Source organism: Citrobacter sp. Cpo045 (genome assembly GCF_030332875.1).
Lineage (GTDB): Bacteria > Pseudomonadota > Gammaproteobacteria > Enterobacterales > Enterobacteriaceae > Citrobacter > Citrobacter portucalensis.
The window spans coordinates 57,672-115,342 of the sequence record NZ_JAOWGZ010000076.1; the positions used below are offsets into that span (position 1 = coordinate 57,672).

Annotated in this window: 54 protein-coding genes, 1 other RNA gene, 1 pseudogene and 1 other annotated feature (2 of these 57 cut by a window edge); of the genes and pseudogenes, 31 read left to right on the forward strand and 25 right to left on the reverse strand. The window is 52.9% G+C overall.

Going from position 1 to position 57,671, the window contains the following annotated elements:
• From lon to fadM, 5 genes are all read left to right on the forward strand, one after another.
• Window positions 1–229, forward strand: partial view of an endopeptidase La gene (lon, locus tag OGY13_RS03985; RefSeq protein ID WP_003831014.1) — the end only. It extends 2,126 nt beyond the left edge of the window; the window shows 229 of its 2,355 coding nt (coding positions 2,127–2,355); its start codon lies off the left edge, out of view; its stop codon occupies window positions 227–229.
• 190 nt (window positions 230–419) lie between these two features.
• On the forward strand, window positions 420–710 hold the full coding sequence (gene hupB, locus OGY13_RS03990) for a nucleoid-associated protein HU-beta (RefSeq protein ID WP_219352570.1): 291 nt from the start codon (window positions 420–422) through the stop codon (window positions 708–710).
• 268 nt (window positions 711–978) lie between these two features.
• A complete protein-coding gene (ppiD, locus tag OGY13_RS03995; protein ID WP_003831016.1) occupies window positions 979–2,853 on the forward strand; it encodes a peptidylprolyl isomerase in 1,875 nt (624 codons plus the stop codon).
• A 146-nt stretch (window positions 2,854–2,999) separates the two neighbouring features.
• A complete protein-coding gene (locus OGY13_RS04000; RefSeq protein ID WP_213752452.1) occupies window positions 3,000–3,374 on the forward strand; it encodes a helix-hairpin-helix domain-containing protein in 375 nt (124 codons plus the stop codon).
• A 106-nt stretch (window positions 3,375–3,480) separates the two neighbouring features.
• Window positions 3,481–3,879 (forward strand): long-chain acyl-CoA thioesterase FadM, encoded by a 399-nt coding sequence (fadM, locus tag OGY13_RS04005; protein WP_003021636.1) that lies wholly within the window; start codon window positions 3,481–3,483, stop codon window positions 3,877–3,879.
• A 105-nt stretch (window positions 3,880–3,984) separates the two neighbouring features.
• Here the strand turns inward: fadM and queC are convergent, their stop codons facing one another.
• Window positions 3,985–4,680 (reverse strand): 7-cyano-7-deazaguanine synthase QueC, encoded by a 696-nt coding sequence (gene queC / locus OGY13_RS04010; protein WP_213752451.1) that lies wholly within the window; start codon window positions 4,678–4,680, stop codon window positions 3,985–3,987.
• A 65-nt stretch (window positions 4,681–4,745) separates the two neighbouring features.
• Window positions 4,746–6,446 carry an SgrR family transcriptional regulator gene (locus OGY13_RS04015; protein ID WP_204191533.1) on the reverse strand — a complete coding sequence of 567 codons (1,701 nt, stop codon included), beginning with the start codon at window positions 6,444–6,446 and terminating at the stop codon, window positions 4,746–4,748.
• Between the two features lie 144 nt (window positions 6,447–6,590).
• Between OGY13_RS04015 and cof the strand changes: the two genes are divergently transcribed.
• The gene (cof, locus tag OGY13_RS04020) at window positions 6,591–7,409 is read left to right on the forward strand and encodes an HMP-PP phosphatase (protein WP_008783948.1); all 819 of its coding nucleotides are present in this window, start codon (window positions 6,591–6,593) and stop codon (window positions 7,407–7,409) included.
• 50 nt (window positions 7,410–7,459) lie between these two features.
• Here cof and OGY13_RS04025 read toward each other — a convergent pair whose 3' ends face one another.
• Window positions 7,460–8,515, reverse strand: a complete 1,056-nt coding sequence (locus tag OGY13_RS04025) for a PLP-dependent cysteine synthase family protein (RefSeq protein WP_008783949.1) — start codon at window positions 8,513–8,515, stop codon at window positions 7,460–7,462.
• Between the two features lie 116 nt (window positions 8,516–8,631).
• Here OGY13_RS04025 and decR point away from each other — a divergent pair, with 116 nt between their 5' ends.
• The 5 genes from decR to amtB all read left to right on the forward strand — a co-directional run bounded on the left by decR (window position 8,632) and on the right by amtB (window position 14,583).
• Complete coding sequence (gene decR / locus OGY13_RS04030; protein WP_003831023.1) at window positions 8,632–9,090, forward strand: DNA-binding transcriptional regulator DecR; 459 nt, start codon at window positions 8,632–8,634, stop codon at window positions 9,088–9,090.
• Between the two features lie 44 nt (window positions 9,091–9,134).
• Window positions 9,135–10,907, forward strand: a complete 1,773-nt coding sequence (locus OGY13_RS04035; protein ID WP_020996575.1) for a SmdA family multidrug ABC transporter permease/ATP-binding protein — start codon at window positions 9,135–9,137, stop codon at window positions 10,905–10,907.
• Window positions 10,900–12,678: a SmdB family multidrug efflux ABC transporter permease/ATP-binding protein gene (locus tag OGY13_RS04040; RefSeq protein ID WP_213752450.1), complete on the forward strand. Its 1,779-nt coding sequence runs from the start codon at window positions 10,900–10,902 to the stop codon at window positions 12,676–12,678. The genes OGY13_RS04035 and OGY13_RS04040 overlap by 8 nt, the downstream gene beginning before the upstream one ends.
• Window positions 12,679–12,926: 248 nt before the next feature.
• Window positions 12,927–13,265 carry a P-II family nitrogen regulator gene (gene glnK / locus OGY13_RS04045; RefSeq protein WP_003021657.1) on the forward strand — a complete coding sequence of 113 codons (339 nt, stop codon included), beginning with the start codon at window positions 12,927–12,929 and terminating at the stop codon, window positions 13,263–13,265.
• Window positions 13,266–13,296: 31 nt separating this feature from the next.
• On the forward strand, window positions 13,297–14,583 hold the full coding sequence (gene amtB / locus OGY13_RS04050) for an ammonium transporter AmtB (protein WP_008783954.1): 1,287 nt from the start codon (window positions 13,297–13,299) through the stop codon (window positions 14,581–14,583).
• A 50-nt stretch (window positions 14,584–14,633) separates the two neighbouring features.
• Here the strand turns inward: amtB and tesB are convergent, their stop codons facing one another.
• On the reverse strand, window positions 14,634–15,494 hold the full coding sequence (gene tesB / locus OGY13_RS04055) for an acyl-CoA thioesterase II (RefSeq protein ID WP_003831027.1): 861 nt from the start codon (window positions 15,492–15,494) through the stop codon (window positions 14,634–14,636).
• 212 nt (window positions 15,495–15,706) lie between these two features.
• On the opposite strand from tesB, the gene OGY13_RS04060 reads away from it, so the two are divergent.
• On the forward strand, window positions 15,707–16,276 hold the full coding sequence (locus OGY13_RS04060; protein WP_003021666.1) for a YbaY family lipoprotein: 570 nt from the start codon (window positions 15,707–15,709) through the stop codon (window positions 16,274–16,276).
• A gap of 31 nt (window positions 16,277–16,307) precedes the next feature.
• Here OGY13_RS04060 and OGY13_RS04065 read toward each other — a convergent pair.
• Window positions 16,308–16,697 (reverse strand): annotated as a pseudogene (locus tag OGY13_RS04065) (MGMT family protein).
• Window positions 16,698–16,781: 84 nt separating this feature from the next.
• On the opposite strand from OGY13_RS04065, the gene ffs reads away from it, so the two are divergent.
• The 3 genes from ffs (at window position 16,782) to OGY13_RS04080 (ending at window position 17,583) form a co-directional block, all read left to right on the forward strand.
• Window positions 16,782–16,878, forward strand: an RNA gene (ffs, locus tag OGY13_RS04070) — signal recognition particle sRNA small type.
• Window positions 16,879–17,116: 238 nt separating this feature from the next.
• Entirely contained in the window at window positions 17,117–17,368 is a 252-nt protein-coding gene (locus tag OGY13_RS04075; protein ID WP_003831029.1) for a hypothetical protein, read from the forward strand.
• Window positions 17,365–17,583 (forward strand): hypothetical protein, encoded by a 219-nt coding sequence (locus tag OGY13_RS04080; protein ID WP_008783956.1) that lies wholly within the window; start codon window positions 17,365–17,367, stop codon window positions 17,581–17,583. Before OGY13_RS04075 ends, OGY13_RS04080 begins: the two co-directional genes overlap by 4 nt.
• A gap of 59 nt (window positions 17,584–17,642) precedes the next feature.
• Here OGY13_RS04080 and yczR read toward each other — a convergent pair whose 3' ends face one another.
• A complete protein-coding gene (gene yczR / locus OGY13_RS04085; protein ID WP_137377095.1) occupies window positions 17,643–19,070 on the reverse strand; it encodes a MocR-like transcription factor YczR in 1,428 nt (475 codons plus the stop codon).
• Between the two features lie 87 nt (window positions 19,071–19,157).
• On the opposite strand from yczR, the gene yczE reads away from it, so the two are divergent.
• The gene (yczE, locus tag OGY13_RS04090) at window positions 19,158–19,787 is read left to right on the forward strand and encodes a membrane protein YczE (protein ID WP_032942547.1); all 630 of its coding nucleotides are present in this window, start codon (window positions 19,158–19,160) and stop codon (window positions 19,785–19,787) included.
• A 64-nt stretch (window positions 19,788–19,851) separates the two neighbouring features.
• The gene (locus tag OGY13_RS04095) at window positions 19,852–20,205 is read left to right on the forward strand and encodes a DUF1428 domain-containing protein (protein ID WP_008783959.1); all 354 of its coding nucleotides are present in this window, start codon (window positions 19,852–19,854) and stop codon (window positions 20,203–20,205) included.
• A 51-nt stretch (window positions 20,206–20,256) separates the two neighbouring features.
• Here OGY13_RS04095 and pdeB read toward each other — a convergent pair whose 3' ends face one another.
• Window positions 20,257–21,810 (reverse strand): cyclic di-3',5'-guanosine monophosphate phosphodiesterase PdeB, encoded by a 1,554-nt coding sequence (gene pdeB, locus OGY13_RS04100; RefSeq protein ID WP_103284816.1) that lies wholly within the window; start codon window positions 21,808–21,810, stop codon window positions 20,257–20,259.
• Window positions 21,811–21,998: 188 nt separating this feature from the next.
• Between pdeB and OGY13_RS04105 the strand changes: the two genes are divergently transcribed.
• Together OGY13_RS04105 and ykgO are read left to right on the forward strand one after the other, a co-directional pair.
• Window positions 21,999–22,259, forward strand: a complete 261-nt coding sequence (locus OGY13_RS04105; RefSeq protein WP_008783961.1) for a type B 50S ribosomal protein L31 — start codon at window positions 21,999–22,001, stop codon at window positions 22,257–22,259.
• 1 nt (window position 22,260) lies between these two features.
• Complete coding sequence (gene ykgO, locus OGY13_RS04110) at window positions 22,261–22,401, forward strand: type B 50S ribosomal protein L36 (RefSeq protein WP_005125190.1); 141 nt, start codon at window positions 22,261–22,263, stop codon at window positions 22,399–22,401.
• 78 nt (window positions 22,402–22,479) lie between these two features.
• Here the strand turns inward: ykgO and OGY13_RS04115 are convergent, their stop codons facing one another.
• From OGY13_RS04115 to acrA, 6 genes are all read right to left on the reverse strand, one after another.
• Entirely contained in the window at window positions 22,480–22,950 is a 471-nt protein-coding gene (locus OGY13_RS04115; RefSeq protein WP_020996574.1) for a YlaC family protein, read from the reverse strand.
• 116 nt (window positions 22,951–23,066) lie between these two features.
• On the reverse strand, window positions 23,067–23,618 hold the full coding sequence (maa, locus tag OGY13_RS04120) for a maltose O-acetyltransferase (protein ID WP_008783963.1): 552 nt from the start codon (window positions 23,616–23,618) through the stop codon (window positions 23,067–23,069).
• Between the two features lie 181 nt (window positions 23,619–23,799).
• Window positions 23,800–24,018: a hemolysin expression-modulating protein Hha gene (gene hha, locus OGY13_RS04125; RefSeq protein WP_002892050.1), complete on the reverse strand. Its 219-nt coding sequence runs from the start codon at window positions 24,016–24,018 to the stop codon at window positions 23,800–23,802.
• A 27-nt stretch (window positions 24,019–24,045) separates the two neighbouring features.
• Complete coding sequence (gene tomB, locus OGY13_RS04130; protein WP_003021733.1) at window positions 24,046–24,420, reverse strand: Hha toxicity modulator TomB; 375 nt, start codon at window positions 24,418–24,420, stop codon at window positions 24,046–24,048.
• Between the two features lie 488 nt (window positions 24,421–24,908).
• A complete protein-coding gene (acrB, locus tag OGY13_RS04135) occupies window positions 24,909–28,058 on the reverse strand; it encodes an efflux RND transporter permease AcrB (protein WP_008783964.1) in 3,150 nt (1,049 codons plus the stop codon).
• Between the two features lie 22 nt (window positions 28,059–28,080).
• Entirely contained in the window at window positions 28,081–29,274 is a 1,194-nt protein-coding gene (gene acrA, locus OGY13_RS04140; protein ID WP_003831044.1) for a multidrug efflux RND transporter periplasmic adaptor subunit AcrA, read from the reverse strand.
• A 141-nt stretch (window positions 29,275–29,415) separates the two neighbouring features.
• Here acrA and acrR point away from each other — a divergent pair, with 141 nt between their 5' ends.
• Together acrR and mscK are read left to right on the forward strand one after the other, a co-directional pair.
• Window positions 29,416–30,066, forward strand: a complete 651-nt coding sequence (gene acrR / locus OGY13_RS04145) for a multidrug efflux transporter transcriptional repressor AcrR (protein WP_003831045.1) — start codon at window positions 29,416–29,418, stop codon at window positions 30,064–30,066.
• 128 nt (window positions 30,067–30,194) lie between these two features.
• Window positions 30,195–33,560 (forward strand): mechanosensitive channel MscK, encoded by a 3,366-nt coding sequence (gene mscK, locus OGY13_RS04150; protein ID WP_213752449.1) that lies wholly within the window; start codon window positions 30,195–30,197, stop codon window positions 33,558–33,560.
• Window positions 33,561–33,599: 39 nt separating this feature from the next.
• Here mscK and OGY13_RS04155 read toward each other — a convergent pair whose 3' ends face one another.
• The 3 genes from OGY13_RS04155 to priC all read right to left on the reverse strand — a co-directional run bounded on the left by OGY13_RS04155 (window position 33,600) and on the right by priC (window position 35,302).
• A complete protein-coding gene (locus tag OGY13_RS04155) occupies window positions 33,600–34,523 on the reverse strand; it encodes an Rpn family recombination-promoting nuclease/putative transposase (protein WP_213752448.1) in 924 nt (307 codons plus the stop codon).
• A 69-nt stretch (window positions 34,524–34,592) separates the two neighbouring features.
• Window positions 34,593–34,760 carry a pleiotropic regulatory protein RsmS gene (gene rsmS, locus OGY13_RS04160; protein ID WP_065772037.1) on the reverse strand — a complete coding sequence of 56 codons (168 nt, stop codon included), beginning with the start codon at window positions 34,758–34,760 and terminating at the stop codon, window positions 34,593–34,595.
• A 14-nt stretch (window positions 34,761–34,774) separates the two neighbouring features.
• Window positions 34,775–35,302: a primosomal replication protein N'' gene (gene priC, locus OGY13_RS04165; RefSeq protein WP_008783968.1), complete on the reverse strand. Its 528-nt coding sequence runs from the start codon at window positions 35,300–35,302 to the stop codon at window positions 34,775–34,777.
• A 69-nt stretch (window positions 35,303–35,371) separates the two neighbouring features.
• On the opposite strand from priC, the gene OGY13_RS04170 reads away from it, so the two are divergent.
• The 8 genes from OGY13_RS04170 (at window position 35,372) to hemH (ending at window position 43,612) form a co-directional block, all read left to right on the forward strand.
• A complete protein-coding gene (locus OGY13_RS04170; protein ID WP_008783969.1) occupies window positions 35,372–35,749 on the forward strand; it encodes a DUF454 family protein in 378 nt (125 codons plus the stop codon).
• Window positions 35,750–35,942: 193 nt separating this feature from the next.
• The gene (gene apt, locus OGY13_RS04175) at window positions 35,943–36,494 is read left to right on the forward strand and encodes an adenine phosphoribosyltransferase (protein ID WP_003021759.1); all 552 of its coding nucleotides are present in this window, start codon (window positions 35,943–35,945) and stop codon (window positions 36,492–36,494) included.
• A 210-nt stretch (window positions 36,495–36,704) separates the two neighbouring features.
• Window positions 36,705–38,633: a DNA polymerase III subunit gamma/tau gene (gene dnaX, locus OGY13_RS04180; protein WP_003831049.1), complete on the forward strand. Its 1,929-nt coding sequence runs from the start codon at window positions 36,705–36,707 to the stop codon at window positions 38,631–38,633.
• Window positions 37,966–38,030 (forward strand) — a sequence feature (DnaX frameshifting element). It overlaps the preceding gene by 65 nt.
• A gap of 57 nt (window positions 38,634–38,690) precedes the next feature.
• Entirely contained in the window at window positions 38,691–39,020 is a 330-nt protein-coding gene (locus tag OGY13_RS04185; protein WP_003021764.1) for a YbaB/EbfC family nucleoid-associated protein, read from the forward strand.
• A complete protein-coding gene (gene recR, locus OGY13_RS04190) occupies window positions 39,020–39,625 on the forward strand; it encodes a recombination mediator RecR (RefSeq protein WP_032942553.1) in 606 nt (201 codons plus the stop codon). Before OGY13_RS04185 ends, recR begins: the two co-directional genes overlap by 1 nt.
• Before the next feature lie 110 nt (window positions 39,626–39,735).
• Complete coding sequence (gene htpG / locus OGY13_RS04195; protein WP_032942554.1) at window positions 39,736–41,610, forward strand: molecular chaperone HtpG; 1,875 nt, start codon at window positions 39,736–39,738, stop codon at window positions 41,608–41,610.
• Between the two features lie 231 nt (window positions 41,611–41,841).
• The gene (gene adk, locus OGY13_RS04200; protein WP_003021773.1) at window positions 41,842–42,486 is read left to right on the forward strand and encodes an adenylate kinase; all 645 of its coding nucleotides are present in this window, start codon (window positions 41,842–41,844) and stop codon (window positions 42,484–42,486) included.
• Window positions 42,487–42,649: 163 nt separating this feature from the next.
• On the forward strand, window positions 42,650–43,612 hold the full coding sequence (gene hemH / locus OGY13_RS04205; RefSeq protein ID WP_003831052.1) for a ferrochelatase: 963 nt from the start codon (window positions 42,650–42,652) through the stop codon (window positions 43,610–43,612).
• Here hemH and aes read toward each other — a convergent pair.
• Window positions 43,609–44,568, reverse strand: coding sequence for an acetyl esterase (gene aes / locus OGY13_RS04210; protein WP_213752447.1), 960 nt, complete (start codon window positions 44,566–44,568; stop codon window positions 43,609–43,611). The genes hemH and aes overlap by 4 nt on opposite strands.
• A 152-nt stretch (window positions 44,569–44,720) precedes the next feature.
• On the opposite strand from aes, the gene gsk reads away from it, so the two are divergent.
• Window positions 44,721–46,025, forward strand: coding sequence for an inosine/guanosine kinase (gsk, locus tag OGY13_RS04215; RefSeq protein ID WP_003021781.1), 1,305 nt, complete (start codon window positions 44,721–44,723; stop codon window positions 46,023–46,025).
• A gap of 45 nt (window positions 46,026–46,070) precedes the next feature.
• Here the strand turns inward: gsk and ybaL are convergent, their stop codons facing one another.
• Both ybaL and fsr read right to left on the reverse strand, forming a co-directional pair.
• Complete coding sequence (ybaL, locus tag OGY13_RS04220; protein WP_003021783.1) at window positions 46,071–47,750, reverse strand: YbaL family putative K(+) efflux transporter; 1,680 nt, start codon at window positions 47,748–47,750, stop codon at window positions 46,071–46,073.
• Window positions 47,751–47,975: 225 nt separating this feature from the next.
• Complete coding sequence (fsr, locus tag OGY13_RS04225) at window positions 47,976–49,196, reverse strand: fosmidomycin MFS transporter (protein ID WP_003021788.1); 1,221 nt, start codon at window positions 49,194–49,196, stop codon at window positions 47,976–47,978.
• Between the two features lie 174 nt (window positions 49,197–49,370).
• Here fsr and ushA point away from each other — a divergent pair, with 174 nt between their 5' ends.
• Complete coding sequence (gene ushA / locus OGY13_RS04230; protein ID WP_128317166.1) at window positions 49,371–51,023, forward strand: bifunctional UDP-sugar hydrolase/5'-nucleotidase UshA; 1,653 nt, start codon at window positions 49,371–49,373, stop codon at window positions 51,021–51,023.
• Between the two features lie 107 nt (window positions 51,024–51,130).
• Here the strand turns inward: ushA and ybaK are convergent, their stop codons facing one another.
• From ybaK to chuY, 6 genes are all read right to left on the reverse strand, one after another.
• Window positions 51,131–51,610 (reverse strand): Cys-tRNA(Pro)/Cys-tRNA(Cys) deacylase YbaK, encoded by a 480-nt coding sequence (gene ybaK / locus OGY13_RS04235; RefSeq protein ID WP_003831056.1) that lies wholly within the window; start codon window positions 51,608–51,610, stop codon window positions 51,131–51,133.
• Between the two features lie 200 nt (window positions 51,611–51,810).
• On the reverse strand, window positions 51,811–52,605 hold the full coding sequence (locus tag OGY13_RS04240) for a TraB/GumN family protein (RefSeq protein WP_060682642.1): 795 nt from the start codon (window positions 52,603–52,605) through the stop codon (window positions 51,811–51,813).
• A gap of 153 nt (window positions 52,606–52,758) precedes the next feature.
• Window positions 52,759–55,260, reverse strand: coding sequence for a copper-exporting P-type ATPase CopA (copA, locus tag OGY13_RS04245; protein WP_032942557.1), 2,502 nt, complete (start codon window positions 55,258–55,260; stop codon window positions 52,759–52,761).
• 147 nt (window positions 55,261–55,407) lie between these two features.
• The gene (locus OGY13_RS04250; RefSeq protein ID WP_213752446.1) at window positions 55,408–56,178 is read right to left on the reverse strand and encodes a heme ABC transporter ATP-binding protein; all 771 of its coding nucleotides are present in this window, start codon (window positions 56,176–56,178) and stop codon (window positions 55,408–55,410) included.
• On the reverse strand, window positions 56,175–57,167 hold the full coding sequence (locus OGY13_RS04255) for a FecCD family ABC transporter permease (RefSeq protein ID WP_087053066.1): 993 nt from the start codon (window positions 57,165–57,167) through the stop codon (window positions 56,175–56,177). The genes OGY13_RS04250 and OGY13_RS04255 overlap by 4 nt, the downstream gene beginning before the upstream one ends.
• Before the next feature lie 51 nt (window positions 57,168–57,218).
• Window positions 57,219–57,671: the 3' portion of an anaerobilin reductase gene (gene chuY / locus OGY13_RS04260; protein ID WP_213752445.1), read on the reverse strand. It continues 171 nt past the right edge of the window; 453 of the gene's 624 nt are visible here — the last part of the coding sequence; its start codon lies off the right edge, out of view; it ends in the stop codon at window positions 57,219–57,221.

Genomic DNA, 57,671 nt, shown 5'->3' on the forward strand with positions numbered 1-57,671 from the left:
GCGTGGTCAGGTTCTGCCTATCGGTGGTTTGAAAGAAAAACTGCTGGCGGCACACCGTGGCGGCATTAAGACGGTCTTAATTCCCGATGAGAACAAACGTGACCTGGAAGAGATTCCGGACAACGTAATTGCCGATCTTAATATTCACCCGGTGAAACGTATTGAGGAAGTTCTGACTCTTGCGTTGCAAAATGAACCCTCTGGAATGCAGGTTGTGACGGCAAAATAGTGACCTCGCGCAAAGAGCATTAATAAAAACAGGGCTGGCAGGCCATTTCGGGCTTGCCAGCCTTTTTTTGTATAGCTAATTTAGATAACGGATTAGGCTTGCCATCATTAACGGGTGTTGTAAGGGCATGGCAGGCCTGATATAACTGCTGCGCGGTCGCACTTTGAAGGATTCAGGTGCGATATAAATTATAAAGAGGAAGAGAAGAGTGAATAAATCTCAACTGATCGACAAAATTGCTGCAGGGGCTGATATCTCTAAAGCTGCGGCTGGACGTGCGTTAGATGCAATTATTGCTTCTGTTACCGAATCTCTGAAAGAAGGTGATGACGTAGCGCTGGTAGGTTTTGGTACTTTTGCCGTTAAAGAGCGTGCTGCCCGTACTGGTCGCAACCCGCAAACAGGTAAAGAGATCACCATCGCCGCGGCTAAAGTACCGGGCTTCCGTGCAGGTAAAGCACTGAAAGACGCGGTAAACTAAGTGATTTCCCCTTTGGGGATGTGACGAAGTACAAGGGCGCATCGACTGATGTGCCTTTTTTATTTGTAATTCCGGTACTTTCTACGCGTTGTGGGCTGACAATTGCCCCTGTTTCTTGTCACAATAGACCTTTGTGCGCAGCGTTCAGGAAACGCTATGCTGCGTGAAGCATATATACTCAAAATCCTTGTTGCCGTTGTTGTCATCAACGCGGGGGCAGCAGAGAGGATAACGCGTATAGTCATCTACAGCGGAGTGTGGTTACACCATGATGGACAGCTTACGCACGGCTGCTAACAGTCTCGTGCTCAAGATTATTTTCGGTATCATTATCGTGTCGTTCATTTTGACCGGCGTGAGTGGTTACCTGATTGGCGGGGGCAATAACTTCGCCGCCAAAGTGAATGGCCAGGAGATCAGCCGCGGGCAGTTCGAGAATGCGTTCAACAGTGAACGTAACCGCATGCAGCAACAGCTGGGCGATCAATACTCCGAGCTGGCCGCGAACGAAGGTTATATGAAAACGCTGCGTCAGCAGGTGCTGAATCGTCTTGTTGACGAAGCGCTGCTGGATCAGTATTCCCGCGAGCTTAAGCTCAACATCAGCGACGATCAGGTTAAACAGGCCATTTTCGCCACGCCTGCGTTCCAGGTGGACGGCAAGTTTGATAACAACCGCTACAACGCGATTGTCAATCAAATGGGAATGACTGCAGACCAGTACGCTCAGGCATTACGTAATCAGCTTACGACACAGCAGTTGATTAACGGTGTTGCCGGTACGGACTTCATGTTGAAAGGCGAAACGGACGAACTGGCGGCGCTGGTCGCACAGCAGCGTATCGTGCGCGAGGCGACGATTGACGTTAACGCACTGGCCGCGAAGCAGTCTGTTACCGAGCAGGAAGTTGCCAGCTACTACGAGCAGAATAAAAACAACTTTATGACGCCGGAACAGTTCCGCGTGAGCTACATCAAGCTGGACGCCGCTGCTATGCAGGAGACGGCCAGCGATGCTGATATTCAGTCTTACTATGACCAGCATCAGGATCAGTTCACTCAGCCGCAGCGTAACCGCTACAGCATCATTCAGACCAAAACGGAAGATGAAGCCAAAGCGGTACTGGACGAGCTGAACAAAGGCGGTGATTTTGCTGCGCTGGCGAAAGAAAAATCTGCCGATATCATCTCTGCCCGTAAAGGCGGCGATATGGGATGGTTGGAAGATTCCACCACCCCGGATGAGCTGAAAAATGCTGGTCTGAAAGAAAAAGGCCAACTGTCTGGCGTAATTAAGTCTTCCGTTGGTTTCCTCGTTGCGCGTCTTGACGACGTACAGCCTGCGCAAGTTAAACCGCTGAGCGAAGCCCGTGACGAGATTGCGGCAAAAGTGAAGCAGGAAAAAGCGCTGGATGCGTACTATGCGCTGCAGCAGAAAGTCAGCGACGCGGCCAGCAATGATAACGAATCTCTGGCGGGTGCAGAGCAGGCTGCGGGTATGAAAGCGGTTGAAACGGGCTGGTTTAGCCGTGACAGCCTGCCGGAAGAACTGAATTTCAAACCAGTCGCTGACATCATTTTCAATGGTGGTCTGGTTGGTGAGAACGGTACGCCTGGCAGTAACTCCGATATCATCACCGTGGACGGCGATCGTGCGTTCGTGCTGCGTATTGCAGAGCACAAAGCCGAAGCCGTGAAGCCACTGGCTGAAGTGAAAGAGCAGGTAACTGCGCTCGTTAAGCACAATAAAGCAGAGCAGCAGGCGAAGCTTGATGCCGATAAACTGCTGGCGGATCTGAAAGCCGGTAAAGGCGATGAAGCGATGAAAGCGGCGGGTCTGAGCTTTGGCGAGGCGAAAACGCTGAGCCGTACGGGTCAGGATCCGCTGAGCCAGGCTGCCTTTGGTCTGAGCCTGCCGGCGAAAGACAAACCGAGCTACGGCGTCGCGAACGACATGCAGGGTAACGTTGTTCTGTTGGCGTTGGACGAGGTGAAAGCCGGTTCTATGCCTGAAGCGCAGAAGAAAGCGATGGTTCAGGGGATCACTCAGAACAACGCGCAGATTGTCTTCGAAGCGCTGATGAGCAACCTGCGTAAAGCCGCAAAAATTAAAATCGGGGATGCGCTGGAACAGCAGCAATAACCGAGGCAGTTCGCAAAAAATTGCAAAAAGTTGTATCTACCAAAGGCCGCTTTCGCGGCCTTTTCCATTTCTGATATTTGCCGTTTGTCTGCCGTTCTGCACCTCGCTATCGTGATTCCACTGTTAACAAACAAGGAGAAAACAGTATGAAACATGGAATCAAAGTTCTGCTTATCACTCTTTCATTGACCTGCGCTGGTATGGCCCAAACCGCATTGGCGGCTGAGCCTGTCGCCAAAAGCCAGGCGACTCAAACCAAAGCGGAAAACCCAGGGGCGGCACAAAGCAAAGCCACACAGCCCGCTAAAGCAAGCGACGATGAGGGCACCAGGGTAAGCATCAACAACGCTTCTGCGGAGGATTTAGCGCGAGTTATGAATGGCGTGGGTCTAAAGAAAGCGCAGGCGATTGTGAGCTATCGTGAGGAGTACGGGCCGTTTAAAACGGTGGACGATTTAAAGCAGGTGCCGGGCATGGGCAGTTCACTGGTTGAGCGTAACCTGGCAGTTTTAACACTTTAATAACTTGCAGAGCGCTGAAAGTTTGCCAGACTGTAGAGGTCATACCAGTTATGACCTCTTTACCCAAAAATCTGTTCCTATAAAAACAACGTAAGGCTCCTGCGCTATGCAAACACAAATCAAAGTTCGTGGTTTTCATCTTGATGTCTATCAGCACGTTAACAATGCCCGCTATCTGGAGTTTCTGGAAGAAGCCCGCTGGGATGGTCTGGAAAACAGCGACAGCTTTCAGTGGATGACAGCACACAACATCGCTTTTGTGGTCGTGAATATTAATATCAACTACCGACGACCTGCGGTGCTGAGCGACCTGCTGACTATCACCAGTCAGGTTCAACAGTTAAATGGCAAAAGTGGTGTGTTAAATCAGACCATTACTCTGGAGCCGGAAGGGCAGGTGGTGGCAGACGCGCTGATTACGTTCGTCTGTATTGATTTGAAAACGCAAAAAGCGTTGCCGCTGGAAGGGGAGTTGCGCGAAAAACTGGAGCAGATGGTGCAGTAGTGGCTGCGACTGCCGGAAGGCGACGCTCAAGCGTCTTATCCGGCCTACAAGAGTTGCTGCAACTGCATGTAGGCCGGATAAGCAAAGCGCCATCCGGCAATACAATCACTTTAACCCGGTTTTCTGCTTCATTGCCGCCATCACTGCCGGTTTATCCGCCAGATAATGGTTCAGGCCGTTGGCACGCAGATTACACGCCGCACAGTGACCGCAACCGTCACCTTTGATGCCGTTATAGCAGGTCAGCGTTTCTTCGCGTACCAGGTCCAGCTTGCCCCAATAATCGGCCAGTGCCCAGGTTTCGGCTTTATCGATCCACATCAGTGGGGTTTCAAAGCGAATATCTTTCGCCATCCCCAGGCTTACAGCATGGTTCAGGGCTTTAACGAACTCATCGCGACAGTCCGGATAGCCGGAGAAATCGGTCTCACAAACGCCGGTAATGACCGCCTCTGCCTGCACCTGGTACGCGTAAATTGCTGCCAGCGTTAAGAACAGAATATTGCGTCCTGGCACAAAGGTATTGGGAATGCCGTTCGCATCCGGTTCGTAATCGGGTACCGGAATGTTATCGTGGGTCAGGCTGCTGACAGCCAGTTCACTGAGCAATGTGACATCAAGCACTTTGTGCGCGCGCGCGCCAAGTTTTAAGGCCAGGTCACGTGCGACATCAATCTCAGCGCGATGGCGCTGACCATAATCAAAGGTCACGCAGTGTACTTCATCATACTGATGCAGCGCTTGCGCCAGACAAGTCGTGGAGTCCTGACCTCCACTGAATACAACAACGGCACGTTTCATGGCTTTTCCTGACAAAATAACGAAGCCCTTATGGTAGCGCCTGGGCGTGCCGTCGACCAGCTTCTTCACGCGGAAGGAGGTGGCAGCCAGGCTTCGGTAAACTCGAACCAGCCACGAGGATTCAGGCGTACGCCGTTCACGCCCGGTGGCGCGCTGATGCGATAGTGATAATTGAACAGTGGCGTCAGGGTAGCGTCATGCATTAGCGTGGCGAAAACTTGTTGTAAAGCCGCGTGGCGATCGTCCTCATCGGCCTGAATTTGAAGGGCATCCAGGGTCGTTTGCAAATGTGTGTATGTTGGCGCATTCAATACATGTGACCAGAGCTGATCGCAGCGCAACCACTGTTCGAGAGTATATTCAGGTGCCTCACCAATCAGCCTGTCGCCCATCATCAGGTCGGCCTGGGCTAAGGGATGATCGCCATCCCAGTTTTTAGCATTATGAAAAATAAGCGTTAATTCACAGCCGAGCAGCGCCAACGCCTGGCGAAGCTGTTCAGCCATAGCGTGAAGTTCTACCGGCAGGTGATAAGCCAGCGTCAGCTTTTCCGGCAGCGCTACCTCGTCGAGTTCATCCCATTGCGGGATAGTCCATCCGGGGAGCAGTGCATTGCTTGGCGTGATCAGATTTTCATCCACTTCAAGCGTTTGTAGCAGGGAAGAACGGTGGATGATATTGATTAGTCTACGGGCCTGCTGCGTATTCAGGCGCGCGCTTTTTCTGAGCGTGAGATAGCAAAAACCAAGACTGATCCCGCTGCTTACCTGGCTTAGCATAGGCAACTCTTCGGGTTTACCAATCGCAATTTGCACCGGATGGCGACAGCTGGTGCCCAGATCCTGGGAGAAGAGCTGCGGGGTTATCCAGTATTCAATGGCTTTTAGCAGCGGATGACTCAGATGGTAGTGATCGTGACTCTCGATACGCACCAGCTCAGGAGTAAACAGCGTCAGCCGGAACGGGCCGGTACCCACAAACGGGTGCTCAGGATGCGCCAGGTGACTGCTGTAGCTTGCCAGACGGTGCGCCAACCAGAAGTCGGGACGATGCAGAATAAAGGTCAGACACTGGGGATGCGTCACCTCAATGCGCTTTACGCTGATAAACAGCTTATTCAGCGCGGGGAGTTCTAACAGCTTCAGCAACTGCTGATGTAGCTGTGTGCTGCTGACCGCATCGCCGTTATGCCAGTACAGGGTGGAACGAATATAGAAATCCCAGCGCAGGCCGTCAGCGGAGATATTCCAGTGGTGGGCTAAGTCTCCACAGGGACGTTGCGTAGTGCTGTCAAACCGGGTCAGGCCAGAGAAAACTTGTCCAGCGAGGTGTTGCTCCGCGCGACCGGGGAGAAACCCGGGGTGCAAGGGGTCGAGCGGGCGGTAATAGGGTATACGCAGGGTTGGCGTGTCGTTTTGCCACTGACCGCCCATAAACGGTTGTAACAGTGTTCTTAATTCACCCGGCGCCAGCTGAGCCAGTTCCAGTACGCTAAGCTGCTCGCCCTTTTGCAGCGCCTGTTCCATCATGTTGTTGCGCAGTGAATCTGGCGTCACTAAAAACCGCAGCTGCCCGCGTTTCCCGCGCCCCGACTGGGCATGCCACTCCAGCCAGCCTGCATCCTGCGCTTGCTTTAGCAGGGTACGCACATGGCGTTCGCTACAAAAACAGCGTTCGGCCAGTTCCCCGACGGTCACCGACTGCGGTTCGCCGTTCGAGGGCAGCCACAGGCGTTGGTACTGGTTCAGGCGATTAAGCAGACGCATTGATACTTTTTCCTTCAGGATGTTCGTTAACGGTTTATGCGTAGAGAAACCCGGAACAATTCATTTTATCTATTCACTATTACTTCCGTATATCTCAGGTGATACTGGATCACAAGTTAACCGCGTCACAGTGTGGAGAAAGAAATGGCTCGTCTGGCTGCATTTGATATGGATGGCACCCTTTTGATGCCGAATCACCATTTAGGTGACGAAACGCTTTCAACGCTGTCGCGCCTGCGTGAACGCGATATTACTCTGACATTTGCCACCGGTCGCCATGTGCTTGAGATGCGCCATATTTTAGGCTCGATCTCGCTGGACGCCTTTTTGATCACGGGTAACGGCACGCGCATTCACTCTGTTGAGGGCGATGTGTTACACCGTCAGGATCTGGATCCGAATGTCGCGGATATTGTGTTGCATCAGAAGTGGGACACTACCGCCAGCATGCATGTCTTTAATGACAATGGCTGGTTCACCGGACAAGAGATCCCCTCGCTGCTGCAGGCGCATGTGTATAGCGGATTTCGCTACCAGATCGTCGATGTGAAACGTATTCCGGCGCATCAGGTTACGAAAGTCTGTTTCTGTGGCGATCATGACTCTTTGATCCAATTGCGAATTCAACTGAATGAAGCGCTGGGTGAACAGGCGAATCTCTGTTTTTCCGCGTTTGATTGCCTTGAGGTGCTGCCGCTGGGCTGTAATAAAGGATCCGCGTTGGCTGTATTGAGCGACCATTTAGGTTATTCAATGGCCGAGTGTATGGCGTTTGGCGATGCCATGAACGATCGCGAAATGTTAGGCAGCGTTGGGCGCGGCCTGATTATGGGTAACGCGATGCCGCAACTGATTGCTGAACTGCCTCATTTATCGGTGATTGGGCATTGCCGTAATCAGGCAGTGTCACACTTTTTGACGCATTGGCTGGACAATCCACATCTACCTTATTCCCCCGAATGAGAGATCCCTTCCAGCAAGCCAGACTTCGCGTCTGGCTTTTTTTTATCCCATTAATGGGTGTTCAGTAGTTGGGCAAGCTCCGCTTTCCACGGCGTTAAATCACCGATGTGCGCGTCGACCCACTGTGGGTTGTAGTAGGTTTCCAGATAGCGTTCGCCGCTGTCACACAACAGTGTCACCAGCGAACCGGTAATGCCTGCATCGCGCATACGGGCGGCAAGTTGTAGCGTTCCCCACATGTTTGTGCCGGTAGAGGCGCCGACCTTGCGGCCCAACTGCGTTTCCAGCCAGTGTGCGGTGGCCACGCTTGCGGCATCCGGCACGCGCAGCATTTCATCGACCACGTCAGGAATGAAAGACGGTTCGACACGCGGGCGGCCAATGCCTTCAATTTTACTTCCTACCGGACTGCGTAACGTGGCATCGCGATCCTGCCAGAAGGGCAGAAAGACTGAGTTTTCCGGGTCTACCACCATCAGTTGAGTATCGTAGCCCTGACAGCGAATATAGCGGCCAATGGTTGCTGAGGTGCCACCGGTTCCGGCGCTCATCACAATATGGCGGGGAACGGGGTTGGGCTCGCACTGCATCTGACGAAAGATGCTGTCGGCGATATTATTATTGCCGCGCCAGTCGGTGGCGCGCTCAGCGTAAGTGAACTGGTCCATGTAATGACCGTTCAGCTCACGCGCCAGTTGCTCAGAGGCCGCATAGATTTCGCAGGCGCTTTCCACGAAATGACAGCGACCGCCGTAAAATTCAATCTGTTCAACTTTACGTTTTGCCGTACAGGAAGGCATGACGGCAATAAATGGCAACCCTAACAGTCGAGCGAAATAAGCCTCAGAGACCGCCGTTGAACCGGACGATGATTCAATGATGGTGGTGCCTTCTTTGATCCAGCCATTGCACAATCCGTACAGAAACAGTGAGCGGGCCAGACGATGCTTCAGACTCCCGGTCGGATGCGTGCTCTCATCTTTTAAATAGAGCTGAATTCCCGGGAACGCCGGTAGCGACAGGCGAATGAGATGCGTATCCGCAGAACGCTGATAATCCGCGTTGATTTCATTGATGGCGTTTTTAACCCAGGAGCTATTCATCATTAATAGATATCCATTTGTCATTTTGTGCCCAGAATAGCGAAAAGCACGGAAAAAATTGTTGCCATTTAGCCTTTAAAATAGAATGTAAGGAGAAAATTCTTCTCTGTGGAGTGGATATGTTAGACAAAATTGACCGCAAGCTACTCGGCTTACTGCAACAGGACTGCACCCTTTCTTTGCAGGCATTAGCAGATGCCGTTAATCTGACTACCACCCCCTGCTGGAAACGTCTCAAACGACTTGAGGATGACGGTATCCTGCTGGGCAGAGTCGCCCTGTTGGATCCAGAAAAACTGGGGCTGGGACTCACCGCGTTTGTGTTGATCAAAACTCAGCATCACAGCAGCGAATGGTATTGCCGCTTTGTCACTGAAGTGACCGGAATGCCCGAGGTTCTGGGGTTCTGGCGTATGGCAGGGGAGTATGACTACCTGATGCGAGTGCAGGTTGCTGATATGAAAAGCTATGATGAATTCTATAAGCGCCTGGTGAACAGCGTACCGGGCCTGTCTGACGTCACCTCCAGCTTTGCCATGGAACAGATTAAATACACAACTGCTCTACCTATTGAATAATTCTCCCGGCGCTTATTGCCGGAAACCTTGTCAGGACATAACGCGTGCGATTATTTGCTCAATTAAGCTGGTACTTCCGCCGGGAGTGGCGTCGCTACCTCGGGGCAGTGGCCTTGCTTATCATCATCGCTATCCTTCAGCTTATTCCGCCGAAAGTGGTCGGGATCATTGTGGATGGCGTGACGACTCAACGCTTCACCACCGAGCGGCTGCTGATGTGGGTGGGGACAATTGCCCTGATTGCCGTGGTGGTTTATTTGCTGCGTTATGTCTGGCGCGTGCTGCTGTTTGGCGCATCCTACCAACTGGCGGTTGAGCTGCGGGAAGATTATTACCGTCAGTTGAGTCGCCAGCATCCAGAATTTTATCTGCGGCACCGTACGGGCGATCTGATGGCGCGGGCAACCAACGATGTCGATCGCGTCGTATTTGCCGCCGGAGAAGGGGTGCTGACGCTGGTGGATTCGCTGGTAATGGGGTGTGCGGTGCTGATCGTGATGTCAACGCAGATAAGCTGGCAACTGACGCTCATTGCGCTGCTGCCGATGCCGGTGATGGCGTTGATGATCAAACGTTACGGCGATCGACTCCATAACCGTTTTAAGCTGGCGCAGGCGGCGTTTTCCAGTCTCAACGATCGTACTCAGGAAAGCCTGACCAGTATTCGTATGATCAAGGCCTTTGGGCTGGAGGATCGGCAGTCGGCATTATTTGCCGCTGATGCTGAAGATACCGGTAAGAAAAACCTGCGCGTGGCGCGCATTGACGCCCGCTTTGATCCTACGATTTATATCGCCATTGGTATGGCTAACCTGCTGGCGATTGCCGGGGGAAGCTGGATGGTGGTTCACGGCTCGCTGACGCTCGGGCAGCTCACCAGCTTTATGATGTATCTCGGTCTGATGATTTGGCCGATGCTGGCGCTGGCCTGGATGTTTAATATCGTCGAACGCGGCAGCGCCGCGTATAGCCGAATTCGCGCCATGCTGGCAGAAGCGCCGGTAGTGGATGACGGTACTGAACCGGTGCCGGAAGGACGCGGCGAGCTGGCGGTGGCGATTCGCGAATTTTGTTACCCGCAAACCACCCACCCGGCGCTGGAAAATGTGAATTTCCAGCTCAAACCTGGACAGATGCTGGGCATCTGTGGTCCGACCGGCGCGGGAAAAAGTACGGTGCTGTCGCTGATCCAGCGTCATTTTGATATCACCCAGGGCGATGTGCGCTTTCATGATATCCCATTAACGCGCTTACAGCTGGATAGCTGGCGCAGCCGACTGGCGGTTGTCAGCCAGACGCCATTCCTGTTTTCCGATACCGTCGGTAATAACATCGCCTTAGGACGCCCGCAGGCCACGCAGGAAGAGATCGAGCATGTGGCGCGCCTTGCCAGCGTTCATGAGGATATTTTACGTCTTCCTCAGGGCTACGACACCGAAGTGGGCGAACGCGGGGTGATGCTGTCTGGCGGGCAAAAACAGCGTATTTCTATCGCTCGAGCGTTACTGCTGAACGCTGAAATTCTGATTCTGGATGATGCGCTGTCGGCGGTGGATGGTCGTACCGAACATCAGATCCTACATAACCTGCGCCAGTGGGGCGAAGGCAGAACCGTGATTATCAGCGCACACCGTTTATCGGCTCTGACGGAAGCCAGCGAGATTATCGTGATGCAGCATGGGCATATTGCTCAGCGCGGTGAGCATGAATCTTTAGTGCAACAGCCCGGTTGGTATCGCGACATGTACCGCTATCAGCAACTTGAAGCGGCGCTGTCTGATGCACCAGAGATAAACGAGGAGGCGGCTAATGCGTAGTTTCGGGCAATTATGGCCAACTCTGAAAAGACTGCTGGCGTATGGTTCCCCATGGCGAAAACAGCTGGCGATTGCGGTAGTTATGCTGTGGGTGGCGGCTGCGGCGGAAGTCAGCGGTCCGCTGCTGATTAGCTATTTTATCGATAACATGGTGGCGAAGAACAATCTGCCATTGGCGATGGTTGCCGGGCTGGTTGCGGCCTATGTCGGTCTGCAACTGCTGGCGGCAGGTCTGCATTACGCGCAGTCATTGCTGTTTAACCAGGCGGCGGTTGGCGTAGTACAACAGTTACGCACCGACGTAATGGATGCTGCGCTGCGCCAGCCGCTCAGCGCTTTTGATACTCAGCCCGTCGGGCAGCTTATCTCCCGCGTGACCAATGATACTGAAGTTATTCGCGACCTGTACGTGACGGTGGTCGCAACGGTCCTGCGCAGTGCGGCCTTAATCGGCGCGATGCTGGTGGCAATGTTCAGCCTGGAATGGCGCATGGCGCTGGTGGCAATGGCCATTTTTCCGGCCGTGCTGGTGGTGATGGTTATTTACCAACGCTACAGCACCCCGATTGTGCGTCGGGTGCGCGCTTATCTGGCGGATATTAACGATGGCTTTAACGAAGTCATAAACGGCATGAGCGTTATCCAGCAGTTCCGCCAGCAGGCAAGGTTTGGCGAGAGAATGGGCGAGGCCAGCCGCTCGCACTATATGGCGCGTATGCAAACCCTGCGACTGGATGGTTTTTTGCTGCGTCCGCTGCTGAGCCTGTTCTCGGCGCTGATCCTCTGCGGTTTGCTGATGCTGTTCAGTTTTACCTCTGGCACCTCCATCGAGGTTGGTGTGCTGTACGCGTTCATCAGCTACCTCGGCCGTTTGAACGAACCGCTGATCGAGCTGACCACCCAGCAATCAATGCTGCAGCAGGCGGTTGTCGCTGGTGAGCGAGTGTTCGAACTGATGGACGGGCCTCGTCAGCGCTATGGTGAAGACGATCGCCCGCTCAAAAGCGGAGACATTGAGGTGGATAACGTTTCATTTGCCTATCGCGACGACAATCTGGTGCTGCAAAACATCAGTCTGTCCGTGCCTTCGCGCAGCTTTGTGGCTTTGGTCGGACACACAGGCAGCGGCAAAAGCACGCTGGCCAGCCTGCTGATGGGATATTACCCGCTGACGCAGGGGGAAATCCGCCTTGACGGACGTCCGTTGTCTTCTCTGAGCCACGGTGCGTTACGTCAGGGCATCGCGATGGTGCAGCAGGATCCGGTGGTGATGGCGGATACCTTCCTGGCAAACGTCACGCTGGGTCGCGATATCTCAGAAGAGCGGGTCTGGCTGGCGCTGGAGACCGTGCAACTGGCAGAACTGGCTCGGGGTTTGAGCGAGGGGATTCATACCCGGCTGGGCGAGCAGGGCAATAATCTCTCCGTTGGGCAGAAACAGCTGCTGGCGCTGGCGCGGGTATTGGTTGAAACGCCGCAGGTGCTGATTCTCGATGAAGCCACGGCCAGTATTGATTCCGGTACTGAACAGGCCATTCAGCACGCGCTGGCGGCGGTCCGTGAACACACTACGCTGGTGGTGATTGCGCATCGGTTATCGACGATTGTCGATGCGGATACCATTCTGGTGCTGCATCGCGGTCAGGCGGTTGAGCGTGGTACGCACCAGCAATTACTGGCGGCGCAAGGCCGTTACTGGCAGATGTATCAGCTGCAGCTGGCGGGGGAAGAGTTAGCCGCCAGCACGCAAGAGGATTCTGTTATCGCCTGACGGCGCAGTGCTTATCCGGCCACGCGGTATCGTAGGCCGGGTAAGGCGTTTACGCCGCCATCCGGCAATCAACAATCTGGTGCAAAAATGTAACGCACTATGCACCGTTATAGTGCGTTTTTTCTTTTTCTCTCCCGATAGTACCCGGCGAACCTGAATCATTCCGCGTTTTTCATTCCTGGCACATCCCTTGCAATATTCCTCTCGTGTATCTGCAGCCACTACTGAATTCTGACTGGAGGGGATCTATGAAGCTGGTTACCGTGGTAATCAAACCGTTCAAACTGGAAGACGTCCGTGAAGCACTGTCGTCTATTGGTATTCAGGGGCTGACCGTCACCGAAGTGAAGGGATTTGGCCGACAGAAAGGTCATGCTGAGCTGTACCGTGGGGCTGAATATAGCGTCAATTTTCTGCCAAAGGTGAAGATTGATGTGGCGATTGCCGACGACCAACTGGATGGCGTGATTGATGTCATCAGTAAGGCGGCATACACCGGAAAAATTGGCGACGGCAAAATCTTCGTCGCCGAGCTGCAACGTGTGATTCGTATTCGTACCGGCGAAGCCGACGAAGCCGCACTGTAACTTCTGGCACACAGTGATAGGAAACCAAAAAATGAAGATAGCAACGATGAAAACGGGTATTGCTTCACTGGCGCTACTGCCGGGACTGGCAATGGCGGCACCGGCGGTTGCGGATAAAGCAGATAACGCTTTTATGATGATCTGTACCGCGCTGGTGCTGTTTATGACTATCCCTGGCATTGCGTTGTTCTACGGCGGTTTGATTCGCGGTAAGAACGTGCTGTCGATGTTGACTCAGGTGACGGTGACATTCGCTCTGGTTTGTATTCTATGGGTGGTTTATGGCTACTCACTGGCCTTTGGCGAAGGGAATAATTTCTTCGGCAACTTCAACTGGGTATTGCTGAAGAACATCGCGCTGACGGCGGTCACGGGGAGCTTCTACCAGTACATTCACGTTGCTTTTCAGGGATCTTTTGCCTGCATCACCGTTGGGCTGATTGTCGGGGCGTTGGCTGAGCGTATTCGTTTCTCTGCGGTGCTGATTTTTGTGGTGGTGTGGTTAACGCTGTCGTACATCCCCATTGCACATATGGTCTGGGGCGGCGGATTGCTGGCTTCTCACGGCGCACTGGATTTTGCGGGCGGGACGGTCGTGCACATCAACGCAGCGATTGCCGGTCTGGTTGGCGCGTATCTGATTGGCAAACGCGTCGGTTTTGGCAAAGAAGCCTTTAAACCGCATAACCTGCCGATGGTCTTCACCGGTACCGCTATTCTCTACATTGGTTGGTTTGGCTTTAACGCCGGTTCAGCGGGAACGGCGAATGAAATTGCTGCACTGGCCTTCGTCAATACCGTGGTCGCCACCGCTGCCGCCATCCTCGGATGGATCTTCGGTGAATGGGCGCTGCGTGGTAAACCGTCTCTGCTGGGCGCCTGTTCCGGTGCTATTGCAGGTCTGGTGGGCGTAACACCTGCATGTGGCTACATCGGTGTCGGCGGGGCGCTGATTATCGGTGTCGTTGCGGGGCTGGCTGGCCTGTGGGGTGTAACCATGCTGAAGCGTTTTCTGCGCGTGGACGATCCGTGTGACGTGTTTGGCGTGCACGGCGTTTGCGGTATTGTTGGCTGCATCCTGACCGGGGTTTTCGCTGCCAGCTCACTGGGCGGCGTGGGCTTTGCTGAGGGAGTGACCATGGGGCATCAGCTGCTGGTGCAACTGGAAAGCGTGGCGATCACCATCGTCTGGTCCGGCGTGGTGGCATTCATTGGCTATAAGCTGGCGGATATGACGGTGGGTCTGCGCGTACCGGAAGAGCAGGAACGCGAAGGTCTGGATGTGAACAGTCACGGCGAGAACGCTTACAACGCTTGATGTTTCAATCTGCCGGATGGTAACGCTTTTGCGCCACCATCCGGTAATTCTCAATTGCGATTACGCATTACCCCTTCCTGCACGGTAGAGGCTACCAGCACGCCGTCCTGCGTATAAAACTCCCCGCGTACAAAACCTCTGGCGCCGGAGGCAGAAGTACTCTCGACGTTATACAACAGCCACTCATTAATATTGAACGGACGGTGGAACCACATTGAATGGTCAATGGTGGCGATCTGAATCCCTTTTTCCAGAAAACCAATCCCGTACGGTTGCAGCGCTACAGGCAGGAAGTTCAGGTCTGAGGCATAACCCAGCAGATATTGATGGACGCGCAGATCGTCCTGCAGCTCGCCGTTTGCACGGATCCATACCTGGCGCGCCGGAGGTGCGACGTGACCTTTTAAGGGGTTATGAAATTCAACCGGGCGCACTTCCAACGGACGATCGTTGATAAATTTTTCTTTCAACAGCGGCGGCAGCAAATGCGCCACTGACCGGGCAATTTCTGTTTCTGATTTCAGCTCATCGGGACCCGGCGCATCCGGCATGGTTTTCTGATGCTCAAATCCGTCTTCCGGTGCCTGGAAAGAGGCGGTCATGTAAAAAATGGGTTTACCATTCTGAATTGCGGCAACGCGGCGCGCGCTGAAGCTGTTACCATCACGCAAGACTTCTACATCATAGATGATGGGTTTTTGGCTATCGCCGGGGCGTAAAAAATAGCTGTGGAAGGAGTGCACCAGACGCTCTTCCGGTACGGTTTCTTTGGCGGCATACAGCGCCTGACCGACAACCTGTCCCCCAAAAACCTGACGTAACCCTAAGTCTTCACTTTGGCCCCGAAAGAGTCCTTCTTCAATTTTTTCCAGATTTAACAATGTCAGCAAATTTTTCAGCGCCAGACTCATACGTGCTCTCCAGGTTATATCGATCTCGCAGCGAGGTAGGCAGAGTATAACGCAATTTTGAAAGTGGTCCGATGGGTGCAATTGTCTGAATTAAAGGCCTATTACAGGCAAAAACAGCTGTCTTGTGCCACACTTAGTCACGTTATGTTTTTGTTAACCACTCTTCTGGCGAGGAAAGTTCTCGCTGGTGCATAGATGATAAGGAGAATTTAATGAAACTCGTGCACATGGTAAGTGGTTTAGCGGTTGCGGTCGCTCTGGCGGCCTGTGCTGATAAAAGTGCAGATATTCAGACACCTGCGCCAAGCCCTAATACGTCAATTGCTGACACACAGTCTAAAATTCAACAACCAAATGTTTCTGGTACGGTATGGATCCGCCAGAAAGTGGCCTTGCCACCCGATGCGGTGCTGACCGTCACGCTGTCAGATGCGTCGCTGGCCGATGCACCGTCAAAAGTGCTGTCGCAAAAAGCGGTCCGTACTGAAGGTAAGCAGGCGCCATTCAGCTTTGTATTACCATTTAACCCGGCAGATATTCAGCCTAACGCCCGTATTCTGCTGAGTGCGGCAATTACGGTTAATGACAAACTGGTCTTTATTACTGATACCGTTCAGACGGTCATTAATCAGGGTGGTACGAAAGCTGACCTGACGCTGGTCCCTGTACAGCAAACAGCAGTACCGGTTCAGGCAAGCGGTGGGGCAGCCACCACGGTGCCATCAACGTCACCAACCCAGGTGAATCCTTCTTCTGCCGTTCCTGCTCCCACGCAGTACTAAGGCAGTCGTAACCCTCTCCGCCTGGAGAGGGTTAGTACACCCAGCGATAGCGCTGTAAATCGATCTGCCCGCTTCCTGAAACCACTATTCCCTCTGCCAGCAACGCCTGACGCTGCCGTTGTAAGTCGGGGCCGGTCAGCGAAATGGCACCATGACGATTAACCACCCGATGCCAGGGCAAAGTGCTGCCTTCGGGGAGACGCTTAAGCACGCCGCCGACCTGGCGCGCAGCGCGCGGCGAACCGGCAAGCCTGGCAACATCGCCATACGTGGTGACGAAACCTTCGGGGATTGACGCGACGATTTGCCAGACGCGTTGGGGGAAAGTGTCTTGTATATCCATTATTTATTCCTGCGCTAATCCTCCAGCATAATGCCGAATGGTGAGGGAGTGAAGCCGCATTGCACAAGAAAACAGCATCCGATGCTGGATGGGTTGCAATTACAGGGTGCAGCAGTGATAATGCGCCTGCGCGTTGGTTAACAACGCTCTCAATGGGGGCTCTGTTGGTTCTCCCGCAACACTACTCTGTTTACCAGGTCAGGTCCGGAAGGAAGCAGCCAAGGCAGATGACGTGTGTGCCGGGATGTAGCTGGCAGGGCCCCCACCCAATTCTGCCGTCCGGCAATTTCCCTTCTTCCCTTCTTCCCTTCTTCCCTTCTTCCCTTCTTCCCTTCTTCTTGTCTTCTTTTCTTTGTCATCGTATTGTCATTTTATTGTCATCAAATGCTGTCAATGTGTTTCGGGGATGTTATTTGTTGCTTTTGCCGCCGCCATCGCGCTGTAACGACAGGGTCTTACATCCGGTGTGTTTTGGCTGACCACAAGGATTTTCTACGATGTCGACCGCTGTATTGAATGTCAAAATTGATGAGGCGCTAAAAGAAAAGCTTCGCCATTACGCTGAAGTGCATAACGAAAATTTAAGTGTTGCGACGGAAAAACTGCTGCTGATTGCGTTTACCGCCGTTGAAGAGGCAGGAGTCTCCGCTGAGGATATCGATAGCCAGCATACGGAAGAGTCCGTAGTTGAAGCACTGACTCCTAAAGAAATCAAAGCATTGCGCAGACTACTGAAGAAGAAAAAATGAAACAACAACCGCTCTCAACCGCCAGTAATTACGGCGAAGCTTGTGATTTACTACGCTCCGGTTATGTGAAACATGTCCGCCTGAGCTGGAATGTCGGCAGCGACGAGTTCTTCCGTATTGCCTCCGACTGGTGTGATGCTGGGGCAAAAATTAAGAAAGACGGTGAAAATTTCGTGATTTCACTGAAGGGTTTTCCGGTTCCCCCTCAGCGGTAATATCACCGGGACTCTTTCATCCATCCCGGCTTATAAGGGCGAGTCCTTTGACTCGTCGCTTAGATTATTTTGCGTACTTTCCCGCTGCTGGCCTGCAAACGCAGGTTATCCCAAATGGGTTGTAACACCCTGAAGGCGGCACGCGCTGTGTCATCCGGCAACGTGAAAGGCATACGCAAAAAACGATCGAATGCGCCATCAAGCCCAAACCGCGTACCGGTTCCTAATTGAATGCCTACGCTTTCGGCGCGCGTAGCGAATAGCGTTGCCAGCGTATCGGGCAGTTCAACCCAAAAAGAGAGTCCTCCCTGTGGCTGGGTAAACTGCCACTCCGGGAAATGTGCGTTCATCAGGCTCGAGCACAGATCGCGCTGCGATGTGAGTAGCCGTCTTCTGTCAGGAAGAAAGTCGGCGGCGTTATCCAGCAGCCAGCTGGTGGCGAGTTGTTCAAGCACCGGGGAGCCTAAATCGAAGGTGTCGCGGGTTTGTACCAGCGCCGCAATGGTTCGCGCTGACGCCCGGATCCAGCCCAGACGTAATCCCCCCCAAAAGCTTTTCCCGGCTGAACCCAATAGAATGATCGGCGCGTCGCGATTGAATGCGGCAAGCGGCGGCGGCGGCGGGGCGTCATACCACAGGTTCACCATCGTCTCATCGACCACCAGGGTAGTGCGGGTTCGTTCGGCAATATCCGCCACGACCTGGCGAGTTGCAGCGTCCATGCAACGCCCGGTCGGATTGTGAAAGTCCGGCATCAGGTAGGCCATTCTCGGTGCGGTTTGCGCGATGGTGGCGACCAGACCCGCGGTATCCCAACCGTGCTCGGGTAGCGACACGCCGACGGGGCGACAGGATGCGCCTTGAATCGCGGCAATCGCCAGCGGATAAGTGGGGTGATCAACCACTACGCGATCGCCGGGGCCGGTGAGCAAACGCAGGATCAGCGCCAGGCCGCTGACTGCACCATTCACGACCATGATTTCATCGGGCTGCGTCGGGAGCCCGCGATCGCAATAATGCTGAGCGATGGACTCACGCAATACCGACAGCCCCTGCGGCAAATACCCGGAGCTCAGCAAATGCTGTGGCATAGCAAACAGCGCCTGCTGGTAAGCCTGATGAATTTCGGGACCGGCACTTAGTGCCGCCGTGGACAAATCAAGCGCTGTGCCGGTGCTGGTCCGGGTTGGCACATGGCGAATATGTTCCGGCAGGATCACCCGTGAGCCGCTACCATGACGGCTTTCCAGATATCCCTCTTCACGCAGTTGCGCCATAGCGCTGGCGACGGTAGTTCGACTTACTTGCAGGACGACGGCGAGCTCGCGTTCACCCGGTAAGCGGCTATCCAGCGCCAGCCGACCATCGAGAATAAGCAGACGTAACGCTTCTGCCAGCTGTCGCCAGATGGGCGTTCGCGAGGGGCTTTCCAGCCAGTGTCCGAGCAGGCATTGCAAAGACTGACTTCCGTAACGGCGAGATGACATAACAGTCCACTTTTTGAAAACTGGACATTAATCATAGTGCCAATTGCGGTAAAGATGAAAGTTATCCGAGAGTGAGAGGGGAAAAGCATGCTGCGTCGTTTACTTCAGTTATATATCGGGCTGGCGCTGTACGGTGTATCGACGGCCATGTTTGTCCGTGCTGATTTAGGGGCCGATCCGTGGAACGTGTTTCACCTGGGTGTAGCCAATTTATTGTCGATGAATATCGGCGTGGTGATTATTGCCGTTGGCGTGTTGGTGTTGCTGGCGTGGATACCGTTACGCCAGCGTCCAGGCTTTGGCACGCTGAGCAACGTGATTATGATCGGGCTGGCGGCAGATGCCGCGCTGCTGGTGATTCCTGGATTTGAATCTCTGCTGGCGCGCAGCGGGCTGCTGGTGTCAGCGGTAATATTGAATGCGTTAGCAACCAGCCTGTACATTGGCGCAGGTTTTGGCGCCGGTCCGCGTGATGGTCTGATGACCGGTATCCACGCGCGTACCGGCTGGCCAGTACGACGAATTCGAACCGCAATCGAAGTGTCGGTGCTGCTTATCGGTTGGCTGCTGGGGGGAACCGTGGGGGTTGGTACGGTGCTGTATGCCTTGGCTATCGGACCGTTGATTCAGCTTTGCCTGCCGTGGTTTCGGCATCAGCCGCAGTCACGTACGCGTATCAGGAATGCACCTGGGGCGCGATCGCCTACTGGCGACTAAACTTAACCTCGACTGACGCGGCCGGAATCGGCTTGCCGCGCAGTACACTTCGGAGGTTTTTCTCATGAAGTATGTTGATGGCTTTGTGGTTGCCGTACCCGCTGAAAACAAGGAGGCGTACATTGCGATGGCGGCAAAAGCAGCTCCGCTTTTCAAGGAGTTCGGTGCATTGCGCGTAGTGGAGTGCTGGGCAGATGATGTCCCCGACGGCAAACTGACCGATTTTCGCATGGCTGTGAAAGCACAGGAGCATGAAGAAGTGGTATTCAGCTGGATTGAATACCCTTCCAAAGAGGTCCGCGATGCGGCGAATCAGAAGATGATGTCCGATCCCCGTATGAAGGAGTTCGGTGAATCTATGCCATTTGATGGCAAGCGAATGATCTACGGTGGATTTGCGCCCATTATGGAAGAGTGATGTGACTGGCTGTGCGGCGTGCCGCCAGCCATCTCAACATCAACAGCAATGTTAAAGCCGTTTTTCTGCCCACAGAATAAATTCCGCCTTCGGCAGCGCTTTGCTGTAAAGCCAGCCCTGACCGTACTGGACGCCATGCTGGCGTAACCAGGCTTCCTGATTCTCGGTTTCGATACCTTCCGCCACCATCTCCAGCTTCAACGTTTTTGCTATCTCGATGATATGCGGCGTCACGTTGTTGTACTCCAGTGCATCAACGAACGATTTGTCTATCTTCAGGATGTCGACATCCAGATCCTGTAAATAGCTCAGGCTGGAATAGCCGGTGCCAAAATCATCGATATAGATCGAGTGGCCTGCCTGACGGTATTTAGCAATAAACGGCGCGCTGTTTTTCGGGTCGGCAAACTCGCGTTCGGTTAGTTCCAGCGCGATTTGCGTAGGCTTAAGTTGCCAGTGGTTCACTTTCTGACTTAACAGAGCAGGAAGCGTTTCGGAGGCCAGATCGGCTGACTCAAGGTTGATGGATATATGCTGCTCCGGATGCTGACGCAGCCATTTACCTAAATCTTCAAATACGCTTTCAATAATCAACCGTGTGAGAGGCTCTGTCAGCCCGGTTTCTTGCGCCAGCGCGACGAAAATTTCCGGCGACAGATAACTTCCGTCAGCCTGTTGCCAGCGAGCCAGTGCTTCAGCCCCGACGACTTTTCCCGTTTTGAGCGAGATAATCGGTTGGTAGTAGACCTTGATATCCCGATGCTGGATAGCGTCCTGTAATTGGTGATGGGGCGACTGTAAGCGGCGCAAAATGCGCAAAACAAAGGCGGCGGTGAGCAATCCGATAAGAATGCCTGCCGGAAGCCAGATCAGCGCCTGTCGGTGCCAGGTTTTTTGTAACGGCAGGGTAGATGCCCAGGTTACGATCGTGATACCCAGTTCCGGGAAGGGGCGAGCGTTAAAAATATTGCCATCCTTCTGAAAATGGGTAATCGAGCTCTCTTGTTTTACATGCTGTAAAACGTCCGATGGCAGGTTGGCGCTACTGGCAACGACTATGTTGCGCACGGTTCCAATGATAGTGACTTCAATCGGCCATGAGCCAAACGGGATGACGTCAATAAAAGAGCCCGGATCGACCATCACAACATAATGTTCGCTCCCTAATGCTGCCATAAAGCGCTTGATGCCCAAATCGTTTTGCGTAGTAAGCCATGCGCGATATCCATCAGGCGTGACTTTCATCGCTGATGGAAACGCGGCGGCCTTACTTCTTTTTTCCAGGGATGAGCATTGTGGAACATTATCTTTGAGGTACAGCACCTCCTGAATATAGCGATAGCTATAGGACAAACGACGCATTTCCAGCAAATGCTCGTCACTGCAAGGCACTCCCTGAAAAGCTTCAATATTGCGTAATGCTTTTTTCGCCTGCTCGCCTACGCGTTCCGTACGTAATGCGACTCGAGTTGAGAACATGTCGAGTTCATCGATAAATTTCGTTTCGACCTGACGATGTGCCAGCCACAGGCTTAAACCTACAGGCGCGAGGATGGAAAGGAACAGTACCCCAGTCACCAGGCTTATCAAATGTCGTGTTGTCACAGTGATATCCTTATTTACACAGCGTAGGGAAAGTATATCCGAAACCCCAAAAAGCTATTCGATTGGCATCATATATTTACGGCCATTTATCATCCCGTTTGACTCCCTGTAGCGTAAATCAGGTTGTGGTTTGTACAAGAGTGGTGTATTTTGATGGTTATGTTATAACGTAACAAATTGAGGTTGCCATGAAACCGGATATTCATCCTTTTTACCGTACCGTAGTGTTTCACGATACCAGTGCCAATGAATTCTTTAAGGTCGGTTCGACCATCAAGACTGAGCGTGAAATTGAGTTTGAGGGGAAAATGTACCCGTACGTGACCCTCGATATCTCTTCTAAATCACATCCGTACTATACCGGGAAACAAAAAACCTTTGATAATGAAGGTAGTGCAGCACGTTTCCAAAAACGGTTTGGTCATTTTATTGGCGTTAAGCGGGGTTAAAATGCAGGTACTCAATTCACTTCGCAGCGCAAAACAGCGCCATCCTGACTGCCAGATAGTAAAACGCAAAGGGCGTTTGTACGTTATCTGCAAAACGAATCCGCGCTTTAAAGCAGTACAGGGGCGTAAAAAAAGACGTTAGTTTCTTTGCCAGCATTTCAGGGATTAAAGTGCGTTACCTTCGCAGGAACGCACTTTTTTTATCTGTGCTGAGATGCCGTTACTGGCTGGTCTGGGCGCGGGTAAGCGTAAAGACATCGTAAAACGAGAGTTCGCCTTTGCGCGATATCATCTTTTGCAGCTGTGCTTTATGTTCGCTATCCACGGACGGTGAGTGCAGGATAGTATCGATGAGAGAGGAGGGGACAAAGCGAGTGTTGTACCATTCTCCGTTATAGCAAACTCTAAAATCCAGAACGTCGATATCTTCAAAGCGGTATCGTGGCGCAACGTCGAAAAAGAAAAAGCCGTTGAGTACAACGAACAGCACCACCAGCAGCCATACTGAATCGACTAACGTTTCTGACTGTAGCATCACCGCCAACGTGGCAAACCACGCAACATACATGCCGATAAACAGCCCTGGGTGTTTGCGAATAAAGCTGATGCTAAAGCGCGGTTTGTTGTCGCGCTTCTCGCGAATATTTAAGTCGTCGATTGTTTCAGTAAGCAGGCGCTGTATTTCTGTCATCTCTTGCCTTCGTGATATCTGCAAAATTCAGGAGGGATCGCCCTATTATAAAAGGGGATACCCTTTGATGAAAGTAACAGATTAACCGCAATTTAGCATAACAGTTACATTTAAGATCACAGCGTTTTGATGATCCTTGCGGGATTGCCCCCAACCACGGTGTTTGCCGGAACGCTTTTAGTGACCACTGCGCCTGATGCCACAACCACGTTATCGCCCAGCGTGACGCCGGGATTGATCACTGCACGGCCACCTATCCAGACATTATTGCCGATAGTCACGGGCTTTCCGAACTCCAGGCCACTGTTGCGCTCGGTAGCATCCAGCGGATGGGTCGCGGTATAGATATGAACGCCTGGTGCCAGCATGCAGTTGTCGCCAATATGAATTGGACAAACGTCGAGCATAACGCAGTCGAAATTAGCGTAAAAGTCTTTACCAAGATAGATGTTATAACCGTAATCACAACGGAAAGAGGGTTCAATATAGGCTCCCTCACTCTGACCTAACAGATCGTGCAGGATTGCCTGACGCTCATTTTTTTCATCGGGAGCGGTGAGATTGTAGCGATGGATCAACTGACGAGCGCGTAGTCGGTCACTGCGCAGCATTTCATCTGCCGGGCGATAGTATTCGCCGGCGATCATTTTTTGCTTTTCATTACGCATTACGAATTCCCTGTGTACTGAAGGTTATTTCAGCACAGTAAAACGTAATGCAAACAAGGGGAACGTTCCCGCTTCTTTGCTGTGATCATAGTCACGCGATTTGAATTAAATAACCATTGTAAATACGAAAATGGTCAGCCAGACAACGGTACCGCTATACCTGACTTAACCTTGAGTGCAATTAGCGAATGAATTTCCAAACAGAAGTTGGAATCTTGTCGTAAAGCTTATTCATGGTCAATTCAGCAAGGCGATGATCTGCTGCTGAGTAAAATACAGCCAGTTCGTTGTCGGACAATTCATATTTATTTTTTTCAATAACGCGCTCTAGCGTATCAATTGTCTGGCAACGTCGCAGGCGCATCAAATAATCTGTTTTAGTTAATGGTTTATCGGACATAACTCTTACCTATGATTGTAATAATTTTTAACAAGACAAACTAACAGGATTAGCCCTGGTGGCATTGACAAAACAGCGAAACAGTCGATTACCTGACTTCCGCCATTTCTGCAGATCCTGCGTATTAATACCATAACTGCTGAACAACATAAAAGTGTCATCCAGGTATTCATCTATCTGCGCGATCAGCTTATTGTCCTCATTGTACTTAATTTTATAATTAAGTGCGAAGGTTGCAATATGCTCTATCAGTTCATTGAGCTGCAAGCTGGTTGCAGAGGTAGGGTCATTAACCCAGCCATGGTTACTTTGTTCAAGGTTTGCAAGACAGTCATGATACAGAGTTTCGCAGAGAAATTTAAGCTGCGCGATATCATGTCTTTTGGGTGAGTATTCATCCATAACGCATCCCCTTCTTAGTGGCTTAAACTAACCGAACACCTTTCGGGATGGATACAACAACTACCTGGAACTTGCCCGCGACTCCTGATGATTTAACTATAATCTACTCTAAAAAAGATTTCATCGTCATATCACGAAAAATTACAATTATGTAAAATTATGATGCTACGTCATTTTTACATTTTAACAGATAAATGCCGCTATTCGAAATGGGACAATTTCTTTATTCTTCGGGCAATCATCGGGTTATCTTGTTTAGGTTTAGCAACGAAAGGCAACAACCGACAATGTGAACCAGTGGATAGGATTAATCTTAATATTTATTAAAGTAAATAAGAACTCTCGCTGTTTTTTTAAGAATAGCCTTTAAGGCTGCAAGGATTATATCGCTTATTTATCCGATAGAAAATAAACGGAATGGCAATAAGTGATTTTTATGATTTTTCCAGAAAAAAGGCCGCTTGCGCGGCCTTATCTTTAGAGATGTATCAATGATGCTCTACTGAGTGGCTATGCTCAATATCTTCATTTTTGCGGCTAAAGCGGCGGCGTACCACCACAAAGAACACCGGAACAAAGAAGATCGCCAACACGGTTGCCGTCACCATCCCGCCCATTACGCCAGTACCAACGGCGTTCTGTGCACCGGAACCTGCGCCGGAGCTGATGACCAGCGGCATTACGCCCAGAATAAAGGCCAGTGACGTCATCAGGATTGGACGTAAACGCATGCGTACTGCGTCCAGCGTCGCCTCTATCAGACCTTTACCTTCTTTATCCATCAAGTCTTTGGCGAATTCGACGATAAGTATCGCGTTCTTCGCCGACAACCCAATGGTTGTGAGCAGGCCTACCTGGAAGTAAACGTCGTTGGTCAGGCCGCGGAACGTTGCTGCCAGCAATGCACCGATAACACCCAGCGGTACAACCAGCATTACGGAGAACGGAATTGACCAGCTCTCGTACAGCGCTGCCAGACACAAGAACACGACGATCAGTGAAATGGCATACAGGGCAGGGGCCTGGTTGCCGGACAGTCGTTCCTGGTAGGACATACCGGTCCAGTCATAACCGATACCGGATGGCAGTTTGCTGGCCAGTTGCTCCATCATGGCCATGGCTTCACCGGTACTTTTACCCGGAGCGGCCTGGCCTAAGATTTCCATGGACGGCAGACCGTTATAGCGTTCCAGACGCGGTGAACCGTATTCCCAACGTGAGGTAGAGAAGGCGGAGAACGGTACCATCTGTCCATCGCTGCCGCGGACGTACCAGTTTCCAATATCTTCCGGCAACATACGGTATTTCGCTTCAGACATGACGTAAACTTTCTTCACACGACCACGGTCGATGAAGTCATTCACGTAGCTTCCGCCCCATGCTGCACCCAGCGTTGTATTAATATCACTAATGGAAACGCCCAGAGCCTGCGCTTTTTCCTGATCGATATCGATCTTGAACTGCGGCGTATCTTCCAGACCGTTAGGACGAACACCGACCAACAGATCAGGATGCTTCGCGACTTCACCAAACAGTTGGTTACGCGCCTGAGTCAGCTTCTCATGGCCCAGACCTGCCTGGTCAATCAACTGGAAGTCAAAACCGGTCGCGGTCCCTAACTCCACAATCGCTGGCAGGTTAAAGGCAAAGACCATCGCGTCTTTGATCTGCGAGAATGCGCCCATTGCACGTTGAGTAATCGCTTCAACTTTGTTCTCTTTACCTGGACGTTCACTCCAGTCTTTCAAAGAGACGAATGCGATACCGGTGTTCTGACCACGACCTGCAAAACCGAAGCCGTTAACGGCAAACACCGATTCAACGTTCGCTTTTTCTTTGGTCAGATAGTAATCCGTCATTTCGTCCAGCACCTTCTGGGTACGCTCTTGCGTTGCACCCGCTGGCAGCTGAGCCATAGACAGGAATACCCCCTGATCTTCATCTGGCAGGAACGAACTTGGCAGACGAACGAACAGATAGGCCATGCCCACAACGATGATCAGATACAGCGCCAGATAACGACCGGTGCTGCGCAGAATACCGCCTACGCTATCGGTGTAATGGTGCGTACTCTTATCGAACATGCGGTTAAACCAGCCGAAGAAGCCTTTTTTGCCTTCTCCGTGATCGCCTTTAGCAATCGGTTTGAGCATGGTCGCACACAGGGCAGGGGTCAGAATCAATGCCACCAGTACAGACAACGCCATCGCGGAAACAATGGTGATGGAGAACTGACGGTAAATTGCACCGGTAGAACCCCCGAAGAACGCCATTGGGATAAATACCGCTGACAGTACCATCGCGATACCCACCAGTGCGCCCTGAATCTGGCCCATTGATTTACGCGTTGCTTCCTTCGGCGGTAGTCCTTCCTCAGCCATTACACGTTCAACGTTCTCGACCACAACGATGGCGTCATCCACCAGCAGGCCGATGGCGAGCACCATCCCGAACATCGTCAGGGTGTTTATCGAGAAGCCGAAAATCGCAAGGACGGCAAACGTACCCAAGAGCACCACCGGCACGGCGATAGTCGGAATCAGCGTCGCGCGGAAGTTCTGCAGGAACAGATACATTACCAGGAACACGAGGATGATTGCTTCCGCCAGCGTTTTCACTACTTCGTGAATAGATATTTTCACGAACGGCGTGGTGTCATACGGGTAAACGATCTTCAGACCTGACGGGAAGAACGGTTCCATCTTCTTCAGTTCATCGCGGATAGCGTTTGCTGTATCCAGGGCGTTAGCACCTGTCGCCAGCTTGATACCCAGACCGGATGCCGGTTTACCGTTGAACTTCGCAATGATGTCGTAGTTCTCACCGCCCAGTTCCACTTTCGCCACGTCACGCAGACGAACCTGGGAACCATCCTGATTCACTTTCAGCAGAATTTTGCTGAACTCATCAGCGGAGGTCAGACGGGTTTGCGCGATGATAGACGCGTTAAGCTGCTGGCCTTTCACCGGTGGCGTACCACCTAATTGACCGGCTGCAACCTGGGCGTTCTGCGCTTTGATGGCGCTGATTACATCAACCGGCGTCAGCTGGAAGTTGTTCAGTTTGTTCGGATCCATCCAGATACGCATCGCGTACTGAGAACCGAACAGCTGAACATCACCCACACCTGAAGTACGGCTGATGGCATCCTTCATGTTGGCGCCAACGTAGTCGGAAATATCCTCCTGCGTCATGGTGCCGTTGGTGTTGATAACACCGACAACCATCAGGAAGCTGCTGGATGACTTCTCAACGCTAACCCCTTGTTGCTGTACTTCCTGAGGCAGCAACGGCATGGCCAGCTGCAGTTTGTTCTGCACCTGTACCTGCGCGATATCCGCATCAGTACCAGACTGGAAGGTTAGGGTGATCTGCACGGTACCCGTGGAGTCACTGTTAGAGGACATGTACATCAGGTTATCGATACCGTTCATGTTCTGTTCGATAACCTGCGTAACAGTATCCTGTACTGTTTTGGCATCAGCGCCAGGGTAGGTCGCGGAGATCGTCACTGCTGGCGGTGCAATAGTCGGATATTGCGCTACCGGCAATTTGAGGATCGCGAGCCCCCCTGCCAACATGATGATAATGGCGATCACCCACGCAAATATTGGGCGATCGATAAAGAAATTAGGCATGTCTTAACGGCTCCTGTTTAAGTTAAGACTTGGACTGTTCAGGCTGGCTACCGCTTTGGCCTTGCTGGTTGTTATCAGCGGTGATTTCCTGCGCTTTTACCTGCGCGCCAGGACGTACTTTCTGCAGCCCAGTGACAATCACGCGGTCGCCCGGCTTAAGTCCATCAGTGACTAACCATTTGTCGCCAATCGCTTGTGCCGCGACAATTTGACGAGTTTCAACTTTGTTGTCTGCACCGATAACCAATGCACTGGCATCGCCACGCGGTGTACGGGTAACGCCTTGCTGTGGAACCAGTAATGCCGTTGGGTTAATCCCTTCTTCCAGACGTGCGCGAACGAACATACCCGGCAGTAAGGTGTGATCCGGGTTAGGGAAGATGGCGCGTAACGTAATCGACCCGGTAGTTTGATCAACCGTCACATCAGAAAATTCCAGCGTGCCGGACTGCGGGAATTTAATGCCGTCATTGGTTACCAGTTCGACTTTCGCTTTGCCGTTCTCTTGCTTCAGCGTGCCGTTGGCCAGCTCTTGTTTCAGGCGCAGGAAGTCGTTGCTTGACTGCGTCACGTCCACGTAGATCGGGTCCAACTGTTGAACGGTCGCCAGCGCGGTCGCTTGACCGTTTTGCACCAGAGCACCTTCCGTAACGGATGATTTACCAATGCGGCCGCTGATCGGCGACGTCACTTTGGTATAGGCCAGATTGATGCGTGCAGTTTCTACCGCGGCTTTCGCGGCGACAACGGCGGCGTTTGCCTGCTGTGCGTCTGCCAGCGCGCTATCATAGTCCTGTTGACTGATGTACTTGGTACCCAACAGTTTCTGATAACGTTTAACCGTCAGTTGAGCGATATTTGCTGCGGCTTGTGCTTTGGCCAGATCGCCTTTTGCGCTTTCATAAGCGGCCTGGTAAGTTGCAGGATCAATCTGATAGAGAGATACACCCGCTTCGATATCGCCACCTTCCGTGAAATTACGCTTCAGGATAATACCGCTAACCTGAGGACGAACTTCTGCAATGCGAAACGCACTGGTGCGACCCGGAAGCTCAGTTGTTATCTGTAGAGGTTCAGTTTTGAGCGTAACAACTCCAACCTCTGGCATCTGCTGGCCCCCTTGTTGGGCCTGTTTGTCGTCACATCCTGTTAGCGCTAAGCTGCCTGAGAGCATCAGAACGACTGCCAGAGGCGTTAACCCTCTGTTTTTGTTCATATGTAAACCTCGAGTGTCCGATTTCAAATTGATCAATGGCTTAAAGCCCATAAACCCATTGCTGCGTTTATATTATCGTCGTGCTATGGTACATACATTCACAAATGTATGTAAATCTAACGCCTGTAAATTCACTGACATATGGCACGAAAAACCAAACAACAAGCACAGGAAACACGACAGCATATTCTCGATGTTGCTCTGCATTTGTTTTCGCAACAAGGGGTATCATCCACCTCGCTTGCGGAGATCGCAAAAGCCGCTGGTGTCACGCGCGGCGCAATCTATTGGCATTTCAAAAACAAGTCGGATTTATTCAGTGAAATCTGGGAGCTAGCAAAACCTAACATTGATGAGTTAGAGACTGAGTATCAGGCAAAATTCCCCGACGATCCACTATCAGTATTAAGAGAAATTTTAATTTACGTTCTTGAAGCTACCGTGACAGAAGAACGCCGACGTTTGTTGCTGGAAATTATATTCCACAAATGCGAATTTGTCGGGGAAATGGCCTCTGTTCAGTTAGCTCAACGCCATCTTTGTATTGAAAATTACGATCGTATCGAACAAACATTGCGGCACTGTATGGATGCCAATATGCTGCCGGAAAACCTGAACACCCGTCGCGTGGCGGTCCTGTTGCGCAGCTATATTACCGGAATCATAGAAAACTGGTTATTTGCCCCCGAATCGTTTGATCTGAAAAAAGAAGCTCGGGAATACGTCGCTGTGCTGCTGGAGATGTGCCTTATGTGCCCAACTCTGCGGCTTGGCGTGGCGGAAATCCACTAAACGTTTTGGGCCTGTACCAGGAATTCTCCTGGTCGTTTTGCCTGCTGCTATTCTGCCGGTCACAGCCGTGATATTCTTGCCGCTTGACTATTTTCGGTCACTTTTCCGGTTCAGAAACGTTCATTCTCATGACTATGTTGCAGCTCTATAAACGTTCCCAGCATCTTATTGCTATTACCATTCTTTTCTTCATTCTCTTGCTATCTTGCCAGTCGTCTGCTTTTGCGCGGGCGCAACAGAGTGGTGAACTGCCGACGAAAGCGGATATTCAGAGCCAACTGGACGCACTGAGTAAACAAAAAGATCTCTCCGCGCAGGATAAGCTGGTCCAACAGGATCTCATCGATACCATCGCCACGTTGGATAAAATCGATCGCGTGAAAGATGAGACCGTACAGCTTCGCCAGAAAGTTGCCCAGGCACCGGAGAAAATGCGTCAGGCGACGGATGCGTTAAATTCGCTCAGCGATGTCGATAACGACGATGAAACGCGAAAAACGCTGAGTACACTCTCCTTGCGACAGCTTGAGTCGCGTGTGGCACAGGTTTTGGATGACCTGCAAAGTGCGCAAAACGATCTTGCCGCTTACAACAGCCAACTGGTGTCGCTCCAGACACAGCCAGAGCGTGTGCAGAATGCGATGTACACCGCGTCGCAGCAAATGCAGCAAATTCGTAATCGACTCGATGGCAACAATGTGGGAGAGGCTGCGTTACGCCCCAGCCAGCAGGTGTTGCTGCAGGCACAGCAGGCGCTGCTGAGTGCGCAGATCGACCAACAGCGTAAGAGCCTCGAAGGTAATACTGTTTTGCAGGATACCTTGCAAAAACAACGTGATTACGTAACAACTAACAGTAACCGGCTTGAACATCAGCTCCAGCTTCTGCAAGAAGCGGTGAACAGCAAACGACTGACGTTAACCGAAAAGACAGCTCAGGAAGCGGTAACGCCGGATGAAGCCGAGCGTATTCAGTCAAATCCGTTAGTGAAGCAGGAACTGGACGTTAACCATCAGCTAAGTCAGCGTCTGATAGCCGCGACCGAAAACGGCAACAACCTGATGCAGCAGAATATCAAAGTCAAAAACTGGCTTGACCGCGCGCTGCAATCCGAACGCAACATTAAAGAACAGATTGCCGTCCTGAAAGGCAGCCTGCTGCTGTCGCGTATTCTGTATCAGCAACAACAAACGCTGCCGTCGGCGGATGAACTTGCCGATATGACCAACCGGATCGCCGATTTGCGTCTGGAACAGTTTGAGATAAACCAGCAGCGTGATGCGCTATTCCAGAACGATGCGTTTGTCGCCAAACTGGAAGAAGGGCACAGCAACGAAGTGAATGGTGAAGTCCATGATGCCCTGCTGCAGGTTGTGGATATGCGCCGTGAACTGTTGGATCAGCTGAACAAGCAGCTGGGCAACCAGTTGATGATGGCGATTAACCTGCAAATCAATCAACAGCAGCTAATGAGCGTGTCGAAGAACCTGAAAGGGATCCTCACGCAGCAAATCTTCTGGGTAAATAGTAACCGTCCGATGGACTGGGACTGGATCAAAGCCTTCCCGCAAACGCTAAAAGACCAGTTTAAGTCGATGAAAATCACAGTGAACTGGGAAAAAGCCTGGCCCGCCGTCTTTATTGCGTTCCTGGCGGGGCTGCCGCTGCTGCTTATTGCCGGGTTAATCCGCTGGCGTTTGAAATGGTTGAAAGAGTATCAGGCGAAATTAGCCGCCGCAGTAGGGAACCTGCGTAATGACAGTCAGCTCAATACACCAAAAGCGATTCTGATCGATCTGATCCGAGCGTTACCTGCGTGCCTGATTATCCTCGCCTTGGGCCTGATTCTGCTTACCATGCAGTTGAATATCAGCGATCTGCTGTGGGCGTTCAGTAAGAAGATGACAGTCTTCTGGCTGGTGTTTGGTCTGTGCTGGAAGGTGCTGGAAAAAGATGGCGTGGCAATTCGTCATTTTGGTATGCCAGCGAAACAGACCAGCCACTGGCGCCGCCAGATCGTGCGTATTAGCCTGGCGCTGTTACCGCTCAACTTCTGGTCGGTCATTGCTGAGCTGTCGCCGCTTAATTTGATGGACGATGTGCTGGGTCAGGTAGTTATTTTCCTCAACCTGCTGCTGATCGCCTTCCTGGTATGGCCAATGTGTCGTGAAAGCTGGCGCGACAAAGAGTCGCATGGCTTGCGTCTGGTTACCATTACTGTCCTCTCAATTATCCCGATTGCATTAATGGTGCTGACGGCGACAGGGTATTTCTACACCACGTTGCGCCTGGCCGGTCGTTGGATTGAAACGGTCTATCTGGTTATCCTTTGGAACCTGCTGTATCAGACGGTACTGCGTGGATTGAGCGTGGCGGCACGTCGTATCGCCTGGCGCCGTGCCTTAGCGCGTCGTCAGAACCTGGTGAAAGAAGGGGCGGAAGGAGCCGAGCCGCAGGAAGAACCGACCATTGCGCTTGAGCAGGTTAACCAGCAAACGCTGCGTATAACAATGCTGGTGATGGTTGCGCTGTTTGGTATTCTGTTCTGGGCAATTTGGTCCGATCTAATTACCGTGTTCAGTTATCTCGATAGCATTACGCTCTGGCATTACAACGGCACCGAAGCGGGAGCTGCGGTGGTGAAAGACGTCACCATGGGCAGCCTGCTGTTTGCGATTATTGCCTCAATGGTCGCGTGGGCGCTGATCCGTAACTTACCCGGCCTGCTGGAAGTGCTGGTGCTGTCGCGACTGAAGATGCGTCAGGGCGCTTCGTATGCGATCACCACGATCCTTAACTACGCGATCATCGCCATCGGCGCGATGACGGTCTTCGGATCGCTCGGTGTTTCATGGGATAAGCTACAGTGGCTGGCAGCAGCCCTGTCGGTTGGTCTTGGTTTTGGCTTGCAGGAAATCTTCGGTAACTTTGTTTCGGGTCTGATTATTCTGTTTGAACGCCCGGTCCGCATCGGCGATACCGTGACTATCGGTACGTTCTCAGGAACGGTCAGCAAGATCCGTATCCGTGCCACCACCATTACCGACTTCGATCGCAAAGAGGTGATCATCCCGAACAAAGCATTTGTGACGGAGCGTTTGATCAACTGGTCGCTTTCCGATACCACCACGCGTCTGGTGATCCGCATCGGCGTGGCCTACGGTTCGGATCTGGATAAAGTGAAGAAAGTGCTGCTGCAGGCGGCGATGGAACACCCGAAAGTGATGCACGATCCAGAGCCTGCGGTGTTCTTTACCGCCTTCGGTGCCAGCACGCTGGATCATGAACTGCGTTTATACGTGCGTGAACTGCGCGATCGTAGCCACACGGTTGATGAACTGAACCGTGCGGTCGATCGTTTGTGCCGTGAAAACGACATTGATATCGCCTTTAACCAGCTCGAAGTGCATCTGCATAACGCGAAAGGTGATACCGTGACCGAGGTTAAGCGTGACATCATTAAAGGTGATGATCCGACGCCTTCGGTAGGTTAAGTTGCAATCAGGGCGGCATATTTGCCGCCCTGATTGCATTTAGTGCACCAGCGCGACCAGTTCTTCCTGCGTCAGGCCTGTAAGGTGCGTAATCAGCTCCAGTTCCAGGCCGCGGGCGAGCATTTTTTGTGCGATATTACGCGCTTCAACCTGCCGACCTTCTTCTAACCCTTTTTCCAGCCCTTGTTGTATGCCTTCCACTCTGCCTTTTTCTTCCAACCATTCGGCAATCGTCATCAGCTGTTCCTTGTACTGTGGCGCACTCTGCGCCAGATGGCGGACAAGTACGCCGGGTTCCGTGGTATTTCCTGCTTTAAGCATGTAATTAATCAAAACGTCGATTTGATATTCTGTCAGATGCTCTTGTGTTAAGAGTGTGACCAGTTGATCCAATAGCTCACTCAGATCCCGTCGACGAATATGTTTTTGCAGGAGTTCCAGCATCGCTACCCGTTGATGCTGCAAGATCTGATTATCTGGCATTACGGTCAGGTCTACCAGTGTAAATTCATTGCCGTAAAGCGCTTTCGCAAGCTTTGGTTCGCTAAACAGGTGATGCCAGTTAAGGGTATAAGGCCACGGACTTTCCATACCATGGTAAAACAGGATAGGAACGACCAGAGGTAATGTCTTATGCCCGGCGTTAAGATGGTGTTGCATGGCGGCAATTGCGTAGCGCATCAGGCGAAAGGCCATGAATTTATCGGGCTTACTCTGATGTTCAATCAGTGCGTAAACGTAGCTGGGTCCATGTGTTGTTTGCAGGGAATAGAGGATATCTGAATAGCTGGTATGTAAATCGTCCTCAATAAAGCTGCCTGATTCCAGCGTTAATGTATCCATATCGCATATATTGAGAAATGCTTCAGGCAAATGGATCTGCAAAAAATCTCGGGCAACCTCCTTTTGCGTCAGCATTTGCCGAAAGACCGCGTCGTGGGGTGTGGTGGGGAGTCGTTCCATGATCTGTCCGTTATCGTCGTGATGTTGCGACGACTCTGACACCGAAGCCAATGGCAGACCAGAGGGCAATTAATCAGTTTGCGAGGTGCCTTCCGCAGTTTTAAGTTTGTTTTCATAATCACGCATGACGATCTCCAGCGCGCGTAGCACCGTTCGTGCTGGTAGCTGATTTTCCTCAAGTAAAACAATCAAATCGACGGCCAGTTTGACCTCGTCCGGGGCGTTCTCTAATGACATAAATTCTCCGGGGATTAGCGGGTTAAACGCGCCAGCACGTTTTCTATTCTTGCCAGAGCATGGCGACAACGCGCCAGTCGCGCCTCGAATGCTTCTACTTCACGATGCAGTTTTTGCTGTTCTTCAAAGCCGGTAGCCTGAGCCAGACGCTCTTTGCGTTCACGCGTCATTTCAACCAGACGGCGTTCAAATTCCTGATGTTGGACCCGCTTGCGCTGCCAGCGCGCCAGACCTGGAGAAGCGCTGTCCCACTCTCGAAGGGACCAACTGGCGGTTTCACGTGAAATCGCCTCTAACTGTGAGGCAAGGTGTTCCGCAAGCCAGGTGATTTGTGGGAGTTGTTGCTGCTCAACGGCGCGACGCAGGGCAGTAAGATTATCGTCAGCCTCATCCAGACAGGCCTGCAGCAACGTGCTGCGCGTGTGAAACAGATGCCTGTCAAAGCGGGCGCTAAGCGTTGTGTGGTGCGCCAGCGGGGCGCAATGTTGTCGCAATCGGTTAAGCTGGTTTTCGAGCGTCTGTAACAGCATGGCGGTTTTCACAACAACACTCCGATGAAAATGAGAACCGTTATGCTAAAGTAGCGATTCTCTGTGTTAAGTACTCATATTATGCAACGCATTATTCTAATCATCATTGGCTGGATAGCGGTAGTGCTAGGTACGCTGGGCGTAGTATTGCCTCTGTTGCCGACGACGCCGTTTATACTGCTGGCTGCCTGGTGTTTTGCCCGCTCATCGCCGCGTTTTCACGACTGGTTGCTTTACCGTTCGTGGTTCGGCGGGTATTTGCGCCACTGGCAAAAACACCGTGCGATGCCGCCGGGAGCAAAACCGCGCGCTATTTTGTTGATTCTGGTGACGTTTGGTATTTCACTGTGGCTGGTCAATATGATGTGGGTACGCGGCCTGCTGCTGGTTATTCTCGCCTGTTTACTGATTTTTATGTGGCGGATCCCGGTGATTGATGAAAAACAACAAAAGCAGTAAAGCGCAATAATCGCTGTTGCAATTGTCTCTCACAGCCAGTAAATTCGACCGTTTTCGAGCACAGGCGCAGGTGGTCAAAGGTTAAGCAAGTGTAACCTTGGCTCTTATATAGACACAAAATCATTCAAGATTCGTCGAGGATGAAGTGTTTAGTGCGCCGTGAAGTAATACTGTATTAATCAGGCACAAACTTATGACCGCGACAGCACAGCAGCTTGAGTTTCTCAAAAATAGCATCAAAAGCATCCACGACTACCCAAAACCGGGCATTCTCTTTCGTGATGTCACCAGTTTACTGGAAGACCCGAAAGCCTACGCCCTCAGCATTGAATTGCTGGTTGAACGCTACAAAAATGCGGGTATCACTAAAGTGGTTGGCACCGAAGCGCGTGGCTTCCTGTTTGGCGCGCCGGTAGCGTTGGGTCTGGGCGTCGGTTTTGTTCCGGTACGCAAACCCCGTAAGCTTCCGCGTGAAGTTATTGCTGAGACCTATGAGCTGGAGTACGGCACCGATCAGCTGGAAATCCACGTTGATGCCATCAAACCTGGCGATAAAGTGCTGGTTGTGGACGACCTGCTGGCAACTGGCGGCACGATTGAAGCGACCGTGAAGCTGATCCGCCGTCTGGGTGGTGAAGTTACCGATGCTGCTTTTATCATTAACCTGTTTGATCTGGGCGGCGAACAGCGTCTGGAAAAACAGGGGCTTACCTGTTATAGCCTGGTTCCATTCCCGGGCCACTAATTTAGGGCTATCTTTTTTGCCATTTTGGCCCCGGTCAGTGCTCGAAATCCTCACGTACTGCGTGTACGCTCCGGTTTCTGTGCGCTGCCCGAAACCAAACTGACTGCAACGATAACGCCCGAATATAACGTGTCAACCTCGCCGTCGCTGCGAGGTTGTGTTAGCATTATCCCCCTGTGAATCCACCCTCCAGCCTTTCAGAGCCTGCCAATGAGTTATCAGGTCTTAGCCCGAAAATGGCGCCCACAAACCTTTGCTGACGTCGTCGGCCAGGAACATGTGCTGACGGCACTGGCGAACGGCTTGTCGTTAGGGCGTATTCATCATGCTTATTTGTTTTCCGGCACCCGTGGCGTCGGGAAAACCTCTATCGCCCGCTTGCTGGCGAAGGGATTAAACTGTGAAACCGGTATCACCGCTACGCCGTGCGGCGTGTGCGATAATTGCCGGGAAATCGAGCAGGGGCGTTTTGTCGATCTGATTGAAATCGACGCCGCCTCACGCACCAAAGTCGAAGACACCCGTGACCTGCTGGATAACGTCCAGTATGCGCCTGCGCGCGGTCGCTTTAAGGTCTACTTGATCGACGAAGTGCACATGCTGTCGCGCCACAGTTTTAATGCCTTGCTGAAAACGCTCGAAGAGCCGCCCGCGCACGTTAAGTTCCTGCTGGCGACTACCGATCCGCAGAAGCTGCCGGTTACTATCCTGTCGCGCTGTCTGCAATTCCATCTTAAAGCGTTGGATGTCGAACAGATTCGTCATCAGCTTGAGCATATCCTCAAAGAAGAACATATCGCCCATGAACCACGTGCACTGCAACTGCTGGCTCGCGCCGCGGACGGCAGCCTGCGTGATGCGCTGAGCCTGACCGATCAGGCGATCGCCAGCGGCGATGGTCAGGTCTCGACCGAGGCGGTCAGCACCATGCTCGGCACGCTGGACGACGACCAGGCGCTCTCGCTCGTTGAAGCGGTTGTGGCTGCGGACGGCGAACGCGTTATGGCGCTGGTAAACGACGCCGCCGCGCGCGGTATCGAATGGGAAGCGCTGCTGGTTGAGATGTCGGCTTTGCTGCATCGTATTGCCATGGTTCAGCTTTCGCCTGCCGCGCTCGGCAGCGATATGGCCGCCATTGAACAGCGTATGCGTGAACTGGCGCGAATTGTTCCGCCAACTGATGTGCAGCTTTACTACCAGACTTTGTTAATCGGGCGCAAAGAACTGCCATATGCGCCGGACAGGCGAATGGGCGTCGAAATGACGCTGCTGCGTGCGCTGGCTTTTCATCCGCGCATGCCGCTCCCGGAACCTGAAGTTCCACGACAGTCGTTTGCCCCGGTCGCACCCACTGCGGTGATGACCCCGACGCAGGTGCAGCAGCAGCCTGCACCTGCACAACAGCAACAGAATGTGCCGCTCTCCGATGCCACCAGTCAGGTGTTGGCGGCGCGTAGCCAGTTGCAACGTGCTCAGGGAGCAACCAAAGCAAAAAAGAGTGAACCGGCAGCCGCTTCCCGCGCGCGGCCGGTGAATAATGCTGCGCTGGAAAGACTGGCTTCGGTGTCGGAACGTGTTCAGGCGCGTCCGGCGGTCTCTGCGCTGGAAAAAGCACCGGCGAAGAAAGAAGCGTATCGCTGGAAAGCGACCAATCCTGTTGCAGAAGTTAAAGAAGTCGTTGCCACGCCGAAAGCGCTGAAAAAAGCGCTTGAGCATGAAAAAACGCCGGAACTGGCGGCAAAGCTTGCGGCTGAAGCCATTGAACGAGACCCGTGGGCCGCCCAGGTGAGTCAGCTCTCGCTGCCTAAACTGGTGGAGCAGGTGGCGCTTAATGCCTGGAAAGAAGAGAATGGCAACGTAGTTTGCCTGCACCTGCGTTCCACGCAGCGGCACCTAAATTCCAGCGGCGCGCAGCAAAAACTGGCTGAAGCACTGAGTTCCTTAACGGGGTCAACGGTTGAATTGACCATCGTTGAAGATGATAATCCAGCGGTGCGTACGCCGCTGGAGTGGCGTCAGGCCATTTATGAAGAGAAACTCGCGCAGGCGCGTGAGTCGATTATTGCGGATAATAACATCCAGACGCTGCGTCGTTTTTTCGATGCGGAGCTGGACGAAGAGAGTATTCGCCCCATTTGATCGTGAGCCTAATGGTTTGACGGTCGTCATCCCTTAACGTGATTGAGAGAGAAGCCTATGTTTGGTAAAGGCGGTCTGGGTAACCTGATGAAACAGGCCCAGCAGATGCAAGAAAAAATGCAGCAGATGCAGGAAGAAGTCGCCAAGCTGGAAGTGACCGGCGAATCTGGCGCGGGTCTGGTAAAAGTGACCATTAACGGCGCGCACAACTGCCGTCGCGTGGAGATCGATCCAAGCCTGCTGGAAGACGACAAAGAGATGCTGGAAGATCTGGTTGCTGCGGCATTCAACGACGCGGCGCGTCGCATTGAAGAGACGCAGAAAGAGAAGATGGCCTCTGTTTCCTCCGGAATGCAGCTGCCGCCTGGCTTTAAGATGCCGTTCTGATGCAAACCAGCCCGCTGTTAACTCAGCTTATGGAAGCACTGCGCTGTCTGCCGGGCGTTGGCCCGAAGTCGGCGCAGCGCATGGCGTTCACGCTACTTCAGCGCGATCGCAGCGGCGGGATGCGTCTGGCACAGGCGTTAACGAAGGCAATGTCGGAAATCGGCCATTGTGCCGATTGCCGCACCTTCACAGAGCAAGACGTCTGCAACATTTGCTCGAACCCGCGTCGGCAGGAAAACGGTCAGATTTGTGTGGTGGAGAGTCCGGCGGACATCTACGCCATTGAGCAAACCGGGCAGTTTTCCGGACGTTACTTCGTGCTGATGGGACACCTGTCGCCGCTGGACGGTATTGGCCCTGATGATATCGGGCTGGATCGTCTCGAACAGCGACTGGAGTCTGAGCACATCAACGAACTGATCCTGGCGACCAATCCTACGGTCGAAGGAGAGGCGACCGCCAACTATATTGCTGAGCTTTGCATGCAATATGGCGTTGAAGCCAGCCGTATCGCCCATGGCGTTCCGGTAGGCGGCGAGCTGGAAATGGTCGATGGCACTACGCTGTCGCACTCTCTGGCAGGGCGACACAAGATTAAATTCTGAACAAACGGAGGCCGCGACGGCGGCTTCCGCTTGAAATCCTTCCCGCTTGTCCCCATTTCACCCTCAACGTGTTTTTACCATTGAAAATGGCATTGTTGAGGTAGATCTACATGAAAGGACAAGAAACTCGTGGTTTTCAGTCAGAAGTAAAACAGCTTCTGCACCTGATGATCCATTCTCTGTATTCCAATAAAGAAATCTTCCTGCGTGAGCTTATCTCTAACGCCTCGGATGCGGCAGACAAGCTGCGTTTCCGCGCCCTGTCTAACCCGGACCTGTATGAAGGCGACGGTGAGCTGCGTGTACGTGTTTCCTTCGATAAAGATAAACGTACGTTGACCATTGCCGATAACGGCGTGGGGATGAACCGTGATGACGTTATCGATCATCTGGGGACCATTGCGAAATCCGGTACTAAATCTTTCCTCGAATCCATGGGATCCGATCAGGCGAAAGACAGCCAGTTGATCGGCCAGTTCGGGGTGGGTTTCTACTCTGCGTTCATCGTGGCGGACAAAGTCACCGTGCGTACCCGCGCTGCGGGCGATAAGCCGGAAAACGGCGTGTTCTGGGAATCTGCGGGCGAAGGCGAGTACACCGTTGCCGACATTACCAAAGACGATCGCGGCACCGAAATCACCCTGCATCTGCGTGAAGGCGAAGATGAGTTCCTTGATGACTGGCGCGTACGTTCCATCATCAGCAAATATTCCGACCATATCGCGCTGCCGGTAGAGATCGAAAAATCCGAAGAAAAAGACGGCGAGACCGTGGTTTCCTGGGAAAAGATCAACAAAGCGCAGGCGCTGTGGACCCGTAACAAGTCGGAAATCAAAGACGACGAATACAACGAGTTCTACAAGCACATCGCCCACGACTTCACTGACCCGCTGACCTGGAGCCACAACCGTGTGGAAGGTAAGCAGGAGTACACCAGCCTGCTGTACATCCCGTCCCAGGCTCCGTGGGATATGTGGAACCGCGATCACAAGCATGGTCTGAAACTGTACGTCCAGCGTGTGTTTATTATGGACGACGCCGAGCAGTTCATGCCGAACTACCTGCGCTTTGTGCGCGGTCTGATAGATTCCAACGATCTGCCGCTGAACGTTTCCCGTGAGATCCTGCAGGACAGCACCGTCACCCGTAACCTGCGCAGCGCGCTGACCAAACGCGTACTGCAGATGCTGGAAAAACTGGCGAAAGACGACGCGGAAAAATACCAGACCTTCTGGAAACAGTTCGGCCTGGTACTGAAAGAAGGCCCGGCGGAAGATCACGCCAACCAGGAAACGATCGCTAAGCTGATGCGCTTCGCGTCTACGCACACTGACTCCTCCGCACAGACCGTGTCGCTGGAAGACTACGTGTCGCGGATGAAAGAAGGGCAGGAGAAAATCTACTACATCACCGCAGACAGCTATGCGGCAGCGAAGAGCAGCCCGCACCTGGAACTGCTGCGTAAGAAAGGCATCGAAGTCCTGCTGCTTTCTGACCGCATCGATGAGTGGATGATGAACTACCTGACCGAGTTCGACGGTAAGGCATTCCAGTCTGTTGCCAAAGCTGACGAGTCCATCGACAAGCTGGCGGATGAAGTTGATGAATCGGCAAAAGAAGCGGAAAAAGCGCTGACGCCGTTCGTTGAGCGCGTGAAAACCCTGCTGGGCGACCGCGTGAAAGAAGTGCGTCTGACTCACCGTCTGACCGACACGCCAGCCATCGTCACCACCGATGCGGATGAAATGAGCACCCAGATGGCGAAACTGTTTGCCGCTGCGGGCCAGGCCGTACCGGAAGTGAAATATATCTTTGAACTGAACCCGGACCACGTGCTGGTAAAACGCACGGCGGATACCCAGGACGAAGCGCAGTTCAAAGAATGGGTCGAACTGCTGCTGGATCAGGCGCTGTTTGCTGAGCGCGGCACGCTGGAAGACCCGAACCAGTTCATCCGTCGTATGAACCAGTTGCTGGTGTCCTGATACCCGTAATGTAATGCCGGATGGTGCTAACGCTTATCCGGCCTACAGCATCTCGTAATAGTATGCCGGATACGGTGTTTCCACCGCCATCCGGCATTTTCTCGCCTTATTTTTAATTTTCCCACCGTTAACCGTTTCAGCGTCGGGCGTCTTTCTTGAGCCAATTGCGTGATGGTGGTATCGTTTAGCGCTTTTTAAAAAATATCGACAACCTTTAAGGGGATTTTCGTAATGCGTATCATTCTGCTTGGCGCTCCGGGCGCGGGTAAAGGAACTCAGGCTCAGTTCATCATGGAGAAGTATGGTATTCCGCAAATCTCCACCGGTGATATGCTGCGTGCTGCCGTGAAATCTGGCTCCGAGCTGGGCAAACAAGCGAAAGACATCATGGACGCCGGTAAGCTGGTGACTGATGAGCTGGTGATCGCGCTGGTAAAAGAGCGTATTGCTCAGGAAGACTGCCGTAATGGTTTCCTGCTGGATGGCTTCCCGCGTACTATTCCGCAGGCAGACGCCATGAAAGAAGCGGGCATTAACGTGGACTACGTTCTGGAGTTCGATGTTCCTGACGAACTGATCGTTGACCGTATTGTAGGTCGTCGCGTACACGCTGCTTCTGGCCGCGTTTACCACATCAAATTCAACCCGCCTAAGGTTGAAGGTAAAGACGACGTGACCGGCGAAGAGCTGACCACCCGTAAAGACGATCAGGAAGAAACTGTACGTAAGCGCCTGGTGGAATACCATCAGATGACCGCTCCGCTGATCGGCTACTACTCTAAAGAAGCGCAGGCGGGTAACACCAAATACGCGAAAGTTGACGGCACCCAGGCCGTTGCTGACGTGCGCGCAGCGCTGGAAAAAATCCTCGGCTAATTTTTTCGCGTAATAAACCTCTTATCAGGCCTGCCATTATCGCGTAGGCCTGATAAGCGTAGCGCCATCAGGCAAATTCTCGTCTTACCTCTCACAGCAATTAGTTCTTCTTTATCGCTTTTCCGCTACAATTATCAACAATTTGAATCGATAAGAGGCGGTAATGCGTCAGACGAAAACCGGTATCCTGCTGGCAAACCTCGGCACTCCCGATGCCCCAACCCCCGAAGCCGTTAAGCGCTACCTGCGCCAGTTTTTAAGCGATCCACGCGTAGTTGATACGTCACCTGCACTGTGGTGGCCGCTGCTGCGCGGGGTGATTTTACCGTTGCGTGCGCCACGCGTAGCCAAGCTGTACCAGTCAATCTGGATGGAAGACGGTTCTCCGCTGATGGTTTATAGCAAGGCACAACAGCGGGCGCTGGCAGAACGCCTACCAAATACCCCTGTCGCGCTGGGAATGAGCTACGGTTCGCCGTCGCTTGAAAGCGCGGTCGATGAACTGTTGGCAAGCGGGGTTGAACACATGGTGGTGTTACCGCTGTACCCGCAATATTCCTGTTCGACGGTAGCGGCCGTCTGGGACGAACTGGCGCGTATCTTAGCGCGTAAACGCGGTATTCCTGGCGTTTCATTTATTCGTGATTACGCCGATGACAGCAGCTACATCGATGCGCTGGCGAAGAGTGCCCGGGATTCATTTGCTCAACACGGTGAACCTGATTTGCTGCTGCTCTCCTACCACGGCATTCCGCAGCGTTACGCCGATGAAGGCGATGACTACCCGCAGCGCTGTCGCGATACCACCCGAGAGCTGGTTTCAGCGCTTGGTCTGCCGCCAGAAAAAGTAATGATGACCTTCCAGTCTCGCTTTGGTCGCGAACCGTGGCTGACGCCGTATACCGACGAAACGTTAAAAATGCTGGCGGAGAAAGGGACACAACATATCCAGGTTATGTGTCCGGGCTTCTCGGCAGATTGCCTCGAAACGCTGGAAGAGATAGCGGTACAAAACCGGGAGATTTTCCTCGAGGCTGGCGGTAAGCAATATGAGTATATTCCGGCGCTTAATGCCGCACCGGAACATATCGAAATGATGGTTAAACTGACCGATGCTTACCGTTAAAGCTGGGCTCTGAAGTAACGAGCGCCTTCCCGCAACGCATCGTCGGCGGTTTTCATCATTCGCGAATAGTGCAGGAAGGCGTGCAGCGTACCGGGGTACATTTTGTACTGGCAGGGCTGCTGATGCGCCTGCAACGTCTGGAATAGTAAGCGGCTATCGTCAATCAGCGGATCAAACTCAGCGCCAGCGATAAAACACGGTGGCACGTCACGTGTCAGATCGTTATTAAACAGGCAATAATACGGTGACTCGCGATCGTCAGCGCTACGCAGGTACGCGTTTTCGTACATCTGCAAGTCCTCGCGGGTTAACCCATCCCACGTTCCGCCCATCAGCCGTCGGCTCAGTGAATCCTGCAGGCCGTAAAGCCCATACCACAACAGCACCCCAGCCACCTTGCCGCAGACAATGCGTTTATCCCGCAGCCACAGCGCACTGGCAAGCGCCAGCATGGCTCCGGCGGAATCGCCCGCAAAACCGATATGATTCACATTAAGAGAATAGTCGCCAGCGTGCTGATGAAAATACTGGCAGACGGCGGCAATCTCTTCAATGGCTTGCGGGAAACAGGCTTCCGGCGCAAGTGAATAGTCGATACCAATTACCGTGCACTGCGTATAGCGCGCCAGCAAGCGCATAATACGGTCGTGGGTATCCAGATTACCGAGAATAAAACCGCCGCCGTGCAGATAATACAACGTTGCCAGACTATGGGGCTGCGGTGAGTAAATACGTGTGGCCACGGGGCCGCATGCGGTAGAAATAACGCATTCGCGGGTATTCATCTCTGGGGCATCGGCATTCCACAACTGCCGTTCATGAATGTAGTGTTGGCGCTGGGCCACGAAGTCATCTGCAGCGGGCCACGGAGGCAGATCGTCGCGATGAAAATTCACCACGCTTTTCATTTCATCCGAAATTCTGTCGAGTACGGGGATCTTGTTTTCCGGCTTCATAAAACGCTCCTTGTGAAGGTGAGTTATTGTAGAAATTAATCCCGTATAAACTGCGATCTCACCGTCTGATATTGAAACTTAGCGCCGCATCGCATGCGTGGCAGGGAATGTGTTACCATGCTTCGCTCAGTTAACCACCCGTAAAATCGACCATGAAATTTCCCGGTAAACGCAAATCCAAACACTATTTTCCCGTCAGCGCGCGCGATCCGTTGCTGCAACAAATTCAGCCAGAAAATGAAACCAGCGCAGCCTGGGTGGTGGGCATCGACCAGACGCTGGTGGATATTGAAGCCAAAGTGGATGATGACTTTGTAAAACGTTATGGATTAAGCGCCGGGCATTCTCTGGTGATTGCCGATGATGTCGCAGAAGCGCTCTACCAGGAACTGGTGCGTGAAAACTTGATCACCCATCAGTTTGCGGGCGGTACTATCGGTAACACGATGCACAACTACTCTGTGCTGGCGGATGACCGCTCGGTGCTGCTGGGCGTGATGTGCAGCAATATCGAGATTGGCAGCTATGCGTACCGCTATTTATGCAATACCTCCAGCCGTACCGACCTGAACTACCTGCAAGGCGTTAACGGACCGATTGGCCGCTGCTTTACGCTGATTGGCGAGTCAGGTGAGCGTACCTTCGCAATCAGCCCTGGGCATATGAATAAGCTACGGGCGGATAGCATCCCTGAATCGGTGATTGCCGGAGCGTCCGCGCTGGTGCTGACGTCTTATCTGGTGCGCTGCGAACCGGGTGAGCCGATGCCGGAAGCGACCATGAAGGCGATTGAATACGCCAAAAAGCACAATGTGCCGGTGGTTCTGACCCTGGGCACCAAATTCGTCATTGCCGATAACCCGCAGTGGTGGCAGGCGTTCCTCAAAGAGCATGTCTCTATTCTGGCGATGAATGAAGAAGAGGCCGAAGCGCTGACCGGCGAGAACGATCCGCTGCTGGCGTCCGACAAAGCGCTGGATTGGGTGGATCTGGTGCTGTGCACGGCGGGGCCGGCGGGTCTGTATATGGCAGGCTTTACGGAAGAAGAAGTGAAACGTAAAACCCAGCATCCTCTGCTCCCTGGTGCTATTGCCGAATTTAACCAGTACGAATTCAGCCGCGCCATGCGCCATAAAGACTGTACCAATCCGCTGCGCGTGTATTCGCACATCGCACCGTATATGGGCGGACCTGAAAAGATAATGAACACCAACGGCGCAGGTGACGGCGCGCTGGCGGCATTGCTGCATGATATTACCGCCAACAGCTATCACCGCAGCAACGTGCCTAACTCCAGCAAGCACAAGTTCACCTGGCTGACCTATTCGTCGTTAGCCCAGGTGTGTAAGTATGCTAATCGCGTGAGTTATCAGGTGCTGAACCAGCATTCACCGCGCCTGACGCGCGGTTTGCCGGAACGTGAAGACAGTCTCGAAGAGTCGTACTGGGACCGTTAAATCTTGTATAGGCCGGATAAGCGATAACGCTATCCGGCACGGACATTAACTGGCCGTAGCAACTTCACCTGCAGGCGGCGTTTCAATCAGCTCCAGCATGGTGCGGGCGATTTCACGCTCACCCATGACGACCTGGTTGGCGCCGCGTTCGGTAATATATTCCACCTCATCGTCATAATGCGCGCGGGCGATAATCTCAATCGACGGGCATTTCTCACGTGCGGAAGCGACAATTTCACCCGCTTCATAACCATTGGGAATGGTCAGCAGCAGCCAGCGCGCGCAATCCAGATGCGCCAGATTCATAATCTCTTCGTTGGCGGCATTTCCCAGTACCGCGCGGATCCCACGCTCGCGCAGTTCATCCACCCGGGTACGCGAGGTTTCGATCACCACCAGCGGGATCCCTGCAGCCATCAATTTCTCACCCAGCAGGCTGCCGACGCGACCAAAGCCAACCAGCAAGGCATGATTGCAGATATCCACCGGAATTTGCTTCTCTTCTTCGATGGCCTCTTCCAGCGTCTGCTCCTCCAGCGTTTCTGTTTTGGCGAGGTATTTTTCTAACACCGCAAACAGCACCGGGTTGAGCATGATGGACAGGATTGCCCCGGCCAGCACCAGATTCTGTCCGGCCTGCGGCAGCAGGTTTAACGCCATTCCCAGACCCGCCAGGATAAAGGCAAATTCACCAATCTGCGCCAGGCTGGTGGCAATGGTGAGCGCCGTGCGTTGGGAGTGACCAAACAGGCGCACCAGGAAATAGGCGGCAAGGGATTTACCAAAGATGATAATCGCCAGCGTGCCCAGTACCGCCAACGGCTGCTGGATCAGAACTAACGGATCGAACAGCATCCCGACGGAAACGAAGAACAGCACGGCGAACGCATCGCGCAGCGGCAGAGTATCATGCGCCGCACGGTGGCTTAGTTCAGATTCATTCAGCACCATACCGGCGAAGAACGCGCCCAGCGCAAAGGAGACATCGAACAGCTCTACTGCGCCAAAGGCGATACCTAAGGCGAGGGCGAGGACTGAGAGGGTAAACAGTTCGCGTGAACCGGTTGCGGCGCTGCGGGCCATAATCCACGGTACCAGACGACGACCCACCAGCATCATAATCGCGATAAACGCCACCACCTTACCGATGGTAATGCCCATATCGACGGCCAGCGAGGCGAAGCCGACATCTTCTTTTTCCAGCATCCCGGCGACGGCTGGCAGGAGAACCAGCGTCAGCACCATCATCAGATCTTCGACAATCAACCAGCCAATGGCGATTTGCCCGCGCTGGCTGTCAATGAGCTGTCGTTCTTCAAGCGCGCGGAGTAGCACCACGGTACTGGCGGTTGAAAGACACAGACCAAACACGATCCCCACCATCAGCGACCAGCCTAATACGGCTGAAAGCGCCATACCCAGCAGCGTTGCCACTGCTATCTGGGCAATCGCGCCGGGAATGGCGATAGACTTTACCGCCATCAAATCCTTCAACGAAAAGTGCAGCCCCACGCCAAACATCAGCAGAATAACGCCAAGCTCGGCCAGCTCAGGCGCGAGCTTAGTATCAGCAACAAAACCAGGTGTAAATGGACCGGCCAGAACGCCCGCTAACAGATATCCCACCAGAGGAGAAATACGCAGTTTATTGGCAATCATGCCTAATATAAAAGCGAGCACAAGGCCGCCGACAATGGTGGTGATAAGCGGGGTGGCGTGATGCATTCCGTCTCCTTTGGTTGCTGTGATGATCCTGAAAACCCAAACTACGAGTAATAGTTTATGACAATTTTAATGTTTATGTTTATGAATAATTATTGAATTTTGAAGAAAACGGGATTTTAAGAGTAAAAAAGCACGGATCGGAAAAGTACGGTGATATGTGAGAGGTAAAGGCTGATGGCTACTGCAAGTAATGACGGCCAAAATTTACTTTTGGCCGTCAGAAAATCAGGCTTTGTGTCGGTTATCAGGTAAGAATATGGTCAGTATCCCCAGAAGTGGCAGGAAAGCACATATTTTGTAGACCAAATCGATGCTGGTATGGTCGGCTATTAGCCCTAGCACCGCGGCTCCCAAGCCGCCCATGCCGAAGGCAAACCCGAAAAATAGCCCAGAAACCATGCCGATACGCCCAGGAAGCAGCTCCTGCGCGTAGACCAAAATAGCAGAAAACGCCGATGCGAGGATAAAACCAATGATCACGGTTAAAATTCCGGTCCATTCCAGCGTTGCGTAGGGTAAAACGAGGGTAAATGGCGCAACGCCGAGGATAGACCCCCAAATAACATATTTTCTGCCAATTTTATCGCCTAATGGTCCGCCAATCACCGTCCCGGCCGCGACGGCAAACAGGAAGGCAAACAGGTGAAACTGGGCGTTTTGTACCGATAATCCGAATTTTTGCATCAGATAAAAGGTGTAATAGCTGCTGATGCTCGCCATATAGAAGTATTTGGAGAAAATCAGCACCAGCAGGATGCTTACCGCCAGCACCACTTTATTGCGCGGTAACGGATTGACGATGGCGACTTTCGGTTTTCCTTTACTCATCCGATGCTGCGCGGCATACCAACGGCTGATTTGTGCCAGGACGACAATCGCTAATAACGCAGCCAGAACAAACCAGGCCACATTACCCTTACCATATGGCGCGATGATGACAGCTGCCAGCAAGGGTCCCAGAGAGCTGCCGAAGTTGCCGCCAACCTGGAAAATTGACTGCGCCAGGCCGTGACGACCGCCGGAGGCCATGCGCGCCACGCGGGATGATTCCGGATGAAATACCGAAGAGCCGGTGCCAACCAGCGCCGCGGCGAGCAACACCATATGGAAGCTGCCGGCCATAGCCAGCAAAACAAGCCCGCTCAGCGTGAAGCACATCCCTATGGGCAGCGACCACGGCATCGGGTATTTGTCCGTCCAGTAACCCACCACCGGTTGCAGCAGCGAAGAAGCAAGCTGGAAGGTTAGGGTGATCATCCCGATCTGCATGAACGTTAGCGAGAACTCTGACTGCAATAGCGGATAAATCGCCAGGATCAGCGACTGAATCATATCGTTTAGCAGATGGGAGAGGCTGATCGCTCCTAAAATGCCAAATGAGGTGCGTGCTTTAGCAACCGACGCTGACGCGCCAGCCACAGGCTGGGTTGGTTCACTTATGGCCATAGAAAGTCACTTCTGTTTGGGTTGCGATTATGAGGGTAATCTATTTTGTTATTATTACCTGACTAACATACCTGCGGAAGGTGTTTGAAGGAAGTCTCATTTCTGAAAACATTTTCGACTATTATTTCATATCATTGTAATTTCAGTCGTTGATTTTGGCTCAGGGAGAGAAATATGAAGTTTTTAAAACGGGGCGTGGCGCTGGCGTTATTAGCCGCATTTACGCTGGCAGGTCAGCCTGCACAAGCGTACGAAAAAGATAAAACCTACAAAATTACCATTCTGCATACCAACGATCATCACGGTCACTTCTGGCGCAGCGAATACGGAGAATACGGACTGGCGGCGCAAAAAACGCTGGTGGACAGTATTCGTAAAGAGGTGGCAGAGGAAGGGGGAAGCGTACTGCTGCTTTCCGGTGGCGACATTAATACCGGCGTACCGGAGTCCGATCTGCAGGATGCGGAACCTGATTTTCGTGGGATGAACCTGATTGGCTATGACGCAATGGCGGTCGGAAACCACGAGTTTGATAATCCCATGACCGTACTGCGCCAGCAGGAAAAATGGTCCAAATTCCCGTTTCTCTCGGCCAATATCTATCAGAAAAGCACTGGCGAGCGTTTGTTTAAGCCGTGGGCCATCTTTAAGCGGCAGGATTTAAAAATTGCTGTACTCGGTTTAACCACCGACGATACGGCGAAAATAGGCAACCCCGAGTTCTTTACCGATATTGAGTTCCGTAAACCTGCTGATGAAGCCAAACTGGTTATCCAGGAACTGAATATGGGTGAAAAGCCAGACATCATTATCGCGACCACCCATATGGGACATTATGACAACGGCAACCACGGCTCGAACGCCCCTGGCGATGTCGAAATGGCGCGTAGCCTGCCGGCGGGATCGCTGGCGATGATTGTAGGTGGTCACTCGCAGGATCCGGTGTGTATGGCTTCAGAGAACAAGAAGCAGGTTGATTACGTACCAGGTACGCCGTGTGCGCCAGACAAGCAAAATGGGATCTGGATTGTGCAGGCGCACGAGTGGGGGAAATATGTGGGCCGGGCGGACTTTGAGTTCCGTAACGGCGAAATGAAAATGGTCAACTACCAGCTCATTCCCGTCAACCTGAAGAAAAAAGTGACCTGGGACAACGGTAAAAGTGAGCGCGTACTCTACACCCCGGAAATAGCTGAAAATCAGCAAATGCTTTCGCTGCTGACGCCGTTCCAGAATAAAGGTAAAGCGCAGCTCGACGTGAAAATCGGTAGCGTCAATGCGCGCCTCGAAGGCGACCGAAGCAAAGTCCGTTTCGTGCAGACCAACATGGGACATTTGCTGCTGGCTGCGCAAATGGCGCGAACCAGCGCTGATTTTGGCGTGATGAGCGGCGGTGGCATCCGTGATTCCATCGAAGGCGGCGATATCACTTATAAGAGCGTGCTGAAAGTACAGCCGTTCGGAAACATCGTGGTGTATGCTGACATGAGCGGGAAAGAGGTGATTGACTATCTGACCGCCGTGGCGCAAATGAAGCCGGACTCCGGGGCCTATCCACAGTTTGCCAACGTCAGCTTTGTGGCGAAAGACGGCAAGCTTAACGATTTGAAAATCAAAGGTGAACCCGTTGACCCAGCCAAAACCTATCGCATGGCAACGCTAAGCTTCAACGCGACCGGCGGCGATGGCTATCCGCGCATTGATAACAAGCCTGGCTATGTGAATACCGGGTTTATTGATGCAGAAGTGCTGAAAGAGTTCGTGCAGAAGAACTCACCGCTGGATGCCAGTGTGTATGAGCCGAAGGGGGAAGTTACCTGGCAGTAACAGGGCGGAGTGCCGGATGGCGGTGCGGGCACCTTATCCGGCCTACAGGTCAGTGCGATTTGTAGGCCTTAAAGCTGCGCGCCATCAGGCAATCATTCTATAACCGCTTAATCGCGGCGTGCGATGTCGGCGAATTTCGCATCCAGAATTTTCGCCAGATCGCCCGCTGCCAGTTCGATATCCAGCCCGCGTTTGCCGCCGGAAACATAAATGGTGTCAAACGTCTGGGCAGGGGCATCAATGAGCGTTGGCAATCTCTTTTTCTGTCCTAATGGGCTGATCCCCCCCACCAGATAACCGGTGGTTCGTTGCGCAACCATTGGATCGGCCATATCAACCTTTTTAGCCCCCAGCGCCTTAGCGACCTTTTTGAGATCCAATTGACCGGCTACAGGCGTGACCGCAACTGCCAGATGCTTCATATCGCCATTCACGGCAACCAGCAGCGTTTTGTAGACCTGGTCCGCATTCAGACCTAACTTGCGCACCACTTCATCACCAAAGTTCGTCTCGGACGGATCGTGATCGTAGGTGTGGATCTGGAAAGAAATTTTGTTTTTTTCGAGTAATTTAACGGCGGGTGTCATAGCAATTTTCCTGGACCAGACAAAATACGACTCAAGCATACGCCTGATGTCTGTCTAAAAAATAGTACCATCTTGCGCAATAGTATTGGCAGGATGATGACTTTGAGCGACAATCGAACTACACCGATGCTTTAAGCATTGGGATCATAATAATGATGAAATTCCTCTTTGACGGGCCAATAGAAATATTGGCCATTTTTTTACCGTAACATCTCCGGCAAATTTCCCTCTCCGTACAGATGTAGCGCGCCAACGGCCACGACGTAATGACCAGCAGGCATCGCCCTGAGCCGATCGCGCCAGGCTGTGTTGCGTTGATGCATCAATACGTCATACAACGACTGGCTAAAGGTATTGGGAAGCGCCAGTTCGCTATTGCGTGGCGGTGTTTTAAGCCACCAGCCCATCATCTGTTGCAACAATCTGGCATTGGTATGCCAGTGCGTCAGAGTATCGTCCAACAGAGCCAGTCCGTTATCAGGCAACTGACATAACAGCTCGATTTGACTGGATGCGCCCTCCAGCTCGATAACGGGTTTATGCGCTTGTTTTGCCGCTTTCAGCAATTGGTAATCAATTCCGTATTCCGCCCGTAGCCCCAACTGCTGTGCCTGTGTCGCCTGTAATACCATGGCGATTTGCCACAACGGCTGAGTAGATAACAGCGATGGGGAAATACCCAGTTCGTTGGTGACTTTACGCAGGTTTTCTAACTGCTCCGGGCTGATACGTTCTTCGAGTGCGGCAAATGTAGGAAGGTTAGCAAACGGCGCGTCGTCACCGGAAACATCCGCTTCGACAATCAGCGCGTCGGCATGGTTGAGTTTTTTGAGTAATTTGGCAGGCAGAGGTGCCATATCGCGACTGCCCATGTGAATACTGCCAATCAGATGAAAATGGCGGTTGCCGGGCAATGAAATGTCGATGGCAGGCCAGGTATAGTGGTTGCCGCGTAGCGCGGTGAAAAATGTTTTTACCCGGTATAACAGATCCATACGACCTCCCTAAGTAGACTTTCATGCTAGCGCGTGGTCCAGGAAGGTGCAATGCGAGAATCGCCGGATGGCGACGCGAAATCGTCTTATCCAGCCTACAATGTTACCTGCACTTTGTAGGCCGGATAAGCGTGAGCGCCATGCGGCAGAGGGTTACTCTTTCGGTTTGAAGCGCAGCAGTCGGTTAGCGTTGCTCACCACAGTAATGGAGGAGAGCGCCATCGCCGCCCCGGCAACGACTGGATTCAGCAGTGTTCCGGTGAACGGCCACAGGATCCCCGCGGCAACGGGAATACCGATGCTGTTATAAATAAACGCGCCGACCAGGTTCTGCTTCATATTACGCAACGTTGCCCGGGAGATAGACAGCGCATCCGCGACGCCCATCAGGCTATGGCGCATCAGCGTAATCGCGGCGGTTTCAATCGCCACATCGCTGCCGCCACCCATGGCAATCCCTACATCGGCCTGAGCCAGCGCAGGTGCATCGTTGATACCGTCACCCACCATGGCAACCTGACGCCCCTGGCTTTGCAGACGTTTAATCGCCTCGGCTTTACCGTCCGGCAGAACACCGGCAATCACCTCATCAATACCGGCTTCTTTGGCAATAGCGTTAGCCGTGGTCGGGTTGTCACCGGTAAGCATCACCAGACGATACCCGTTGCGGTGCAGACGCTGAAGTGCTGCCACGCTGTCGCTACGCAGTGGATCACGCACCGCTAACAGCGCCGCCGCTTTACCATCAATCGCCAACAGGACCGGGGTTGACCCCTGGGATGCCTGAGCGGTGATTTCAGCTTCCATTTCAGTGGTATCTACCTGTTGCTCATTGAGCAGCGCCTGGTTGCCCAGCAGCAGCGTATGACCTTCCGTTTCACCGCTTACGCCTAAACCACGCAGCGTACGGAAACCGTTGACCTGTGGCAGCGTAACATCACCGGCTTTGTCCAGAATCGCCCTGGCCAGCGGGTGACTGGAACCCTGTTCAAGGGCCGCAGCCAGACGAATTGCCAGTGCTTCATCGGTGTTGCCAAACGTTTTGATGGCGACAACCTGCGGTTTACCTTCAGTCAATGTCCCGGTTTTATCAAATACGACGGTATCAAGCGTACTGGCGCGCTGAAGCGCATCGGCATCACGTACCAGAACCCCAAACTCAGCAGCACGACCCACACCGGAAATAATCGACATTGGTGTAGCCAGGCCCAGCGCACAAGGGCAGGCAATAATCAGTACGGTAGTGGCAATCACCAGCGTATAAACAATTTGTGGTGCCGGCCCGAAGAAATACCAGATTGCCGCACTCACCAGCGCAATGACGACGACGACCGGAACGAACACTGAGGAGATACGGTCGGCTAGTTTACCAATCTCCGGTTTACTGCTTTGCGCCTGGCGCACCATACGAATAATGCGTGACAGCGTGGTGTGGCTGCCAACGGCACTGGCGCGGAATAGCACGCTGCCGTCCTGTACGACCGTACCGGCGTGGACGCTATCGCCTTCGCCTTTTTGTTGCGGAATAGGCTCTCCGGTCAGCATGGCTTCATCCAGCCAGGCTTCGCCCTGAGTGATTTCGCCATCTACCGGAACGCGGTCACCGGTGGTCAGACGCAGCAACATTCCCGCCTGAACGTCTGCCAGCGGCACGTTCTTTTCGCCTTCATCGGTAACAACACGCGCGGTCGGCGGTGTCAGATCGAGTAATTTTTCCAGTGCTTTGGACGAACGCTGGCGAGCCCGCGCTTCCAGCATGTGCCCGAGGTTAATCAGACCGATAATCATCGCACTGGCTTCATAATAGAGGTGTCGCGCTTCCATCGGGAACCATTGCGGCCAGAGGTTGACGCTCATGGAATAAAGCCATGCCACCCCTGTACCCAGCGCCACCAGCGTATCCATGGTCGCGGTGCCGTTCATCAGGCTTTTCCACGCATTGCGGTAAAAGTGACCGCCCGCGAAAACCATCACGGCAAGCGTTGCCAGACCAATCGTCAGCCACAGGCTGCGGTTGTCGGCAGTGACCATCATGTTTTCGCCAATCATTCCCCATACCATGACAGGGATACCCAGCAGCAGCGCGACGGCCGCCTGCCAGCGAAAACGTTTCATGGTTGCTACGGCGGTTTCTTGCTGACGCTCGCGGCGCTTAACATCATCTTCAATGGCTTCTGCACCGTAGCCCGCTTTTTCCACCGCTTTCACTAACTGGTCGGCGGACGCACTGCCCATTACCAGCGCAGTACGTTCCGCCAGGTTTACCCGTGCCTGCGTGACACCCGGTACGCTTTGCAGAGCATCTTGTACGCGGATAACACAGCTGGCGCAGCTCATGCCGTTTAACAGCAACTGTTGGCTGTCATCATCAGCCGTAGCTGCCGGAAGCTCGGAAGGGACCGCTGCCAGTGCTTCCGACGGGATTGATGACTCCGTCAGCGGTTTAGCCTTTGGGTGGCTTAACTCCGCGCCGTAACCGGCTTGTTTGATGGTTTCAATCAGCGCTTCAGCACTGGCGCTCCCGGTGATGTGCGCTTCAGTCACAGTGACATCCGCTTGCTCAACGTCCGGGCGTTGCTCCAGACTTTCTTTAACGCGTTTTACGCAGTGACCACAGGACAAGCCGTCCAGGGTTAGATCGATTGTTTGAGACATAACCAACTCCTTTATTGCAGGATTAACTGACTGTGATAAAGGTTAAACCTTCCATCTAGGGGAAGGTCAAGGGAGTTTTTAGAAAAGGTGCAAAAAGGGCGTAAAGGAAGAAAAACGGGAACGTCAGGTCAGCACGTTCCCGGTCTGTTATTGATTGAGAACGATAAGCGGCGTTCGATGCTGCGGTTCATTCATCACCGTGAGATCGGCGCCGTACAGTGCATTTAGTGACGATTGCTGCAGAACATCCTGCGGACGACCGTTATCAACTATCCTGCCGCGTTCCATCAATACAACGCGGTCAGCATAGCGCGCCGCAAGGTTGAGATCGTGCAGGACGCAGCAGACGCTGAACTGTCGTTCACCTACCAGACGACGCAGCAGACGAAAAAGATGCTGTTGGTGGTGAATATCCAGGGCGGAGGTGGGTTCATCGAGAAACAACCATTTTGGCCTGGGTTCGGGCTCCCAAAGTTGAACCAGCAGACGCGCCAACTGTACCCGCTGTTGTTCTCCTCCCGACAGGTGCCGGTAATCGCGCGCGGCCAGCGCCTGGCAGTCACACAACGTCATGATGTGCTCCGTTTCATCGCCCGTGTTGCGCGTACGATACGGATGCCTGCCCATGCGGATGACCTCCTGCACGCTAAACGGGAAGGCCATATGACTGTTCTGGCGCATCACGGCACGGGTTTTTGCCAGCTCGGTGATTGACCACTCGTTCAGCGGCTTGCCAAACAAGCTACAACGCCCGCTGTGGGGCTGCAGATAGCCCGTAACCTGGCGAAGCAGCGTCGATTTTCCGGCCCCATTCGGGCCAAGAATCGCGATGATTTCTCCATCAGGTAGCGTCACGGAAACGTCATCGGTCAGTCGTCTGCCCTGAATGTGGTAGACCAGATTTTCAGCGACGATCATGACACCCTCCGGCTACGCAGTATTAACCACAGGAAATACGGTCCACCGATCAGGCTGGTTAACAGACCAACGGGCATTTCGGCAGGCTGAACAAGTGTGCGGGCCAGCGTGTCGGCAATCAGAAGTAAACAGGCACCGGCCAACGTAGAGCAAGGAATCAACCAGCGATGATCGGCGCCGGTAGTCATTCTGATCAGATGCGGGATCACCAGGCCAATAAAGCCAATCACGCCGCTGACGGAAACGGCAGCGCCAACCAGGAGCGAGCTGAGCAACAGTAACTGCTGGCGCTTACGTTTGACGTTTACGCCGAGGTAATGCGCCTCTTCATCACCCAATTGCAGCAAATTAAGCGTTCCTGCCATACAGACGGTGACAGCAATGGCTGGAAGAACAAACGTGCTGGCAACCAGCAGCGTTGGCCACTGGGCCTGGCCGAGATTCCCCATCATCCACAGCGTAAGTTGACGTAGCTGCTGTTCGTCACCCACATAGCTCAGCACGCCAATAGCCGAACCGCACAGAGCATTGATAGCGATACCTGCTAACAGTAGTTGCATCATTCCGCCGTGGTTATGACGCTGACTTATCAGGAAAATAATCGTGCAGACCACCATGCTGCCCGCGACGGCAAAAATCATCTGCTCATACAACACCAGCACTACGGGGAATGAAAATGGGATAACTATCGCGATGCCGACCATCAGTGCGGAGCCGCTGCTGACGCCAAGCAGGCCGGGATCGGCCATTGGATTGCGAAAAAGTCCCTGCATAATGACCCCTGCCGTAGCCAGCGCAGCACCGACCAAAACGGCCAGCAGTACGCGGGGCAGGCGGATGTTCAACCAGATATCTCGGTATTCGTCGTTGAACAGGGCGCTGAAGCTAATGTTCAACGCCCCCTGGCTGGCACCGAACAGCATCAGAGCGACCAGCAAGAGAGAAAGGCCCGTCAGAATGCTGACGGAAGAAAGCGAGTCCTTAAGCACGCAACGCTCCATAACGTCTTTGCGGCGCGAAGTTTCCGCGCCGCGAGGGGTTTACGCGGGTTTCAGTCCCGGCTCAACTAAACTGTAAATCTGGTTATTGAGTGTCGGCGCCGTGGCCAGTTCGTGAATGTGCCTGGCAACATCCGCGCGCATCACAAAGCCATGACACTCCTCGGCCTGTATGCGTTGCGCCAGACCTGTGGCTTCACCATTCAGCAAACCGCCGGGGCGGAGAATGGCGTAGTCCAGTAGACTGGTTTGTAGCCAGCTTTCAGCCAACGATTTTTCCCGTACCGCCTGGCCAAATGCGGCCCTGGCGCGTGGGGACAAAAAGGGCCAACTGTCGCCACAGCCCAGAGAGGTAACCAGAATCATGCGTTTGATCTCAGCTTTTTCTGCTTCATCAATGATGGTTCTGTGCGCCAGATAATCCTGGGCACCGCCCATGGAGGAGATCACCGTGGCATGCTGACCCGCTGCGCGACAGGCGCAGGCGGTGACCTG

Coding starts and splice junctions, on each gene's coding strand:
- ushA (WP_128317166.1), top strand. CDS start 49,371: ATGAAGTTTTTAAAACGGGGCGTGGCGCTGGCGTTATTAGCCGCATTT.
- fadM (WP_003021636.1), top strand. CDS start 3,481: ATGCAAACACAAATCAAAGTTCGTGGTTTTCATCTTGATGTCTATCAG.
- dnaX (WP_003831049.1), top strand. CDS start 36,705: ATGAGTTATCAGGTCTTAGCCCGAAAATGGCGCCCACAAACCTTTGCT.
- ppiD (WP_003831016.1), top strand. CDS start 979: ATGATGGACAGCTTACGCACGGCTGCTAACAGTCTCGTGCTCAAGATT.
- yczE (WP_032942547.1), top strand. CDS start 19,158: ATGCTGCGTCGTTTACTTCAGTTATATATCGGGCTGGCGCTGTACGGT.
- OGY13_RS04040 (WP_213752450.1), top strand. CDS start 10,900: ATGCGTAGTTTCGGGCAATTATGGCCAACTCTGAAAAGACTGCTGGCG.
- OGY13_RS04080 (WP_008783956.1), top strand. CDS start 17,365: ATGAAACAACAACCGCTCTCAACCGCCAGTAATTACGGCGAAGCTTGT.
- OGY13_RS04025 (WP_008783949.1), bottom strand. CDS start 8,515: ATGATGAATAGCTCCTGGGTTAAAAACGCCATCAATGAAATCAACGCG.
- tesB (WP_003831027.1), bottom strand. CDS start 15,494: ATGAGTCTGGCGCTGAAAAATTTGCTGACATTGTTAAATCTGGAAAAA.
- OGY13_RS04075 (WP_003831029.1), top strand. CDS start 17,117: ATGTCGACCGCTGTATTGAATGTCAAAATTGATGAGGCGCTAAAAGAA.
- OGY13_RS04185 (WP_003021764.1), top strand. CDS start 38,691: ATGTTTGGTAAAGGCGGTCTGGGTAACCTGATGAAACAGGCCCAGCAG.
- OGY13_RS04060 (WP_003021666.1), top strand. CDS start 15,707: ATGAAACTCGTGCACATGGTAAGTGGTTTAGCGGTTGCGGTCGCTCTG.
- cof (WP_008783948.1), top strand. CDS start 6,591: ATGGCTCGTCTGGCTGCATTTGATATGGATGGCACCCTTTTGATGCCG.
- tomB (WP_003021733.1), bottom strand. CDS start 24,420: ATGGATGAATACTCACCCAAAAGACATGATATCGCGCAGCTTAAATTT.
- glnK (WP_003021657.1), top strand. CDS start 12,927: ATGAAGCTGGTTACCGTGGTAATCAAACCGTTCAAACTGGAAGACGTC.
- OGY13_RS04115 (WP_020996574.1), bottom strand. CDS start 22,950: ATGACAGAAATACAGCGCCTGCTTACTGAAACAATCGACGACTTAAAT.
- OGY13_RS04240 (WP_060682642.1), bottom strand. CDS start 52,605: ATGGATCTGTTATACCGGGTAAAAACATTTTTCACCGCGCTACGCGGC.
- acrB (WP_008783964.1), bottom strand. CDS start 28,058: ATGCCTAATTTCTTTATCGATCGCCCAATATTTGCGTGGGTGATCGCC.
- OGY13_RS04000 (WP_213752452.1), top strand. CDS start 3,000: ATGAAACATGGAATCAAAGTTCTGCTTATCACTCTTTCATTGACCTGC.
- OGY13_RS04105 (WP_008783961.1), top strand. CDS start 21,999: ATGAAACCGGATATTCATCCTTTTTACCGTACCGTAGTGTTTCACGAT.
- OGY13_RS04250 (WP_213752446.1), bottom strand. CDS start 56,178: ATGATCGTCGCTGAAAATCTGGTCTACCACATTCAGGGCAGACGACTG.
- OGY13_RS04095 (WP_008783959.1), top strand. CDS start 19,852: ATGAAGTATGTTGATGGCTTTGTGGTTGCCGTACCCGCTGAAAACAAG.
- mscK (WP_213752449.1), top strand. CDS start 30,195: ATGACTATGTTGCAGCTCTATAAACGTTCCCAGCATCTTATTGCTATT.
- ybaL (WP_003021783.1), bottom strand. CDS start 47,750: ATGCATCACGCCACCCCGCTTATCACCACCATTGTCGGCGGCCTTGTG.
- OGY13_RS04170 (WP_008783969.1), top strand. CDS start 35,372: ATGCAACGCATTATTCTAATCATCATTGGCTGGATAGCGGTAGTGCTA.
- adk (WP_003021773.1), top strand. CDS start 41,842: ATGCGTATCATTCTGCTTGGCGCTCCGGGCGCGGGTAAAGGAACTCAG.
- fsr (WP_003021788.1), bottom strand. CDS start 49,196: ATGGCCATAAGTGAACCAACCCAGCCTGTGGCTGGCGCGTCAGCGTCG.
- aes (WP_213752447.1), bottom strand. CDS start 44,568: ATGAAGCCGGAAAACAAGATCCCCGTACTCGACAGAATTTCGGATGAA.
- recR (WP_032942553.1), top strand. CDS start 39,020: ATGCAAACCAGCCCGCTGTTAACTCAGCTTATGGAAGCACTGCGCTGT.
- ybaK (WP_003831056.1), bottom strand. CDS start 51,610: ATGACACCCGCCGTTAAATTACTCGAAAAAAACAAAATTTCTTTCCAG.
- apt (WP_003021759.1), top strand. CDS start 35,943: ATGACCGCGACAGCACAGCAGCTTGAGTTTCTCAAAAATAGCATCAAA.
- queC (WP_213752451.1), bottom strand. CDS start 4,680: ATGAAACGTGCCGTTGTTGTATTCAGTGGAGGTCAGGACTCCACGACT.
- rsmS (WP_065772037.1), bottom strand. CDS start 34,760: ATGTCATTAGAGAACGCCCCGGACGAGGTCAAACTGGCCGTCGATTTG.
- OGY13_RS04015 (WP_204191533.1), bottom strand. CDS start 6,446: ATGCGTCTGCTTAATCGCCTGAACCAGTACCAACGCCTGTGGCTGCCC.
- acrA (WP_003831044.1), bottom strand. CDS start 29,274: ATGAACAAAAACAGAGGGTTAACGCCTCTGGCAGTCGTTCTGATGCTC.
- amtB (WP_008783954.1), top strand. CDS start 13,297: ATGAAGATAGCAACGATGAAAACGGGTATTGCTTCACTGGCGCTACTG.
- ykgO (WP_005125190.1), top strand. CDS start 22,261: ATGCAGGTACTCAATTCACTTCGCAGCGCAAAACAGCGCCATCCTGAC.
- htpG (WP_032942554.1), top strand. CDS start 39,736: ATGAAAGGACAAGAAACTCGTGGTTTTCAGTCAGAAGTAAAACAGCTT.
- gsk (WP_003021781.1), top strand. CDS start 44,721: ATGAAATTTCCCGGTAAACGCAAATCCAAACACTATTTTCCCGTCAGC.
- OGY13_RS04155 (WP_213752448.1), bottom strand. CDS start 34,523: ATGGAACGACTCCCCACCACACCCCACGACGCGGTCTTTCGGCAAATG.
- yczR (WP_137377095.1), bottom strand. CDS start 19,070: ATGTCATCTCGCCGTTACGGAAGTCAGTCTTTGCAATGCCTGCTCGGA.
- acrR (WP_003831045.1), top strand. CDS start 29,416: ATGGCACGAAAAACCAAACAACAAGCACAGGAAACACGACAGCATATT.
- copA (WP_032942557.1), bottom strand. CDS start 55,260: ATGTCTCAAACAATCGATCTAACCCTGGACGGCTTGTCCTGTGGTCAC.
- maa (WP_008783963.1), bottom strand. CDS start 23,618: ATGCGTAATGAAAAGCAAAAAATGATCGCCGGCGAATACTATCGCCCG.
- hemH (WP_003831052.1), top strand. CDS start 42,650: ATGCGTCAGACGAAAACCGGTATCCTGCTGGCAAACCTCGGCACTCCC.
- hha (WP_002892050.1), bottom strand. CDS start 24,018: ATGTCCGATAAACCATTAACTAAAACAGATTATTTGATGCGCCTGCGA.
- decR (WP_003831023.1), top strand. CDS start 8,632: ATGTTAGACAAAATTGACCGCAAGCTACTCGGCTTACTGCAACAGGAC.